General features: G+C 64.8%; 45 protein-coding genes (2 of these 45 cut by a window edge). 30 read left to right on the top strand and 15 right to left on the bottom strand.

The window, feature by feature from the left end; genetic code table 11:
• Together pnp and ACYVGS_RS08460 are read left to right on the top strand one after the other, a co-directional pair.
• On the top strand, positions 1 to 1,381 hold the 3' portion of the coding sequence (pnp, locus tag ACYVGS_RS08465; RefSeq protein WP_460588239.1) for a polyribonucleotide nucleotidyltransferase. The gene continues 743 nt to the left of window position 1, outside the view; only the last 1,381 of its 2,124 coding nucleotides appear in the window; its start codon lies beyond the left edge, outside the window; it ends in the stop codon at positions 1,379 to 1,381.
• Between the two features lie 267 nt (positions 1,382 to 1,648).
• Positions 1,649 to 2,452 (top strand): aldolase/citrate lyase/malate synthase family protein, encoded by an 804-nt coding sequence (locus ACYVGS_RS08460; protein WP_460588238.1) that lies wholly within the window; start codon positions 1,649 to 1,651, stop codon positions 2,450 to 2,452.
• 6 nt (positions 2,453 to 2,458) lie between these two features.
• Here the strand turns inward: ACYVGS_RS08460 and uvrA are convergent, their stop codons facing one another.
• Positions 2,459 to 5,284, bottom strand: coding sequence for an excinuclease ABC subunit UvrA (gene uvrA, locus ACYVGS_RS08455; RefSeq protein ID WP_460588237.1), 2,826 nt, complete (start codon positions 5,282 to 5,284; stop codon positions 2,459 to 2,461).
• A 218-nt stretch (positions 5,285 to 5,502) separates the two neighbouring features.
• On the opposite strand from uvrA, the gene ACYVGS_RS08450 reads away from it, so the two are divergent.
• The 5 genes from ACYVGS_RS08450 (at position 5,503) to ACYVGS_RS08430 (ending at position 10,022) form a co-directional block, all read left to right on the top strand.
• Positions 5,503 to 6,699: an MFS transporter gene (locus tag ACYVGS_RS08450; protein ID WP_460588236.1), complete on the top strand. Its 1,197-nt coding sequence runs from the start codon at positions 5,503 to 5,505 to the stop codon at positions 6,697 to 6,699.
• Between the two features lie 155 nt (positions 6,700 to 6,854).
• Entirely contained in the window at positions 6,855 to 7,364 is a 510-nt protein-coding gene (gene ssb / locus ACYVGS_RS08445) for a single-stranded DNA-binding protein (protein WP_460588235.1), read from the top strand.
• A 45-nt stretch (positions 7,365 to 7,409) separates the two neighbouring features.
• A complete protein-coding gene (locus ACYVGS_RS08440) occupies positions 7,410 to 8,300 on the top strand; it encodes a sugar nucleotide-binding protein (protein WP_460588234.1) in 891 nt (296 codons plus the stop codon).
• On the top strand, positions 8,293 to 8,820 hold the full coding sequence (gene moaB, locus ACYVGS_RS08435) for a molybdenum cofactor biosynthesis protein B (protein WP_460588233.1): 528 nt from the start codon (positions 8,293 to 8,295) through the stop codon (positions 8,818 to 8,820). The genes ACYVGS_RS08440 and moaB overlap by 8 nt, the downstream gene beginning before the upstream one ends.
• Positions 8,817 to 10,022 (top strand): molybdopterin molybdotransferase MoeA, encoded by a 1,206-nt coding sequence (locus ACYVGS_RS08430; protein WP_460588232.1) that lies wholly within the window; start codon positions 8,817 to 8,819, stop codon positions 10,020 to 10,022. Before moaB ends, ACYVGS_RS08430 begins: the two co-directional genes overlap by 4 nt.
• A gap of 50 nt (positions 10,023 to 10,072) precedes the next feature.
• On the opposite strand, the gene fabB is transcribed toward ACYVGS_RS08430, so the two are convergent.
• Both fabB and fabA read right to left on the bottom strand, forming a co-directional pair.
• Entirely contained in the window at positions 10,073 to 11,299 is a 1,227-nt protein-coding gene (gene fabB / locus ACYVGS_RS08425; protein ID WP_460588231.1) for a beta-ketoacyl-[acyl-carrier-protein] synthase family protein, read from the bottom strand.
• A gap of 4 nt (positions 11,300 to 11,303) precedes the next feature.
• Positions 11,304 to 11,819, bottom strand: a complete 516-nt coding sequence (gene fabA / locus ACYVGS_RS08420; protein WP_460588230.1) for a bifunctional 3-hydroxydecanoyl-ACP dehydratase/trans-2-decenoyl-ACP isomerase — start codon at positions 11,817 to 11,819, stop codon at positions 11,304 to 11,306.
• Between the two features lie 234 nt (positions 11,820 to 12,053).
• Here fabA and ACYVGS_RS08415 point away from each other — a divergent pair, with 234 nt between their 5' ends.
• Genes ACYVGS_RS08415 through ACYVGS_RS08405 form a run of 3 tightly spaced genes read left to right on the top strand, consistent with a single transcriptional unit; the run spans position 12,054 to position 15,697 of the window.
• Positions 12,054 to 13,484, top strand: a complete 1,431-nt coding sequence (locus tag ACYVGS_RS08415; RefSeq protein ID WP_460588229.1) for a mannose-6-phosphate isomerase type 2 family protein — start codon at positions 12,054 to 12,056, stop codon at positions 13,482 to 13,484.
• A gap of 21 nt (positions 13,485 to 13,505) precedes the next feature.
• On the top strand, positions 13,506 to 14,333 hold the full coding sequence (gene galU, locus ACYVGS_RS08410) for a UTP--glucose-1-phosphate uridylyltransferase (RefSeq protein WP_460588228.1): 828 nt from the start codon (positions 13,506 to 13,508) through the stop codon (positions 14,331 to 14,333).
• An 11-nt stretch (positions 14,334 to 14,344) separates the two neighbouring features.
• On the top strand, positions 14,345 to 15,697 hold the full coding sequence (locus tag ACYVGS_RS08405; protein WP_460588227.1) for a phosphohexomutase domain-containing protein: 1,353 nt from the start codon (positions 14,345 to 14,347) through the stop codon (positions 15,695 to 15,697).
• On the opposite strand, the gene pgi is transcribed toward ACYVGS_RS08405, so the two are convergent.
• Positions 15,694 to 17,361: a glucose-6-phosphate isomerase gene (pgi, locus tag ACYVGS_RS08400; protein WP_460588226.1), complete on the bottom strand. Its 1,668-nt coding sequence runs from the start codon at positions 17,359 to 17,361 to the stop codon at positions 15,694 to 15,696. The genes ACYVGS_RS08405 and pgi overlap by 4 nt on opposite strands.
• A gap of 76 nt (positions 17,362 to 17,437) precedes the next feature.
• Positions 17,438 to 18,400, bottom strand: coding sequence for a polyprenyl synthetase family protein (locus ACYVGS_RS08395; RefSeq protein ID WP_460588225.1), 963 nt, complete (start codon positions 18,398 to 18,400; stop codon positions 17,438 to 17,440).
• Between the two features lie 244 nt (positions 18,401 to 18,644).
• Here ACYVGS_RS08395 and rplU point away from each other — a divergent pair, with 244 nt between their 5' ends.
• The 6 genes from rplU to ACYVGS_RS08365 all read left to right on the top strand — a co-directional run bounded on the left by rplU (position 18,645) and on the right by ACYVGS_RS08365 (position 23,094).
• A complete protein-coding gene (gene rplU, locus ACYVGS_RS08390; protein WP_460588224.1) occupies positions 18,645 to 18,953 on the top strand; it encodes a bL21 family ribosomal protein in 309 nt (102 codons plus the stop codon).
• 15 nt (positions 18,954 to 18,968) lie between these two features.
• Positions 18,969 to 19,226 (top strand): bL27 family ribosomal protein, encoded by a 258-nt coding sequence (rpmA, locus tag ACYVGS_RS08385; protein ID WP_460588223.1) that lies wholly within the window; start codon positions 18,969 to 18,971, stop codon positions 19,224 to 19,226.
• 107 nt (positions 19,227 to 19,333) lie between these two features.
• The gene (cgtA, locus tag ACYVGS_RS08380) at positions 19,334 to 20,524 is read left to right on the top strand and encodes a GTPase Obg (protein WP_460588222.1); all 1,191 of its coding nucleotides are present in this window, start codon (positions 19,334 to 19,336) and stop codon (positions 20,522 to 20,524) included.
• Positions 20,524 to 21,651, top strand: coding sequence for a glutamate 5-kinase (gene proB / locus ACYVGS_RS08375; protein ID WP_460588221.1), 1,128 nt, complete (start codon positions 20,524 to 20,526; stop codon positions 21,649 to 21,651). The genes cgtA and proB overlap by 1 nt, the downstream gene beginning before the upstream one ends.
• Positions 21,652 to 21,689: 38 nt before the next feature.
• Positions 21,690 to 22,622: a ZIP family metal transporter gene (locus ACYVGS_RS08370; RefSeq protein WP_460588220.1), complete on the top strand. Its 933-nt coding sequence runs from the start codon at positions 21,690 to 21,692 to the stop codon at positions 22,620 to 22,622.
• A gap of 19 nt (positions 22,623 to 22,641) precedes the next feature.
• Complete coding sequence (locus ACYVGS_RS08365; RefSeq protein ID WP_460588219.1) at positions 22,642 to 23,094, top strand: methyltransferase family protein; 453 nt, start codon at positions 22,642 to 22,644, stop codon at positions 23,092 to 23,094.
• A 45-nt stretch (positions 23,095 to 23,139) separates the two neighbouring features.
• Here ACYVGS_RS08365 and hemH read toward each other — a convergent pair whose 3' ends face one another.
• Positions 23,140 to 24,225 carry a ferrochelatase gene (hemH, locus tag ACYVGS_RS08360; RefSeq protein WP_460588218.1) on the bottom strand — a complete coding sequence of 362 codons (1,086 nt, stop codon included), beginning with the start codon at positions 24,223 to 24,225 and terminating at the stop codon, positions 23,140 to 23,142.
• Between the two features lie 206 nt (positions 24,226 to 24,431).
• On the opposite strand from hemH, the gene ACYVGS_RS08355 reads away from it, so the two are divergent.
• From ACYVGS_RS08355 to ACYVGS_RS08325, 7 genes are all read left to right on the top strand, one after another.
• Positions 24,432 to 24,776: a UrcA family protein gene (locus ACYVGS_RS08355; protein ID WP_460588217.1), complete on the top strand. Its 345-nt coding sequence runs from the start codon at positions 24,432 to 24,434 to the stop codon at positions 24,774 to 24,776.
• Positions 24,777 to 24,925: 149 nt separating this feature from the next.
• Positions 24,926 to 26,353: a zinc-binding metallopeptidase family protein gene (locus ACYVGS_RS08350; protein WP_460588216.1), complete on the top strand. Its 1,428-nt coding sequence runs from the start codon at positions 24,926 to 24,928 to the stop codon at positions 26,351 to 26,353.
• Positions 26,354 to 26,416: 63 nt separating this feature from the next.
• On the top strand, positions 26,417 to 26,875 hold the full coding sequence (locus ACYVGS_RS08345) for a MarR family winged helix-turn-helix transcriptional regulator (RefSeq protein ID WP_460588215.1): 459 nt from the start codon (positions 26,417 to 26,419) through the stop codon (positions 26,873 to 26,875).
• A gap of 21 nt (positions 26,876 to 26,896) precedes the next feature.
• A complete protein-coding gene (locus tag ACYVGS_RS08340; protein WP_460588214.1) occupies positions 26,897 to 28,624 on the top strand; it encodes an aromatic amino acid hydroxylase in 1,728 nt (575 codons plus the stop codon).
• Positions 28,625 to 28,745: 121 nt separating this feature from the next.
• On the top strand, positions 28,746 to 29,918 hold the full coding sequence (locus ACYVGS_RS08335) for an acyl-CoA dehydrogenase family protein (protein ID WP_460588213.1): 1,173 nt from the start codon (positions 28,746 to 28,748) through the stop codon (positions 29,916 to 29,918).
• A 2-nt stretch (positions 29,919 to 29,920) separates the two neighbouring features.
• Positions 29,921 to 31,120, top strand: coding sequence for an acyl-CoA dehydrogenase family protein (locus ACYVGS_RS08330; protein WP_460588212.1), 1,200 nt, complete (start codon positions 29,921 to 29,923; stop codon positions 31,118 to 31,120).
• A gap of 10 nt (positions 31,121 to 31,130) precedes the next feature.
• Positions 31,131 to 32,261, top strand: coding sequence for an acyl-CoA dehydrogenase family protein (locus tag ACYVGS_RS08325; RefSeq protein WP_460588211.1), 1,131 nt, complete (start codon positions 31,131 to 31,133; stop codon positions 32,259 to 32,261).
• Here ACYVGS_RS08325 and nagA read toward each other — a convergent pair.
• Entirely contained in the window at positions 32,247 to 33,425 is a 1,179-nt protein-coding gene (nagA, locus tag ACYVGS_RS08320) for an N-acetylglucosamine-6-phosphate deacetylase (protein WP_460588210.1), read from the bottom strand. The genes ACYVGS_RS08325 and nagA overlap by 15 nt on opposite strands.
• Positions 33,422 to 34,591: a dipeptidase gene (locus tag ACYVGS_RS08315; RefSeq protein ID WP_460588209.1), complete on the bottom strand. Its 1,170-nt coding sequence runs from the start codon at positions 34,589 to 34,591 to the stop codon at positions 33,422 to 33,424. Before ACYVGS_RS08315 ends, nagA begins: the two co-directional genes overlap by 4 nt.
• Before the next feature lie 91 nt (positions 34,592 to 34,682).
• On the opposite strand from ACYVGS_RS08315, the gene ACYVGS_RS08310 reads away from it, so the two are divergent.
• Positions 34,683 to 37,124, top strand: a complete 2,442-nt coding sequence (locus tag ACYVGS_RS08310; RefSeq protein WP_460588208.1) for a penicillin acylase family protein — start codon at positions 34,683 to 34,685, stop codon at positions 37,122 to 37,124.
• Between the two features lie 30 nt (positions 37,125 to 37,154).
• Complete coding sequence (locus ACYVGS_RS08305; RefSeq protein WP_460588207.1) at positions 37,155 to 38,711, top strand: cryptochrome/photolyase family protein; 1,557 nt, start codon at positions 37,155 to 37,157, stop codon at positions 38,709 to 38,711.
• Here ACYVGS_RS08305 and ACYVGS_RS08300 read toward each other — a convergent pair.
• Positions 38,689 to 39,999, bottom strand: a complete 1,311-nt coding sequence (locus ACYVGS_RS08300) for a cryptochrome/deoxyribodipyrimidine photo-lyase family protein (protein ID WP_460588206.1) — start codon at positions 39,997 to 39,999, stop codon at positions 38,689 to 38,691. The genes ACYVGS_RS08305 and ACYVGS_RS08300 overlap by 23 nt on opposite strands.
• Before the next feature lie 150 nt (positions 40,000 to 40,149).
• Between ACYVGS_RS08300 and ACYVGS_RS08295 the strand changes: the two genes are divergently transcribed.
• The 3 genes from ACYVGS_RS08295 to gdhA all read left to right on the top strand — a co-directional run bounded on the left by ACYVGS_RS08295 (position 40,150) and on the right by gdhA (position 43,770).
• Positions 40,150 to 41,604: a RimK family protein gene (locus ACYVGS_RS08295; protein WP_460588205.1), complete on the top strand. Its 1,455-nt coding sequence runs from the start codon at positions 40,150 to 40,152 to the stop codon at positions 41,602 to 41,604.
• On the top strand, positions 41,601 to 42,269 hold the full coding sequence (locus ACYVGS_RS08290) for a 2OG-Fe(II) oxygenase (protein WP_460588204.1): 669 nt from the start codon (positions 41,601 to 41,603) through the stop codon (positions 42,267 to 42,269). The genes ACYVGS_RS08295 and ACYVGS_RS08290 overlap by 4 nt, the downstream gene beginning before the upstream one ends.
• A 145-nt stretch (positions 42,270 to 42,414) precedes the next feature.
• On the top strand, positions 42,415 to 43,770 hold the full coding sequence (gdhA, locus tag ACYVGS_RS08285; protein ID WP_460588203.1) for a glutamate dehydrogenase: 1,356 nt from the start codon (positions 42,415 to 42,417) through the stop codon (positions 43,768 to 43,770).
• Here the strand turns inward: gdhA and ACYVGS_RS08280 are convergent.
• The 5 genes from ACYVGS_RS08280 to ACYVGS_RS08260 form a co-directional block, all read right to left on the bottom strand.
• Complete coding sequence (locus ACYVGS_RS08280; protein WP_460588202.1) at positions 43,763 to 45,391, bottom strand: ABC transporter ATP-binding protein; 1,629 nt, start codon at positions 45,389 to 45,391, stop codon at positions 43,763 to 43,765. The two genes, gdhA and ACYVGS_RS08280, sit on opposite strands and share 8 nt — an antisense overlap.
• Positions 45,388 to 46,758: an ABC transporter permease gene (locus tag ACYVGS_RS08275; RefSeq protein WP_460588201.1), complete on the bottom strand. Its 1,371-nt coding sequence runs from the start codon at positions 46,756 to 46,758 to the stop codon at positions 45,388 to 45,390. Before ACYVGS_RS08275 ends, ACYVGS_RS08280 begins: the two co-directional genes overlap by 4 nt.
• A 13-nt stretch (positions 46,759 to 46,771) precedes the next feature.
• Positions 46,772 to 47,749 carry an ABC transporter permease gene (locus ACYVGS_RS08270; RefSeq protein WP_460588200.1) on the bottom strand — a complete coding sequence of 326 codons (978 nt, stop codon included), beginning with the start codon at positions 47,747 to 47,749 and terminating at the stop codon, positions 46,772 to 46,774.
• 3 nt (positions 47,750 to 47,752) lie between these two features.
• Complete coding sequence (locus ACYVGS_RS08265; protein ID WP_460588199.1) at positions 47,753 to 49,930, bottom strand: ABC transporter substrate-binding protein; 2,178 nt, start codon at positions 49,928 to 49,930, stop codon at positions 47,753 to 47,755.
• 143 nt (positions 49,931 to 50,073) lie between these two features.
• Positions 50,074 to 51,879 (bottom strand): PhoX family protein, encoded by a 1,806-nt coding sequence (locus ACYVGS_RS08260; RefSeq protein ID WP_460588198.1) that lies wholly within the window; start codon positions 51,877 to 51,879, stop codon positions 50,074 to 50,076.
• Positions 51,880 to 52,298: 419 nt separating this feature from the next.
• Between ACYVGS_RS08260 and ACYVGS_RS08255 the strand changes: the two genes are divergently transcribed.
• Positions 52,299 to 54,857, top strand: coding sequence for a TonB-dependent receptor (locus ACYVGS_RS08255; RefSeq protein WP_460588197.1), 2,559 nt, complete (start codon positions 52,299 to 52,301; stop codon positions 54,855 to 54,857).
• 72 nt (positions 54,858 to 54,929) lie between these two features.
• Positions 54,930 to 56,456: an alkaline phosphatase D family protein gene (locus tag ACYVGS_RS08250; protein ID WP_460588196.1), complete on the top strand. Its 1,527-nt coding sequence runs from the start codon at positions 54,930 to 54,932 to the stop codon at positions 56,454 to 56,456.
• 52 nt (positions 56,457 to 56,508) lie between these two features.
• Here the strand turns inward: ACYVGS_RS08250 and ACYVGS_RS08245 are convergent, their stop codons facing one another.
• Positions 56,509 to 57,671 carry the 3' portion of a PhoX family protein gene (locus ACYVGS_RS08245; protein ID WP_460588195.1) on the bottom strand. It continues 703 nt past the right edge of the window, so 1,163 of the gene's 1,866 nt are visible here — the last part of the coding sequence; its start codon lies off the right edge, out of view — the gene reads right to left on this strand; its stop codon occupies positions 56,509 to 56,511.

The following is a 57,671-nucleotide window of genomic DNA, read 5'->3' as shown; positions in this document are numbered from 1 at the left end:
CCAGGTCAAGCAGGACCTCGGCGAAGCCTATCGCATTACCGAGAAGGCCCAGCGCTACGAGCGCGTGGCCCAGGTTCGCCAGGCCTGTGTTGAAGCCCTGGCGGTCGAGGGTGGTCCGAGCGAGGACGAGGTCAAGGACGTGTTCAAGCGCGTCGAGAAGACCCTGGTGCGCAAGCGCATCCTCAACGGCGAAGCGCGTATTGACGGCCGTGACAATCGCACCGTCCGCGCCATTGCCTGTGAAGTTGACGTGCTGCCCAAGGTGCACGGCTCCGCGCTGTTTACCCGTGGCGAAACCCAGGCCATCGGTGCCGTCACCCTCGGCTCCACTCGTGACGCGCAGATCATCGATGCCCTGGAAGGCGAGCGCCGCGACCCCTTCATGCTGCACTACAACTTCCCCCCCTATTCCGTGGGTGAAGCCGGGCGTGTAGGCTTTACCGGTCGCCGGGAAATCGGTCACGGTCGCCTGGCCCGTCGTGGCCTGGCAGCGGTACTGCCTTCCGAGGCGGAATTCCCCTACACCGTGCGCGTGGTCTCCGAAATCACCGAGTCCAACGGCTCCAGCTCCATGGCTTCCGTGTGTGTCGGCTCCCTGGCACTGATGGCCGCCGGTGTGCCCCTGCGGGCACCGGTTGCCGGTATCGCCATGGGTCTGGTCAAGGACGGCAACCAGTTCGCCGTACTCACCGATATCCTGGGTGACGAAGACCACCTGGGCGACATGGACTTCAAGGTCGCCGGTACTGCCGAGGGCATCACCGCCCTGCAGATGGACATCAAGATCGAAGGCATCAACGAGCAGATCATGGAAGTGGCGCTGCAGCAGGCCCAGCAGGCCCGTCTGCACATCCTCGGCCAGATGAATGCCGTGCTGCCCGAGCCGCGCAAGGTCACCTCGGACAATGCGCCGAGCATGATTTCCCTGAAGGTGGATGCCGAGAAGATCCGCGACATCATCGGCAAGGGCGGCGCGACCATTCGCTCCATCACCGAAGCCTCCGGCGCCACCGTCGATATCGACGACGACGGCACGGTTCGCGTCTTCGGCCTGGACAAGGGCGCCCGCGACAAGGCCGTGGCGATGATCGAAGAGATCACTGCCGAGGCGGAAGTCGGTGCCATCTACAAGGGCACCGTCGCGCGCATCGTCGACTTCGGCGCCTTCGTCAACATCCTGCCTGGCAAGGACGGCCTGGTACACATCTCCCAGATCGCCAACGAGCGGGTGGAGAATGTGTCCGACTACCTGAAGGAAGGCCAGGAAGTGGAAGTGAAGGTCCTGGACGTGGACCAGCGCGGCCGCATCAAGCTGTCCATCAAGGAACTGCTGGAAGACGACATCATCGCCGAGCCGGTGGGCACGGTCGACGACGAGTAAGCCTGTGGCCCGCCGCGGCGGGCACCTCGCTTCGAATCAGGGCGCTGCGGCGCCCTTTTTTGCGTCTGCTCTCCCTGTGGCGCCAAGCGGGGAAATTACGCCGCATTCTGGACACGCTGTGAATACGTCCCTGTACGCTCGACGGCCTGGGCGGCCCCGCGCATCCATGTCGCCGACGGTCCAGAATACGGCGTAATTTCCCCACTCGGCTGCGCATCGTGTTCGGGGTGCTAAAATGGCCTCCTTAGTGGCGATGAGGGGTGCGGCGTGCAGGTACCGGTCAATCAGTTCAAGGCGGCGCTGGCCCGCGGTGAGACGCAGTACGGGCTTTGGTTGGCGCTGGGCAGTGCCTATGCGGCGGAGGTCTGCGCGACCACGGGGGCGGACTGGCTGCTGATCGACGGCGAGCACGCGCCGAACTCCGTGCCCTCGGTGCTGGAGCAGTTGCAGGTGGTGACGCCGTATCCCGTTTCGGCGGTGGTGCGGCCGGTGAACGGCGATCCGGCGCTGATCAAGCAGTACCTGGACGTGGGCGCCCAGAGCCTGATGATTCCCATGGTGGAAACCGGGGAGCAGGCCCGGGAGCTGGTGCGGGCGACGCGCTATCCGCCCCAGGGTGGCATCCGCGGGGTCGGCGGCGGTCTCACGCGGGCGACCCGCTGGGGTGCCATCGGCGACTATATCCACCGCGCCCACGAGGAAATCTGCCTGATCCTGCAGGTGGAGAGCCGGCGCGGGGCAGAGCACATCCGGGAGATTGCTGCCGTGGAGGGCGTCGACGCCATTTTCATCGGCCCCGTGGATCTCTCCGCCGATATGGGCTTCCCGGACCAGCCTGAGCACCCCGAGGTGCAGGCCTGCATCGAGTCGGTGGCTGCGGCGGCCAAGGCGGCGGGCAAGGCCGTGGGTATCCTGGCGCCCGGGGAACCCGCGGCGCGCCGCTACCGCGACCTGGGCTTTGACTTCATTGCCGTGGCCATCGATATCAGCCTGTTGCGACAGGCTGCCCAGCAGGTGCTGGGTCGCTGCAAGTCGGCGCCGGCGGAGGCGCCGCTGCCCGGCGGCTACTGAGGCCTCTCAGCCCTTCAACATCGGCTTGAGGAAGCGCCCGGTGTGGGAGCCCTTCGCCTTGGCCACGTTCTCTGGCGTCCCGGTGGCGATGATCTGACCGCCGCCACTGCCGCCCTCGGGCCCCAGGTCCACCAGCCAGTCGGCCGTTTTGATCACGTCCAGGTTGTGCTCGATGATGACCACGGTATTGCCGTGATCGCGCAGGCGGTGCACCACATCCAGCAGCTGGCGGATGTCCTCGAAATGCAGCCCGGTGGTCGGCTCGTCGAGGATATACAGGGTCTTGCCGGTGTCGCGCTTGGACAGCTCCCGCGACAGCTTGACCCGCTGGGCCTCGCCGCCGGAGAGGGTGGTGGCGGCCTGACCCAGGCGGATATAGGATAGGCCCACGTCCATCAGCGTCTGCAGCTTGCGGGCAATCGACGGTACCGGCTCGAAGAAGGCGAGGGCGTCCTCCACGGTCATTTCCAGCACTTCGTGGATACTCTTGCCCTTGTAGCGGATCTCCAGGGTCTCGCGGTTGTAGCGCTTGCCCTTGCAGACATCGCAGGGCACGTAGATGTCCGGCAGGAAGTGCATCTCCACCTTGGTCACCCCATCCCCCTGGCAGGCCTCGCAGCGGCCGCCCTTGACGTTGAAGCTGAAACGCCCCGGCTTGTAGCCGCGGGAGCGGGCCTCCTGGGTGCCGGCAAAAAGCTCCCGTACCGGCGTGAAAATGCCGGTATAGGTGGCCGGGTTGGAACGCGGGGTACGGCCAATCGGGCTCTGGTCGATATCGATGCACTTGTCGATGTGCTCCATCCCCTCGATGCGCTCATAGGGCGCCGGATTGAGGGAGGTGGCGCCGTTCAGCTGGGTGGCGGCGATCGGGTAAAGGGTGTTGTTGATGAGGGTGGACTTGCCCGAGCCAGACACGCCGGTAACGCAGGTGAGCAGGCCGACCGGCAGTTCCAGATCGACGCCCTGGAGGTTGTTGCCCCGGGCGCCGAGCAGGCGGATGCTCTTCTTGGGGTCGCGAGCCACGCGCTTGGCGGGAATCTCGATTCGCCGCCGCCCGGAGAGGTAGGCGCCGGTGAGCGACTGTTCGGTGCCGACGATATCCTCGAAGGTGCCCTGGGCGACGATGCGACCGCCGTGGACACCGGCACCCGGGCCGATGTCGATGATGTGGTCGGCGCTGCGGATGGCGTCCTCGTCGTGTTCCACCACCAGCACCGTGTTGCCCAGGTCGCGCAGATGGTTGAGGGTGTTCAGCAGGCGCTCGTTGTCCCGCTGGTGCAGGCCGATGGAAGGCTCGTCGAGGATGTACATTACCCCCACCAGGCCGGCGCCGATCTGGCTGGCCAGGCGGATGCGCTGGGCCTCGCCGCCGGAGAGTGTCTCCGCGCTGCGGCTCAGGGTCAGGTAATTCAGGCCCACGTCGACCAGGAAGCGGTAGCGGGCGCGCAGCTCCTTGAGAATCTTGCTGGCGATTTCTCCCTTGCGGCCTTCCAGGGCCAGTTGCTCGAAGTAGATCTCCGCCTCGCCCACCGGCATTTCGGTGATCGAGGGCAGGCTGCGGTCATCCACGAAGACGTGGCGGGCGTCCCGGCACAGGCGGGTGCCGCCGCAGTCAGGGCAGGGCTGGGAGGCGAGAAAACGGGCCAGCTCCTCGCGCACGCTCTGGGACTCGGTCTCCCGGTAGCGCCGCTCCATGTTGTGGATAATGCCCTCGAAGGGGTGGCGCCGCTTGAATACGTCGCCGCGGTCATTCACATAGGCAAAGCTGACCTCTTCATCACCCGAGCCGTAGAGAATCGCTTCCCGCTGCTTTTTCTTCAGCTTGGCGAACGGGGTGTCGATGGAAAAGCCGTAGTGCTCCGCCAGGCTGGTCAGCATGTGGAAGTAATACACGTTGCGGCGATCCCAGCCGCGGATCGCGCCCTCGGCCAGGCTCGATTCAGGGTGCACCACGATGCGTTCCGGGTCGAAATACTGCTTGACCCCCAGGCCGTCGCAACTGGAACAGGCCCCGGCCGGATTGTTGAAAGAGAACAGTCGCGGTTCCAGCTCGTCGATGCTGTGGCCGCAGACCGGACAGGCAAAGCGGGCGGAGAACATCAGGTCCTCGCCATCGCCGTCCATGTAGCTGACCGTGGCCAGGCCATCGGTGAGCCCCAGCGCGGTCTCGAAGGATTCCGCCAGGCGCAGGCTGAGGTCGGGGCGCACCTTGAAGCGGTCAACCACCACGTCGATGCTGTGCTTGCGCTTCTTGTCCAGTTTCGGCAGGTCGTCGAGGTCGGTGACGATGCCATCCACCCGGGCGCGGACGAAGCCGCCCGCGCGCAGCTCCTCGAACACGTGCAGGTGTTCACCCTTGCGATCGCGCACCACCGGTGCCAGCAGCATCAGCTTACAGCCCTCGGGGAGCGCCAGCACGCTGTCCACCATCTGGCTGATGGTCTGGGCCTGCAGGGTTTCGCCGTGTTCCGGGCAGCGCGGATCGCCGACCCGGGCGAACAGCAGGCGCAGGTAGTCGTAGATTTCGGTAATGGTGCCGACGGTGGAGCGCGGGTTGTGAGAGGTGGACTTCTGTTCGATGGAAATCGCCGGCGACAGACCCTCGATATGGTCAATGTCGGGCTTTTCCATCATCGACAGGAACTGGCGCGCATAGGTGGAGAGGGACTCGACATAGCGCCGTTGGCCCTCCGCGTACAGTGTGTCGAAAGCCAGCGAGGACTTGCCCGAACCGGACAGGCCGGTGATCACCACCAGTTTGTCCCGGGGAATGTCGAGGTCGATGTTCTTGAGGTTGTGGGTGCGCGCACCGCGTACCTGAATGGTGTCCATGACTCTCCCGGATGAAGGTCGATCAAACCTGCCAGTATAGGCGCTGGGGGTAGGGCGGGCAAAAGCTATCGCAGGGCCGTAACTACGGGGCAGTTTACGCGCGGTCCGGGGAGCTGGATGTGCCTTGCGTGCCGCGCGGATGTCGCCGCGGCGGCCAAGCTGCTAGAATTCGCGGTCCAAGCCTTTCACAGTCCGAGTTCGTGATCACCAAGAATCCCATGACAGCGGCGGAACGCCGCGCGGTGCTGTCTCTCGCCCTGCTGTACAACGTGCGCATGCTGGGCCTGTTCATGGTCCTGCCCCTGTTGGCCCTGTACGCCGCCGACTATCGCGGAGCGACGCCCGCCCTGATCGGGCTGGCCCTGGGCATCTATGGCCTCAGCCAGGCCCTGCTGCAGGTTCCCCTCGGCTGGCTCTCGGACCGGATTGGACGCAAGCCGGTGATTGTCGGAGGCCTGCTGGTCTTTGCCCTGGGCAGCCTGCTGGCGGCCTGGTCGGAGAGCATCCACGGGATCGTGCTTGGCCGCCTGCTGCAGGGAGCGGGGGCCATCGCCAGCAGCATCATGGCGCTGGTGGCGGACCTGACCAGCGACGAACAGAGAACCAAGGCCATGGCCATCGTCGGGGCCAGTATCGGCCTGGCATTCGCCGTGGCACTGGTGCTGGGTCCCCTGTTGGCAGCCTTTGGCGGTCTCGACCTGGTATTTGCCCTCACGGCAGTGCTGGCCATCCTCGGCATGCTGGTTCTATGGCGGATTCCCGAACCCGCCCGGGGCCCGAGTGCGGAATCGACCTCGCCCCGCGGCAGCCTGTTTCGACGCGCCCTGCGCGACCCGGCCCTACTGCGTCTCGACGCGGGTATTTTCACCCTCCACTCTGTGCTGATGGCGCTGTTTCTGGTGTTGCCCGGTCTGATCGAGGGGCTGGCTGGCGTGCCCCGGGACCAGCACTGGCAGGTTTACCTGCCGGTGATCCTGCTCTCGGTGCTCGGCGTGGTGCCCATGATGCGCCTGGCGGAGCGGGGTGGCCGCCCGGCGCCGGTGTTCCTGGCGGCCATCCTGGCGCTGGTGGTCGCTCTGGTGGCGCTCGGTCTGGCGGCCAGTGGCTGGACGATATACCTGGCCGCCTGGCTGTTTTTCGTCGGTTTCAATTACCTCGAGGCCACACTGCCATCGATGGTGAGCAAGGCGGTATTTCCGGGCGGGCGGGGGACGGCCCTGGGCATTTATTCCACCGCCCAGTTCCTGGGCATCTTTGTCGGTGGTGCCCTGGGTGGCTGGCTGCTGCAGCACTACGGCAGCCAGTCGGTGCTGCTGTTCTGCGTGGGTCTTTGCGGGCTTTGGTGCCTGTTTGCCCTGCCGCGGCACGGTCAGCAGGCGGCCGCGGAAGAGGCCCTGACCTCAAAAGCGCGCTGAAGCCGCGATGTGTTTCTCGCGGGGTTCGGCTGGCCGCTGCGGTTGCCATCTGATGGTTTGTGCCCGCTCCCGCGTGTCGCATTTGCAGGGCCGGATTGCTATAGTCGCGCACTCGATTGCAACATCCGCAGCGCATCCTGACAGAGGGCAAGAACATGGCTAGGGGCATCAACAAGGTGATTCTGATCGGCAACCTGGGGGCGGATCCGGAAACCCGCTACATGCCCTCCGGCGGCGCGGTGACCAACGTCAACCTGGCCACCAGTGATCAGTGGAAGGACAAGCAGACCGGCCAGCCCCAGGAGCGCACCGAGTGGCACCGCGTGGTGTTTTTCAATCGCCTGGCGGAGATCGCCGGCGAGTACCTGCGCAAGGGTTCCAAGGTCTATGTCGAGGGCTCTCTGCGCACCCGCAAGTGGCAGGGCCAGGACGGCCAGGATCGCTACACGACCGAGATCGTGGCCAGCGAGATGCAGATGCTGGACAGCCGGGGCGGCATGGGTCAGGACAACTACAGCTCAGGCCCCGGGGATTATGGCCAGCAGCAGCCGGCACCGCAGCGCCAGCAGGCGCCGGCGGGGCCCCAGGGCCAGGCTGGCGGCAACCAGCAGCCGGCGCCTCCGCCCCAGGACTTCAATGACTTTGACGACGATATTCCCTTCTAGAAATGTGGTGATCTCGCGAGGCGTGATAATTCCTGGAGGCGGCACTTGCGGGTCCTGTTGATTGGTTCCGACTCATCCCTCGGACTGGCGCTGGTGCATCATCTGCGTCGCTGGGGGCGGCACGATGTCGAGCTGATTTCCCTCGCGGCTTCTCGCTGGAAGAGCGAGCGTCAGGCGAAGAAGGCCGTGCGGCGGGCGCGTGCCGATGTGTTGGTGGATACCCGTCTGCAGGCCGCGGCGGACAGCGGTGAGATCGTATCGGACGAGGATGTCGAGCGTACCCACTGGCTTGCCAAGGCCTGTCAGCGCAGTGCAGGGCGTCATTTTCTGGTGTCCAGCGCCCGGGTCTTCAGCGGCCTGGGTGAGCGTGCCCGGCAGGAAGACGATGCGCCCGACAGTGACGAGTCGGTCGCTCAGCTGATCGCGCGTGCCGAAGAGGTGGTGCGCGCGACCTGCGAGCGCCATTTTATCCTGCGCCTGGGGCCGGTATTTTCCCACGAGGGCGTCAATGTGCTCACGCACATGCTTGAGCAACTGCTCAGCGGCGGTACCCTGCAATTGGGTACGGCGCGACGGGGGTGTCCGGTGGAAGCCGCCGATGCGGCCCGGGTGATCGCCGGTGTGATCGATCAGATGAGTGCCGGTGCTGATGCCTTCGGCAATTTCCACTACTGCAGCTCGGATGTCACCACCTGCTACGAGTTTGCCGAAGTGCTGCTGGCTTCGGTGTCCCAGTTTACCGATTTCGCCCCCGGCAGCATCCAGCTGGAAGTCTGCGAGGATGATGCGCTGGAGCGCAATCGCAGCCTGCGCTGCCAGCGCCTGCGGGATACCTTCGCCATCAAGCAGGTACCCTGGCGCGGTTTTGTGGCGGACACCGTACGCCTCTACTTCCGTCATCAACAGCAACAGAAACAGGTAAGCAGCCATGTCTGAGCAGCCAAGTGCCGCATCCGTATTGGGGATTGCCGTGTTGACCGTCTCGGATACCCGCAATGTCGATACCGACACCTCCGGTCACTATCTGGAGACCGCTGTCGTGGAGGCCGGGCATCGCTGTTCGGCGCGGGCCATTGTCGCCGATGACATCTACCGTATTCGGGCGATTGTCTCCCAGTGGATCGCGGACGCTGAAGTCGATGCAGTGCTGGTAACCGGTGGCACGGGTTTTTCCGGTCGCGATTCCACTCCGGAGGCTGTGCTGCCCCTGTTCGACAAGCAAATCGATGGGTTTGGCGAGGTCTTTCGCGCGCTGTCCCTGGCCGAAATCGGTTCCTCGACCATCCAGTCCCGCGCCCTCGCCGGTCTGGCCAACCACACGGTCATCTTTTGCGTGCCGGGCTCCACCGGAGCCTGTCGCACGGCGTGGAACGGCATCATTCGCGAGCAGCTGGACGCCGACCACCGGCCCTGCAACTTCGTCGGGGTGCTGCGGGCCCGAAAGTCGGCCGAATGAAGCCGCTTCTGCCCCTGGATGATGCGCTCGCGGCCATGCTGGCGGCAGCACCGGAGCCACCCGGGGTCGAGGTCCTGCCGCTGCCGGCGCTTCGCCACCGGGTACTCGCGGAGGATGTGTGCGCTGCCCTCGCGGTCCCGCCGGAGGACAACAGCGCGATGGACGGCTACGCCCTGCGGGTGGAAGACCTCGGTGCCGGTCCGCTGCGAGTAAGTCAGCGTATTCCCGCGGGCAGTAGGCCGGAGCCGCTGCGGGCGGGCACTGCGGCGCGTATCTTCACCGGGGCGCCGGTGCCACCGGGGGCGAACGCCGTGGTCATGCAGGAAAACACGCAGCCTGCCGGCGACGCCATTGTCGTCACCGGCGATGTGCGTCCGGGCGAGAACATTCGCCTGCGCGGTCAGGACATCGCCGAGGGTACTGTTGTTCTGCGACGCGGGCAGCGCCTGCGGGCCGCGGACCTCGGGCTGCTGGCGTCCCTGGGCATGAACCGGGCCAGCGTCTATCGTCCCCTGCGGGTCGCGCTTCTGTGCACCGGGAGTGAGCTGGTTGCCCCCGGTAGCGGCCCTTTGCGATCGGGGCAGATCTACGACAGCAACCGATACATGCTGGCTGGCCTGCTGGAAGCCCTGGGCATGCAGGTCTGGGACCCGGGTATCGTGCCCGACAGTCCTGCGGCGGTGGCGGCGGCCCTGGAAGATGCGGCAGTGCAGGCGGACTGTGTGCTGGCCTCGGGCGGTGTCTCCGTCGGCGAGGAGGACCACGTCCGCAGCCAGGTGGAGGCCCTCGGCGAGCTTTTGCTGTGGCGTCTGGCGATCAAGCCGGGCAAGCCCCTGGCCTTTGGTCGGGTGTGCGGCAAGCCCTTCATCGGGCTCCCCGGCAACCCGACTTCCAGCTTTGTCACCTTCTGCCTGCTGGCTCGGCCTTTCCTGCAGCGCTGCCAGGGCGAAGAGCCCAGACCCCTGCCGGCACTCCACGCGCGCGCAGCCTTCTGCGTCGAACGACCGGGTATCCGTCGCGACTTCCGCCGCGTGCGTGTCGAAATTCGAAACGGGGAGTGGTGGGCAGTATCCGCCGGCAACCAGAGTTCCGGTGTGCTCAGCGTCGTGAGTGAGGCCGACGCCCTGGCCGTGGTGCCGGAGCAGGCCACGGTGGCGGAAGGCGACTGGTTGGAGGTTCGGCTTCTGGCGCCTTTCGGGTAAAACTGAAAGGGCGGCAGGCCAGATCTTCTCCAGCCCGCCCGTCCCGGCATTCAGTCGTTGAGCTTCTGGAACACCAGCGAGGCGTTGGTGCCGCCGAAACCGAAGCTGTTGGACATCACCCGTTGCAGATCGACGTTCTCGTGGCGCTCGCGCGCGATCGGCAGGCCCTCTGCCTCGGGGTCGAGGTTCTGGATGTTGGCCGAGGCGGCGATGAAGCCGCGTTGCTGCATCAACAGCGAGTAGATCGCCTCCTGCACGCCGGCGGCACCCAGGGAGTGGCCGGAGAGCGATTTGGTCGAGCTGATTACCGGAATGTAGCCGAGGTCCTGATAGGCTTCACGCACCGCCTTCAGCTCCTGGATATCCCCCGCCGGCGTGCTGGTGCCGTGGGCATTGATGTAGTCGATCGGGCCCTCGACCGTGGCCAGGGCCTGCTGCATGCAGCGCACCGCGCCTTCGCCGGAGGGAGCCACCATGTCGTGGCCGTCGGAGGTGGCGCCGTAGCCCACCAGTTCGGCGTAGATTTTCGCGCCCCGGGCGCGGGCGTGCTCCAGCTCCTCGAGGACCAGCATGCCCGCGCCGCCGGCGATGACGAAACCGTCGCGGTCCGCATCGTAGGCCCGCGAGGCCTGCTCCGGTGCGTCGTTGTACTTGGTGGACAGGGCGCCCATGGCGTCGAAGAGGCTGCTCAGCGTCCAGTGCAGTTCTTCGCCGCCGCCGGCAAAGACCACATCCTGCTTGCCCATCTGGATCTGTTCCATGGCGTTGCCGATGCAGTGCGCGCTGGTCGAGCAGGCCGAGGAGATCGAGTAGTTGACCCCCTTGATTTTGAACGGTGTGGCCAGGCAGGCGGACACGGTGCTGCCCATGGTCTGGGTCACCCGGTAGGGGCCGACGCGCCGCAGGCCTTTCTCCCGCAGGATATCCGCGGCCTCGGTCTGGCTGGCCGAGGAGGCACCGCCGGAGCCGGCAATGATGCCGGTGCGCACATTGGACACTTCCCGCTCTGTCAGGTTGGCATCCTTGATCGCCTGTTGCATGGCGATGTAGGCATAGGCCGCGGCATCGCCCATGAAACGCAGCTGCTTGCGGTCGATGTGCTCGCTGACATCGATATCCGGTGCGCCGGCGATGTGCGAGCGCATTCCGATATCGATCTGCTCCTGGCGGAGTGCGATGCCGGACCGCCCCTGGTACAGGGCATCGGCGACGCTGTCTGCGTCGTTGCCCAGGCAGGAAACAATACCCAGCCCTGTGATGACTACGCGTCTATTCATGGTACTAGAAGGACTCCGTCGATTTGAACAAGCCTACACGCAGGTCGCTGGCGGTATAGATCTCGCGACCGTCCACGGACACGACGCCGTCGGCGATGCCCATGATCAACTTGCGTTCGATGACCCGTTTCATGTGGATGTTGTAGGTCACCTTGTTGGCGGTGGGCAGAATCTGCCCGGTGAACTTGACTTCTCCCGAACCCAGGGCCCGTCCCTTGCCGGGATTGCCGCGCCAGCCGAGGAAAAACCCGACCAGCTGCCACATCGCGTCGAGGCCCAGGCAGCCCGGCATGACCGGGTCGCCCGGGAAGTGGCACTGGAAGAACCACAGGTCCGGGTGGATATCCAGTTCCGCGACCATCTCGCCCTTGCCGTAGCGGCCGCCCTCGGAGCTGATGTGGGTGATACGGTCAAGCATCAGCATGTTATCGGTCGGCAGCTGGGCGTTACCGGGGCCAAAAAGTTCGCCGTGCCCGCAGGCGACAAGCTCCTCCTTGGCGAAAGCGTGTTGTGCTGTCATAGAGGGTCCGGATCTGACGTGGATGTGAAGCCCTGGCGTGGGGCGTACCTGAGTGAGGCCGGCGTGCCGGCCGCGTTGCGTGGGTGCCCATTCTAAACCCTGCGGGGCACAAGTCCAGCAGATCCGCAGTCGCCGCCCCGCGCGTGCTGGCCCCGGGACGCGATGCTGGGCTACCATAAACCGCTCGTATCCGATTCCGCGGCATGCCGCGGGCCCGACAGATCAAGGAAAGCCATGCTCACGCCCGTATTGTTGTGCGGCGGTGTAGGCAGCCGACTCTGGCCAGTCTCCCGCGAGCTTCACCCCAAGCAGTTCCTGCCCCTGGTCGGGGAATTGTCCATGCTGCAGGCAACCCTGGCGCGCACCGATGGCCTGACGGCGGCCCCGCCGGTGGTGGTGTGCAACGAGGAGCACCGCTTCATGGTGGCCGAGCAGCTGCGCCAGGTCGACCTCGAGCCCGGTGCGCTGCTGCTGGAGCCCCAGGGCCGCAACACGGCGCCGGCGGTGGCCCTGGCGGCCCTGCGCGAGTTGGCCCGGGACCCCGATGCATTGTTGCTGGTGCTGCCGGCGGACCACCTGATCCGCGACGTGGCGGCCTTTACCCGGGCGGTCAGCGTGGCGCTGCCCCTGGCGCGGGAAGGGCGGCTGGTGACCTTCGGCGTGGTGCCCACGCATCCCGAGACCGGCTACGGCTACGTGCGCTGCGGCGCGAGTCTCGGCGACGACAGCTTTGCCCTGGACAGTTTCGTGGAAAAACCCGACCTGGAGACGGCCCAGGCCTACCTGGAGAGCGGCAGTTACCTGTGGAATGCCGGGATGTTCCTGTTCCGGGCGGCAAGCTACCTGGAGGAACTGGCCCGTGAGCAGCCGCAGATGGTGGAACAGTGCCGCGCCGCCATGGCGGGGGCCGCGGTGGACCTGGACTTCATTCGCCCGGACAGCGAGGCTTTCCTGGCCTGCCCCGCGGACAGCATCGACTACGCGGTCATGGAACACACCGACAACGGTGCGGTGGTGGCGCTGGACTGCGGCTGGAGCGATGTCGGCGCCTGGTCTTCCCTGTGGGAGGTGGCCGAGCGCGACGACAGCGGCAATGCCACCCAGGGCGACGTGCTGCTGGACAACTGCCGCGACAGCTATTTCCGCAGTGAATCGCGCCTGGTGGCGGCCACCGGGGTGGACAACCTGGTGGTGGTCGAGACCCCTGACGCGGTGCTGGTGGCGGACCGCGAGCGGGTCCAGGACGTCAAGCACATCGTGGCGCAATTGAAGGCCGCGGGCCGGCAAGAGGCCGTTCTCCACTCCCGGGTCTACCGGCCCTGGGGCAGCTACGAGACCCTGGTCTGCGCCGAGCGCTTCCAGGTCAAACGAATCATCGTCAACCCGGGCCAGACCCTGTCCCTGCAGATGCATCACCACCGGGCCGAACACTGGATCGTGGTCCACGGTACCGCCGAGGTGACTTGCGAGGACCGTGTGTTCATGCTGGCGGAGGACGAGTCCACTTACATTCCCCTGGGCCGCAAGCACCGCCTTGCCAACCCGGGGCGCATTCCCCTGGAGCTGATCGAGGTGCAATCCGGCAGCTACCTGGGGGAGGACGACATCGTGCGCTTTGAAGATGTCTATGGGCGCGAGGCGCCCGCCAATCTCGCCACCACCTGAGAACCGCCAGGAGCCTTCCCGATGATTCATAAATGCCTGTTTCCCGTTGCCGGTTACGGCACCCGTTTTCTCCCCGCGACCAAGAGCATGCCCAAGGAAATGCTGCCCATCGTCAACAAGCCACTGGTTCAGTACGGCGTGGAGGAGGCCATTGAGGCGGGCATGACCACCTGCGCCATGGTGACAGGTCGCGGCAAGCGTTCCATCGCGGACCACTTTGACATCAGCTACGAGTTGGAGCACCAGATCTCCGGTACCGGGAAGGAGGTCTATCTGGACAGCATCCGCAATGTGCTCGACAAGGGCATCTTTACCATGGTCCGGCAGCGTGAAATGAAAGGGCTGGGCCACGCCATCCTCACGGGGGAGGCGCTGATCGGCAGCGACCCCTTCGGTGTGGTGCTCTCCGATGACCTGTGCCTCAACGACGGCCCCGGGGTGCTTGCCCAGATGGCCGAACTGTATCGCCAGTTTCGCTGTTCCATCGTCGCCATCCAGGAAGTGCCGCCGGAGGAGGTCAACAAGTATGGCGTGATCGCCGGCGAGAGTCTCAAGGACGGCCTGTATCGGGTGGACAAGATGGTGGAGAAGCCCGACCCGAAGGACGCGCCGTCCAACCTCGCGATTATCGGGCGCTATATCCTGACCCCGGACATCTTCGATATTCTGCGCGAGACGCCGCCCGGTGCCAATGGCGAAGTCCAGCTCACCGACGCGCTGCAGACTCAGGCCCAGCAGGGCTGCGTGATGGCCTACCGCTTCCAGGGGCGTCGCTTCGACTGTGGGAGTGTGCCGGGCTTTGTGGAGGCGACCAACTTCGTCTACGAAAACCACTATCGACGCGATTGAGGGGCATGTCCATGTCGCCACTGGCGTGTTTCAAGGCCTACGACGTTCGCGGGCGGGTGCCCGACCAGCTGAACGAGACGATCGCCGGTAACATCGGCCGGGCTTTTGCCGAGGTGCTGCGGCCCCGTCGCGTGGTGGTCGGGCACGATATCCGCCTTACCAGCGAGGCGATCAAGGGCGCGCTGGTGGAGGGTCTTCGCGCCCAGGGTGTGGATGTGTTTGACATCGGCCTGTGCGGTACCGAGGAAATCTACTTCGCTACCAGTCACGCCGGGATGGACGGTGGCATTGTGGTGACTGCCAGCCACAACCCCGCCGATTACAACGGCATGAAGTTCGTGCGCGAACAGTCGCGCCCCATTTCCGGGGACAGCGGCCTGTTCGATATCCGCGACCTGGCCGCAGCGGGCGAGTTTACCCCTGCGAGCCGCCGGGGTGATTACCAGGCCCTGGACCTCCGCGAGGCCTATCGGGACCATCTGCTCGCTTATGTGGATGTGGAATCGCTGCCGCCGCTGCGCATTGTGGTCAATGCCGGGAATGGCGGTGCCGGGCGGGTCATTGATCTGCTGGAACCGCACCTGCCCTTTACGTTTATCAAGCTGCAGCACGAGGCGGACGGACATTTCCCCAACGGCGTGCCCAACCCGCTGCTGCCGGAGAACCGTCAGGCCACCAGTGACGCTGTGCGCGAACACCGGGCCGACCTCGGCATTGCCTGGGATGGCGATTTCGATCGCTGTTTCTTTTTTGATGAGGGCGGCAATTTTGTCGAGGGCTATTATCTGGTCGGGCTGTTGGCGGAGGCCTTCCTGGCCCGTCACCCCGGTGAAACCATCATCCACGATCCTCGCCTGACCTGGAATACGATCGACATGGTCGAGCGCCTGGGCGGGCATGCGGTGCAAAGCAAGACCGGCCACGCTTTTATCAAGGAGCGGATGCGCGCGGAGAATGCCGTCTACGGTGGGGAAATGAGCGCCCACCACTATTTCCGGGATTTCGCCTACTGCGACAGTGGCATGATTCCCTGGCTGCTGGTGGCCGAGCTGCTGGGCAAGCGGGGGCAGGCCCTGTCACGTCTGGTGGCGGAGCGCATGGCGGCATTTCCCTGCAGCGGCGAGATCAACCGCAGTGTCGAGGATCCCGCCGCAGTGCTGCAGCGAGTGGCCTCGCACTATCGTGAGGACGCACTTGCGGAAGAAGCTGTCGATGGGCTCTCGATGGCCTTTGCCGACTGGCGTTTCAATCTGCGTCTGTCGAATACCGAGCCGGTGGTTCGGCTGAATGTCGAGAGCCGCGGCGATACAGCCCTGATGGAGCGGCGCACCCGCGAGTTGCTGGCGCTGGTGGAGGCGGTCTAGCCGGGGGTTTGCGCCCGGCGCCAGGCTTCCAGCAGGGCGCGGCTGGCGGGGTCCAGGTCCACCCTGCCGGCCCCTGGTTGATTTTGGTCGGTCGGGCCGGACATCTCCTCAAGCAGTGAGTCGGCAATCTGCTTGCCCAGTTCCACGCCCCACTGGTCGAAGGCGTTGATGCCCCAGAGCTGCGCGCTGCAGAAAGTACGGTGCTCGTAGAGGGCAAGCAGCGCGCCCAGCCGCCAGGGGGTGACCGCGTCGAAGCTGATGACGTTGTGCGGGCGACTGCCGGGCATGGCCAGGTGCGGCGCCAGCGCGTCGGCGCGCTGCTTCTGCAGTCCGCGCTGGAGCAGTTCGCTGCGGGCCTCCTCCGCGCTGCGGCCCACCATCAGGGCCCGGCTTTGGGCGATACCGTTGGCCACCAGCAGCCGGTGTTGCTCGTGCATGCCGGTGCGAGTGCGCAGGGGCAGGATGAAATCCGCCGGGCACAGCCGGGTACCCTGGTGCAGCAGCTGGTGGAAAGAGTGCTGCCCAAGGGTGCCGGCGGCGCCCCAGAGCACGGGTGCGCTGTCCCAGGACAGGGGGCGGCCCTGTGCGTCGACCCCCTTGCCATTGCTCTCCATGGTCAGCTGTTGCAGGTAGTCGGGCAGGTGGCGCAGCCCGTGGTCGTAAGGTAATACCGCATGGTTTTCTGCGCCGAGGTACTGGCAGCACCAGGTTTCCAGCAGGCTGAGCAGCATGGGCAGGTTGCTGGCCGCCGGTGCTTCGACGAAGTGCTGGTCCATCGCCGCTGCGCCGTCCAGCAGCTCGCTGAAGGCGTCCCAGCCAATGGCGATGGCACAGCTGAGCCCGATTGCCGACCACACGGAGTATCGTCCGCCCACCCAGTCCCAGATCGGCAGGCAGTTGTCTGCCGGCAGTCCGAAGGCTTCCGCTGCCTCGAGATTGGTGGTGATGGCCAGGAAGTGCCTGGGAAGCTGTTCCTCGCCGGCGCCTGCGGTCAGCAGCCAGTTGCGCGCCACCTGCGCATTGGTCAGGGTTTCGCGGGTCTGGAAGGACTTGGAGCAAACGATGAACAGGGTCGTGGCGGGGTCGAGCTCCAGGAGGGTGTCCTGCAGGTCCGCGGGGTCGACGTTGGCGACATGGTGGCAGTCGACCGCGCCCCGGTAGCTGCCGAGAGCTTCGACGATCAGTCTCGGGCCGAGGTCGGAGCCGCCAATGCCCAGGTTGACCACATCGGTAATCGCTTTGCCGCTGAAGCCGAGCCAGTTGCCGCCGTACAGCTGCTCGCAGCAGGCTTGCATGCGCAGCCGTGTCGCTGCGACTTCGGCGAACTCCGCCTCCAGGCCACGCGGTGCACTGCGGGCTCGCAGCAGGCTGTGCAGAGCGGGGCGCAACTCGGTGATATTGAGGGACTGTCCCTCTAGCAGGGCCCTGGCAGCTCCATGCAGGTCGGCCGCCGCGGCCAGTGCCAGCAGCGCCTCCCGCGCCGGCCGGTCCAGCCACTGCCGGGAGTAATCCAGGCGCAGCCCCAGGGCTTCGGCGCAGAAATCATCGGCCCGCTGCGGATCGGCCTGAAACAGGCCGGGCACCGAGGTGCCGCTCAGGCGTTGAGCGTGAGATTGTCGTTCCGGGTGGCCGGGAAGCCGGGCAAAGGGCGCGGGGGATGACATCGGGGGCTCCGTCCATTGAGCGACCAGTATAGAAAGCCTCTGGTCCCGAGGCAATTTCAGTGCGCGGGCAATGCGGCTAGTGATTGCGGTCCACAGAGAGGAGGGCGAGGTCCTGCAGGGCTTTTCGCGCCGGGCCTTCGGTCAGGCAGTCCAGTGTGGCGAGGGCCTTGTCGCGGTGGGTCGCGGCGAGTGTGCGGCAATAGTCCAGGGCACCGGTGCGCTGGACGGCAGCCACCACCTCCGCCAGCTGATCCGCCGACTTGTGGGTGATGGCGTCGCGAACCAGGGCCTGTTCCCGTGCTTCGCCGTGGTTCAATACATGAATCAGGGGCAGTGTCGGTTTGCCTTCCGCCAGGTCATCGCCGACATTCTTGCCCATGGTCTCGCTGCTGCCTTCGTAGTCGAGCACGTCGTCCACCAGCTGAAAGGCAATCCCCAGGTGGAGGCCGTAACTGGTGAGCTGCTCCCGAACCGCGGCGCTGGTATCACCCAGGCAGGCGGCGCCGTGGCAGGCCGCCGCAAACAGGACTGCCGTCTTGCGGGTGATGATATCGAGGTAATCGGCTTCGGCGGTGTCGGCATTGCCCGCGCGGGAAAGTTGCAGGACTTCCCCTTCGGCGATGGTGTTGGTGGTGTCCGCCATGTAGCGGAGGATGTCCGGGTTGTCCAGGGCCACCATCAGCTGGAAGGCGCGGGTATAGAGAAAGTCGCCCACCAGGACGCTGGGGGCATTGCCGAAGGCGGCATTGGCGGTGGGGCGGCCGCGGCGCAGGGTGGAGAGGTCGACCACATCGTCGTGGAGCAGGGTGGCCGTGTGGATGAACTCGATCACCGCCGCGAAGGTGATATGCCGCTGGCGGCAGTCGCCCAGTGCCGCCGCGCAGAGCAGCACCAGCAGCGGGCGCAGCCGTTTGCCTCCGGCATCGACGATGTAGTGACCGATATTTTCTACCAGGGGGACGTCGGAGTGGAGTTGCTCGATAATGAGCTGGTTGACCTGTTCGAATTCCCCGGCAACGCTGGCGCGGATTTGCTGCATGCTGTGGCCGCCTGTTGAGTGCCCCGGCATGCTAGGGGGCGCTCAGGGGGGTGTCAAGAAGCAGTGAGGCGCTAGTGAACTTTACTTGCCCGATGTGCGCGCTTCGGGTAGAATCCGCGCCCTCTGACCTGTCCCTGCGCCTGCGCGCGGGCCCGGTGAGTCCCCTGAAACCTGTCTGTGCCTGGCTCTGCCCCCTCTCGAGGGTTGTTACGATCGCGAGCAGGCTAACTGAACGGAGAGTACAATGTACGCAGTAATCGAGAGCGGCGGCAAGCAGCACCGCGTCGTTGAGGGCGAGACCCTCAAGCTGGAAAAAATTGAAGTGCCCACTGGCGAGACGGTCGAGTTCGATCGCGTGCTGATGGTTGGGGGCGAGCAGGTCAAGATTGGGACCCCGGTTGTCGAGGGTGCCAAGGTCACCGCCGAGGTGGTCAACCACGGCCGCCACAAGAAGGTGAAGATCGTCAAGTTCAACCGCCGCAAGCACTACCGGAGAGAGACGGGTCACCGTCAGTGGTTCACCGAAGTGAAAATCACCGGTATTTCGGCGTAACAGGAGGCTAGCGCAATGGCACACAAGAAAGCAGGCGGCAGTACCCGCAACGGTCGCGATTCGGAAAGTAAACGCCTTGGCGTGAAGCGCTTCGGCGGTCAGCTGGTCAAGGCCGGCAACATCCTGGTCCGCCAGCGCGGCACCCGCTTCCACGCTGGTGACAACGTGCGCGTCGGTCGCGACCACACGCTGTTCGCCACGGCGGAAGGCAAGGTCGAGTTCGTGACCCGCGGGCCCAACAACCGCAAGTTTGTTCAGGTGGTCAGCGCCTGAGCGGGGTCCCTGATGAGGTGACCCGCGAGGGTCTGCAGGAAAAGCCTCGTCGTCTGACGGGGCTTTTTTTTATACTGATTACCCCCGGCTAGGGTGGTGGCGAAACCATGAAGTTTGTAGATGAAGCCAGTATCAAGGTCCAGGCGGGCAAGGGCGGCAACGGCTGCCTGAGCTTCCGCCGGGAAAAGTTCGTGCCCCGCGGCGGGCCGGACGGCGGTGACGGCGGCGACGGTGGTAGCGTCATCATGGAGGCGGACGAAAACCTCAATACCATGGTCGACTACCGCTTCGAGCGCAGTTTCCGCGCCGAGAGTGGGGAGCAGGGTCGCGGTCGCAACTGCACCGGCAAGAGTGGCGAGGACCTGGTGCTGAAAGTGCCGGTGGGGACCACGATCCTCGACGAGGACAGCGGGGAAGTGCTCGGCGACCTGGCGGGCCACGGGCAGCGCCTGGTGGTGGCCCAGGGTGGCTGGCACGGCCTCGGCAACACCCGCTTCAAGAGCAGTGTCAATCGCGCGCCACGGCAGACCACCGAGGGTACTGAAGGCGAACGGCGGAACCTGAAGCTGGAGCTGAAGGTGCTCGCGGATGTCGGCCTGCTGGGGCTGCCGAATGCCGGCAAGTCGACCTTTATCCGCGCCGTGTCCGCCGCGCGTCCCCGTGTTGCCGACTATCCCTTCACCACTCTGGTGCCCAACCTGGGCGTGGTCAAGGTCGACAGCCATCGCAGCTTCGTGATTGCCGACATTCCGGGCCTGATCGAGGGCGCGTCGGAGGGTGCCGGGCTGGGGGTGCGCTTCCTGCGCCACCTGACCCGCAATCGCATCCTGCTGCACCTGGTGGACGTGGCACCGATGGATGAGCACTCCCCGGCCGAAGCCGCCACGACCATTGTGCGTGAGCTGGAGCGTTTCAGTCCGACACTGGCGGCGCGTCCGCGCTGGCTGGTCCTGAACAAGACCGACTTGCTGTTGCCGGAGGACCTGGCCGAGGTGCGTGCCCAGGTGCTGGCGGCACTGGACTGGCAGGGGCCGGTCTACGAGATTTCCGCCTTGAGTGGTGTTGGCACCGAACGTTTGAGCCAGGACCTGATGATTGCCCTGGAGGCGCAGAAGGTCCGGGAAGCGGAAGACCCGGAAGTGGCTGCTGCCGAAACGGAAGAGCAGGCCTGCATGCAGCGGGAGGCGCGGGAGCGTATCGCCGAGCTGCGTGATGCCAAGCGCCGCGAGGCCAGGGCAGCCCGGGGTGCCGAGGACGACAGCAGCGACGACGACGTGGAAGTGGAATACGTGCACTGATGGCAGAGAACAGTCGCAAGGAAATTGCCTCTGCCCGTCGCTGGGTGGTCAAGGTGGGTAGTGCGCTGCTGACCAATGACGGTCGCGGCCTGGACAATGATGTGATTGCCAACCTGGTGGCCCAGATCGTCGCCCTGCGCGAGCGCGGTGCTGAGGTGGTGCTGGTCTCCAGCGGTGCCGTGGCGGCGGGTATCGTGCGCCTCGGCTGGCCGCGCCGCCCGCAGCAGCTGCACGATCTGCAGGCCGCCGCGGCGGTCGGGCAGTCGATTCTGGTGCGTGCCTACGAGAATGCCTGCGACCCCCACGGCCTCGCCACGGCCCAGATTCTGCTCGGGCACGACGACATCACGGCCCGCGACCGCTACCTGAACGCCCGGGCCACCCTGACCACGCTGCTCGGGCTCGGCGTGCTGCCGATTGTCAACGAGAACGATACGGTGGTGACCGACGAGATCCGCTTTGGCGACAACGACACCCTGGCCGCCCTGGTGGCCAACCTGATCGACGCCGATGCTCTCCTGTTGCTGACTGACCAGCTGGGCCTGTTTGAGGCCGACCCGCGGCAGCACCCCGATGCCCGCCTGGTGGATAGGCGGGATGTGCACGACACGGCGCTCGACAGTATGGCCGGTGAGGGCGGCGCCCTGGGGCGCGGTGGCATGGTTACCAAGCTGCGCGCGGCCCGCCTGGCGGCGCGCTCCGGCACCGAGACGCTGATTACCAGCGGCCGCCTGGAAGACGTCATTCACCGGGTAAGCGCGGGCGAAAACCTGGGGACCTGGCTGCGTACCGGCAAGCAGCCGCAAAATGCACGCAAGCAATGGCTGGCCGGTATGGTGCAGATACCCGGGAGCGTCGAGCTGGACGAGGGCGCTGTGCGCGTGTTGCGGGAGGCGGGCCGCAGCCTGCTGCCGGTCGGTGTGCGCGGTGTGCGTGGACGCTTTCAGCGCGGTGACATGGTGTCCTGCCTGGGGCCTGACGGTCGCGAAGTGGCGCGCGGGCTGGTCAACTACAGCGATATCGAAACCCGTCGCATCCTCGGCCAGCCCTCTGGGGCCATTGCCGGGCTGCTGGGCTACCAGGGTGACGAGGAACTCATACACCGCGACAACCTGGTCCTGCTCTAGGTCTCGAATTGTCCACTGCTCCGGGGAATGCCGCTGTCATGACACTGACTGCCGAACTGCTCCTGATAGGTTATTGCCTGGCCATCGCCGGGTTTTCCATGCTTGGCGGCTGGCTGCCGGCGCGGATCAGGATGACGCATACGCGGACTCAGGTGGCCATGAGTTTTGTTTCCGGTCTGATGCTGGGGGTCGCCTTCTATCATCTGCTTCCCCACAGTATCGTGGTGCTGGATCACCCCGGGGCCGCGGACACCGCTGCCTGGTGGCTGATGATTGGTCTGGTGGTGATGCTGTTGCTGCTGCGCATGTTCCATTTCCATCAGCACGATTTCAGCGCCGCCGGGGACCTGGAATCCGTGGCGATTGTGCCCGGTGGAAACGAGGGCCACGGCCACGCCCACGGGCATGAACACCACCATCACCACCACGGTGTCGGCGATGGGCATCCGACGGCCGTCGTCCCGGGCGCCCAGGTGCACCGGCTCAGCTGGCTGGGACTGGCCCTGGGCCTGGGCCTGCATACGGTTATCGATGGCATCGCCCTGGGTGCGGCCATGCAGGGTGATTCGGCCCACGCTGCCGGCCTGCTGGGGCTGGGAGTCTTCCTCGCCATCCTGTTGCACAAGCCCCTGGATGCGATGTCGATTACCACGTTGATGGCGGCGGGGGGCTGGGGTCCGCGCGCCCTGCGCCTGGCCAACCTCGGGTTCGCTCTGCTCTGCCCTCTGGGGGCGCTGCTGTTCTTCTTCGGCGTCGACATGCTGGGCGATGCGCGGCACCACGTGGTGGCCGCGGCCCTGGCCTTCTCGGCGGGCGCCTTTGTCTGCATTGCCCTGAGTGACCTGCTGCCGGAAGTCCACTTCCACAGTCACGACCGTATCAAGTTGACGCTGGCTTTCGTGCTGGGCATTGTGCTCGCCTGGAGCCTGGGAAGTCTTGAACCCGCGGGAGCGCATCTCGCGCACGGTTGACGGGAGGACAGCGGTCACCATGACAGTCAAACGTATTATCTACCCCCCGATGTGGCTGGTATTCGGCATCGTGGCGATTTTCGTGTGCAACGAGTACTTTCCGGGGCTGCGTTTCACCAGTTCCCTGGGCCATTGGCTGGGAGGGGTATTGCTGCTGGCGGGGCTGACGCTGCTGGTGATTGCCGGGGGGCGTTTCAAGCGGGCGGGCACCGACATGGTGCCCTTCCGCGAGGTGTCCGCGCTGGTGACCGGCGGTGTCTACCGCTGGACGCGCAACCCGATGTACCTGGGTATGACCTTGATACTCTTCGCCACCGCGGTGACGGTGGGAGCTGCGACGGCACTGCTGATACCGCCGCTGTTCATGCTGATCATCCAGTGGCGCTACATTCTGCCCGAGGAGAGTCTGCTCGAGGAGCGCTTCGGCGCCGATTATCGCGCCTACCGCCAGCGTGTGCGGCGCTGGCTTTAGCGGCGACAGTATTGCGGGCCCGCTGGGGCTCGCCCTTGGTACCGGCTACTGTTTGGCGCCGGCCCGCAGGGCGCGCTCCCGGGTTGCTTCGGGTGCTTCCCCCTCGAGGGGCAACCAGCCCTGCAACTGTTCACCGAGAATGGTCGCGAGGGCCTCGATGTGCCCTTCCGTGGCGTTCAGGCAGGGGATGAACTCGTAGCGCTCGCCGCCCGCTTCCAGGAAGTAATCCCGGTTTTCCACTCCGATTTCCTCCAGGGTTTCCAGACAGTCCGCGGAAAAGCCGGGACACACCACCTGTACACTGCGCACACCCTGCCCGGGCAGGGATTTCAGTGTTTCATCGGTGTAGGGCTGCAGCCAGGTTTCCCGGCCAAAACGCGACTGGAAACAGGTCAGGTAGTCGTCGTCGCCCAGGTCCAGCGCCTCCGCGAGCAGCCGGCTGGTCTTGTGGCAGTGGCAGTGGTAGGGGTCCCCGGCGTGCAGGTAACGCTCCGGCTCGCCGTGGTAGGAGAGGACCAGGCGATCGGCGCGCCCGTGGCTCTCCCAGTGTTGCCGGATCGAGCTCGCCAGGGCGTCGATGTAGGCCGGGTGGTCGTGGTAGCTGGCAACGAAACGCAGTTCCGGCAGCCAGCGCCGCCGGGTGAAGTCGGCGGCCAGGGCATCAAAGGTGGAACCGGTGGTGGCGCCGGAGTACTGGGGGTAGAGCGGAAGCACCAGCAGCTTGCGAATGCCGCCGTCGAGCATGGCCTGCAGGGTGTCGGGAATCGAGGGGCTGCCGTAGCGCATGGCGAAGCGCAGGTCGATGCCATGGCCGCAGCGGGCCGTGAGGCTCGCCTGCAGCGCTTCCGCCTGATCGCGGGTGTGCAGCAGCAGGGGCGAGCCCTCCTCGGTCCATACCGAGCGATAAGCTTCGGCCGAGCGCGCCGGCCGGGTGTTCAAGATGATGCCGTGCAGGATCAGGGCCCACAGTGGTCGCGAGACCTCGACCACGCGCGGGTCCCACAGGAACTGTTTCAGGTAGCGCCGAAGCGGACCCCGTTCGGGGGCGTCCGGGGTGCCCAGGTTGGTAATCAACACACCGATCCGCTCGGAGGTTTCGTGGCGGAAGTCGGGCAGTCCTTGGTAGTGCATGCTCTCTGGTTCCTGTTGTCTGCGCGTCTGACGGACTGTTTACGGACGCCGTTCGTCGCTGGATTCCAGCAACTGGTCGCGGGCAGCCGGCGGCTGGTCGAAAGCGGGCTGCGATGAATGCTCCTCTGCCCTAGTGTGACACCCCATGGAGAGCGCGGCGACCAGCGCCGACTCCCGGGAACCCCAACACGGTCAGGAGAATCATCATGAAAAAGCACATCGCGACCACCTCTTTCGGCGCCCTGGTATTCGTTGTCAGCACCGGCCTCGCCAGCGCGGCCACTTCCGCCCCCGCGGTGGAACAGACCCTGGTCGAGGGCCGGGGCAGCCACAGTGTCACGGTTTCCGTGGCGGACCTGAACCTGGGCACCATGGAAGGTCAGGAGGCCCTGCACTACCGCTTGAGCAGCGCGGCACGCCGGGTCTGCGGTCCCGCGGACTACCGCGCCGCGGGCAGCCCGCGCCTGGCAGCTGAAAACCAGGATTGCTACGAGCGCGCGCTCTCCGCTGCAATGGCCGACACCCAGGCTGCGGCCCTGGCCAGCAACTGATCCCCTTTCTGCTCCCGGGACCCCTGTCGGGAGCCTCCAGGGAGCTGTCGCCAACGGCAGCTCCCTAACTCTTTCCCCGCCCATTTTATCAGGCATTCCCCGACTGGCGGTGCTAAGGTACTGGCCAGGTTACCCTTGGAGATGCCGCCATGCCCAAGTCTTTCCGCTATCTTCCGCTTGCCCTCGCGCTGTTCTGCCTGCCCACCTTCGCGCAGCAGTCCCTGATAAGCGACTACCTGGACAGCGAGCGGGAGCGATTCGCGACCCTCGCCAATACCCTCTGGGAAACCGCGGAACTGGGCTACCTGGAGCAGCGCAGCAGTCGACTGTTGCAGGAGGAGCTTGCGGCGGCAGGTTTCGCGGTGGAGAGTGGGGTGGCGGGCATCCCCACGGCTTTCGTGGCCAGCTACGGCAGTGGCGAGCCGGTGATTGGCATGTTGGCGGAGTTTGACGCACTGCCCGGCATTTCCCAGACCGCCGCGCCTTATCGCGAGCCTCATCCGGAGCTGGACAGCGGGCATGCCTGCGGTCACCACCTGTTCGGGGCTGGCTCGGTCGCCGCCGCCCTCGCGGTGCGCCAATGGATGGCGGCCGAGGGTGTGGAAGGCACCCTGCGCCTGTACGGAACACCGGCGGAAGAGGGCGGCTCGGGCAAGGTTTACATGGTCCGTGCAGGCCTTTTCGACGATGCCGACGCGGTCCTGGTCTGGCACCCGGCGGACCGCAATGCCGCCAATGCCGCCTCGACCCTGGCCAACAAGTCGGCCAAGTTTCGCTTCCACGGCGTCAGCTCCCACGCCGCCGTTGCCCCGGAGCGCGGCCGCTCGGCCCTGGATGGGGTGGAGGCCATGAACTTCATGGCCAATTTGATGCGCGAACACATGCCGGACAGCGCGCGACTTCACTATGTGATCACCAGCGGGGGCTCGGCCCCCAATGTGGTGCCGGATTTCGCCGAAGTCTTTTACTATCTGCGCCACCCGGATGCGGGTGAACTGGAAGGCCTCTGGGCGCGCCTGGAGGACGCCGCGGAGGGTGCCGCCCGCGGAACTGGCACGCGGCTCGAGTACGAGGTGATTCACGGTAATCACAGCGTTCTCCCCAATGCGACCTTGTCGCGCCTGATGCACGACAAGCTGCAGCAGGTGGGGGGTGTGCAGTACGACGACGGGGACCTCGCCTGGGCGCGGCAGCTGGCGACATCGCTGCAGACCTCCGGGGCCGACCTGGCCGCGGCCGCCGCCCGGATTGAGCCCTTCACCGAAGAACAGGGCATGGGTTCGACCGACGTGGGTGACGTCAGCTGGACGGTCCCCACCAGCGAAATGCGCGCGGCCACCTGGGTGCCCGGTACCGCGCCGCACACCTGGCAGGCGATTGCCGCGGGGGGCACAGCCATTGGCGAGAAGGGTATGCAGGTGGCGGCACGAACCCTGGCACTGACCGCGGCGGAGCTGTTCCGTGATCGCGATTTGCTGCGGGCAGCCCGCGAGGAATTCGAACAACGCCGCGGGGAGGATTTCGAGTATCGCCCCCTGCTGGGCGACCGGGAGCCGCCCCTGGACTATCGCCGCTGACTGGACACTGGTTGCGAGTGAAACTATATTGGCGGCCTGTTTCACTCAGACAGCAGGAGCAGCATGCCCACCCGATTGACTCTCGCCAGGTTCCTGCCCTACCGGGCCAACCGGCTGGCCCAGGGAATCAGCGACTCCCTCTCGCGCATCTACATGGAACGCTTCGGTATCTCCGTGCCGGAGTGGCGTGTCCTGGTAACCCTGGCGGAGTACCCCGAGCTTCGTGCCAGCCAGATTACCGGATTGACGGCCATGGACAAGGTGCGTGTGTCCCGGGCAGTGGCGGGCCTGACCAGGCGTGACCTGCTCCAGCGGCGGCCCTGTGAAGAGGATAGCCGCGCCGCCTGGCTCAGCCTGACCCCCTCGGGGCGCGCACTCTATCGGCGTATCGAACCTGAGGTGCTGGCGTGGGAGGCGGATTTCCTCGAACCCCTGTCGCAGGGGCAGCGGGCGCAGCTGTTCGAGCTTCTGGATACCCTGGACCAGCGCCTGCAGGCGCTCGAGGCACAGACGGCGGACTGACACCGCCCCCCGGAGGACGCCATGCAGCAGCAAGAGATCATTGCCAGTCTCCCGGCGCATCTGCGGCCCTTCGTCGCGGTGCAGGATCCGGCCCGCTACACGCCCCGGGATCACGCCGTGTGGCGCTTCATCCTGCGCCATCTCGTGGCTTCTCTGCGGACCACGGCCCACCCCGTCTACCTCGAGGGTCTGCAGCGCACCGGTATCAGCCTGGATCATGTGCCTTCAATCGAAGAGATGAATGATTGCCTGGCCAGGCTGGGCTGGCGCGCGGTGGTTGTGGACGGGTTCATTCCGCCGGCGATCTTCATGGAATTCCAGGCCCTGCGCATCCTGGTGATCGCCGTCGACATGCGCAGTGTCGAACACCTGTTTTACACGCCGGCGCCGGACATCGTGCACGAATCGGCGGGGCACGCGCCATTTATCGTCGATATCGATTACGCGGAGTTCCTGCAGCGCTTTGGCGAGGTGGGCATGAAAGCGGTGGCCTCGCGCCACGACGAGGCCCAGTACGAGGCAGTGCGTCGCCTGTCCCGGCTGAAGGAGGACCCGCGCACCCGGCCCGAGGACATCAGCGAGGCGGAAGCCACCTTGCAGGAGCTGGCCCGGAGCGAAGAGGCGCCCTCGGAGGCGGCCCTGCTGACGCGCCTGCACTGGTGGACAGTGGAGTACGGGCTGGTCGGGGAGCTGGATGACTACCGCATCTTCGGTGCCGGCCTGCTGTCGTCACTGGGTGAGAGCCGGCACTGCCTCGACGACAGCCGCGTCCGCAAATTGCCGCTGACGGTGGATGCGGTGCGCTACCCCTATGACATCACCACCGAACAGCCGCAACTCTTCGTGACCCGAAGCTGCCGCCACCTGAGCCAGGTGCTGGAGGAGTTTGCCGCCAGCATGTGCTTTCAGCGCGGAGGTGCCGAGTCACTGCGCAAGGCAATTGCCGCGGGGACGGTCTGTACCGCGCGCTACGACTCCGGGGTCCAGGTCAGCGGGCGCTTTGTCGAGGTCTGCTGCGATGCGGTCGGCAATGCCACCTATCTGCGCACGGATGGCCCCACGCAGCTGGCGTTCCGGGACAGCGAGCTCTACGGCCACGGCATCGAGGCTCACGCCGGTGGTTTCGGCGCCCCGGTGGGTCGCCTCAAGGACTTCAGCCGCTGCCTCTCGGAGTACTCGGTGGACGAGCTGAAAGCCCACGATATCCGCCTCGACGAACAGGTCAGCCTCGAGTTTCTCTCCGGGATTACCGTGCGCGGCTGCCTGCGTCATATTCTCCGGCAGGAGCACCGCAACCTGGTGCTCAGCTTCGAGGACTGCACGGTTACCGATCTCGAGGGACGCACACTGTTCCAGCCGGAGTGGGGGCGCTATGACATGGCGGTGGGCGCTGCCATTGATTCGGTATGGGGCGGCACGGCCGACCGCGAGCGTTACCAGCTTTACCGCGACGCCACGCCCGAGCCCTCGTACACGCCATCCGGGGACACGGCCCTGCAGGCACTGTACCGGCAGGTGGACGCGCTGGCGCGCGGCGAGTCGGATGTCGATCGCGAGGATCTGGCGCGCGAGCTGGCCAGTTGGCCCGAGGAATGGCTGCTGCGGGCGGAGCTGCTGCGCTGCGAGGACCCGGCATCGGCCGCCCTGCGCCGGCAGGCGCGTGCGGAACTGGAGGCCCTGGGCCAGCGTCACCCGGCGCTGCTGGAGCCGGTGACGCTGGCGCTGGAAGCTGCGGACACTGCCGGCTGAGCTTGCGCATCGGATCAGTTGCGGCTTCGCACGGCCTGCTGGGCACGCCGGACGGATTCGGGTTAGGATGTGTAACGCATGTCAACATGCAGCCTTCCGGACCCGATAAAAAGAGACGTACATGGCCCTGGATTTCGACTCCGCACGACTGCTCAACCCGCACCTGACCGAATCCCATCATGCTTGGCGGCAGCAGCTGCGCCGCTTCATTGACGCCGAGATCATGCCCCACGCCGATGACTGGGATGAAGCCGGTCACATTCCCGATACCCTCTGGCCAAAGGCCGCCGCGGTCGGGCTGCTGGGGCTCGGCTATCCGGAAGCGTATGGCGGAACCCTGGAGGGTATCGACAGCTGGCACGCCTGGATTGCCCAGGAGGAGTTGGCGCGCATTGGCGCGGGGGGGATTCCCGCCAGTCTGATGGTACACGGCATCGGTCTGCCGCCGGTGATGTTCTGGGGCAGCGAGACGATGAAACAGACGGTGGCGCCGGCGGTGCTGGCTGGCAGCAAGCATATTTCCCTGGGGATCACTGAGCCCGATGGCGGCTCCGATGTCGCAAGCATGCGCACCACGGCGGTCCGCGACGGCGACAGTTTCATTGTCAATGGCAGCAAGACCTTCATCACTGGCGGCATGCGCGCCGACTGGGTCTCCACAGCCGTGCGGACCGGGGAGGCGGGAGCCAAGGGCATTTCTATGCTGCTGATTCCCACCGATGCCGAGGGATTTTCCCGCACCGCCCTGCCGCGCAAGCAGGGCTGGTGGGCGTCGGACACCGCGACCCTTTATTTCGACAATGTCCGGGTGCCGGCGGATCAGTTGATCGGCCCGGAGAACCAGGGCTTCTGGGTCATCATGACCAACTTCAATCGCGAGCGCATGGCCATGGCGGCGGGCATGGAAGCCATGGCCCGGGTGTGCCTGGAAGAGGCGGTGACCTGGGCACAACAGCGGCAGACCTTCGGCAAGCGCCTGGCGGATCACCAGGTGATCCGGCACAAGATTGCCCGCATGAAGCAGCTGATCAATGCCACCCAGTCCAACATCCGCCTGTGCTTCGAGTCGATCGAGGCGGACCAGGCCAATCCCGGGGACATTGCCCTGCTCAAGGTCCAGGCCAGCGAGACCCTCGAGTACTGTGCCCGCGAGGCCATGCAGATTCTCGGTGGCGTGGGCTATCTGCGCGGCAATCGGGTGGAACGTATTTATCGCGAGGTGCGGGTGAATGCCATCGGCGGTGGGTCGGAGGAAATCATGCGCGACCTCGCAGCCCGCCAGTACGGTCTGTAGTCATGATCGGGAATACTGAAAAGCAGGAATTCCGCGCCCAGGTGTCCGCCTGGATGTCAGAGAACAAGCCCGCCGATCCGGGCTTTCTGTTGCCGCAGTCCTTCATGGAGGTGGGCAGCGAGCAGCAGCTGGAGTTCCTGCGCGAGTGGCAGCACAAGGTCTGGTCCGCGGGCTACCTGGGCATCGCCTGGCCCCGGGCCTACGGCGGCCAGGGGCTCGACCCGGTCTTTCAGTCCATCGCCGACCAGGAAATGCGCCGCCACGGGGTGCCCATTTGCTTTAACGTGATTGGCCTCGGCTGGGCTGGCCCCCTGATCAACGATATCGGCAGCGAGGCGGACAAGTCCCGTTATCTGAAGGGTATCCTGAGCGGCGAGGATATCTGGTGCCAGGGCTTTTCCGAGCCGGACCATGGCTCCGACCTGGCCAGCGTGCAGACCCGCGCCGAGCGCGATGGTGACAGCTACCGTGTCAACGGCACCAAGATCTGGACCACCCTGGGCAATTTCGCGCGGTACATGATTCTGCTGGCGCGCACCGATCCCACGGCACCGCGCAAGTACGATGGTCTGTCCTTTTTTCTCGCGCCCATGCAGAGCGAAGGTATCGAGACACGCCCGATTCGCAAGCTGACCGGCGAGTACGGTTTCACCGAGACCTTTTTTACCGACGCCCAGATTCCCGCCAGCTGCCGCATGGGCGAGGAGGGTGAGGGCTGGCGCATTGCCATGCGCACGCTGATGTACGAGCGGGGCGCGGAGGCCGGCGCCGCGGGCGGACTGGCCTTTGTCAGGGTGGTGGTGGATGACCTGGTGGACAGTCTGCGTGAGCGGCAGCGCGATGGCGCGCCGGTGCTGGAAGATCCGCTGGTGCGCGATGCCCTGGTGCAGCGCATCATCGAGGAGAAGGCCATCCTGCTCGGCGAGCGGCGGGCGCGTATCGAGGCCCTGGCCAGCGACTACCCCGGCTCCCTGGCCCTGACCCACAAGCTGCGCTTCACTGAAAGCACCCGGCGTTTGCGTCAGCTGGCGGTGGCCTTGCTGGGGGCGGATGGCGGCCTCTATGTGGACGACCCCGGGGTGCCAGTGGGTGGCTTTTGGCAGCGGGCCTATCTGAACAGTTTCGCCGCCACGATTGGTGGTGGGACCAGCCAGGTCCAGGCCAACATCATTGCCGAGCAGGTGCTCGGCCTGCCGCGCTGAAGGAGGCGGGATGTCACTGACCGGAGACACCACACTGCATTTCAGTGAGGAGCAGGCCATGCTGCTGGACGCGGCGCGGATGCTCAGCCGCGAGTACGGGGGGGCGCAGGCGCGCCCCTGGCTGGAGTCTGATCCGGGCTACGACCCGGCACTCTGGGCGCAGATGGTGGCGCTGGGCTGGCCGGGCCTGTCACTGGCGGAGAGCGTGGGCGGTGCGGGTTTGGGTATCGGTGCCGCAGTGCCGGTGTTCGAGGCCCTGGGCAGGGGCCTGCTGGGAACCCCGCTGTTGGCCTCCCTGCTTGCGGGCGAGTTGCTGCAGCGAGCCGCCGTCAATGTCCCGGTGGTCCAGTCGGTGCTGCGGGAGCTGGCTTCAGGTGCCCCCGCCAGCATTGCCTGGCTCGAGGGGGAGGATTGGGGTGCACGCGATATCGCCTGCGAGCTCAGCGCCGAGGGAGTGCTGTCTGGCAGCAAGCAGCAGGTGCTGGACGCGGCGGCAGCGGAATGGCTGGTCGTGGTGGCGCAGCAGGCAGGGGAGCCGGTACTGGCGCTGCTGCCGGCGGCTGCGGTGCCCGCGAGTGCCCGGCGCGAGCACCAGCTGGTGGATCTCAGCCGCCGGGCCCAGCGTTTTTGCCTCGATGGCCTCGCGGTGCCACCGGAGCACCAGTTGCGCGGCCCTGCGGTGCGTTCGGCCCTCCGCGACGTGCGCTTGCTGGCGGCCCTGATGCTGGCGGCCGAGGCGACCGGGAGTGCGGCGGCCTGCCTGGATACCACGGTGGCCTATCTGCGCACGCGCAAGCAATTCGGCAAGCTGATCGGCAGCTACCAGGCCCTGAAGCACCCTTGTGTATCGCTGCTGATTGCCATCGACAGCAGTCGTTCATTGATCTACCACGCCGCCTCGCTGGTGGGGCCGGGAGAGCTGGACCGCGAGGCGGAGATCGCCTGCCGGATGGCCAAGGCCCAGGCGGGGGACAGCCTGCTCGAGGCCGGCGATCGCGCGGTGCAGTTCCACGGTGCCATGGGCTTTACCTGGGAGTGTGACGCCCAGCGCTACCTGCGCCGGGCGCTCTGGTGCCAGGGCATGTACGGGGATACTCGCCATCACAGGCGGCGGCTGGCCGCCCTGTTACTCGACCCCTGAGATCGACGCCGAAGCTGTCGTCGGGCGCCCCGCCTGCCAGATGCCCAGCACCTCCAGTTCGTCACTGAGCCAGAGGAAGTCGGCGCGGCGGCCGGTGGCAATCAATCCCACGGGGAGGTCGCGCAATAGAGCGGCGGGTGTGCCCGTGCACATGCGCAGGCAATCCTCCAGAGGCAGGCCAACCGTCAGATGGCAGTGGCGCAGGGCCTCCAGCAGGCGGATGGCACTGCCGGCCAGGCGTCCATCGGCGTTGACCAGCCGCCCGTCGCGCTCGGTGATGTTCTCGCCGTAGAGCGCAAAGTGCTTGCATTCACTTCCCGCCGTGGCCATGGCATCACTGACCAGATAGAGCTTGTCGGGGCCCAGGCAGCGGGCGGCCAGGCGAATGGCATCCGCGTGCACGTGGTGGCCGTCGGCAATCAGGCTGGCAAAAAAGCCCGGGACACTCAGCGCGGTGCCGACCATGCCGGGCTCCCGGGCGCTGAGGGGACTCATCGCGTTGTAGAGGTGGGTAAAGCCCGACAGGCCCTCTTCGCGGGCCGCGGCCAGTTGTCTCGCTGTAGCCTCGCTGTGGCCGGCGAGTACGCGGATGCCGGCCCGGTGCAGTTGTCGAATCTGGTCCGTCTGCATCACCTCCGGAGCCAGGGTCACCACGCGGACCACGTCCGCAGCCCGGCAGAGGATGTCGATCTCATCGCCTGTCGGGGGGCGGACCCGCTCCGCGGCGTGTGCACCGCGCCGGGAGGTGGCGAACCAGGGGCCCTCCACGTGTAGCCCGAGAGCACCGGTCTCAGGATTGGCCCGGCGCAATTCGCGCAGTGCGGCGATGGCGGTCCGCAGGCAGTCGGGGTGGTCGCTGAGCAGAGTCGGCAGGAGCGAGGTCGTTCCGACCTGCAAATGCGCCTGCAGTATCTGCTCCAGGCCCGCCGGGTCGGGCCGGTTGTTGAGCAGCACACCGCCGCCGCCGTTGACCTGAAGATCCACCAGTCCGGGTACCAGGAAACCGCGCTCCAGAGAGCGGTTTGCGGAGGCCGTCCCGCGGCTGCGCTGCTGGCCGCTGTGTAGCGATGTGATCCGGCCCCCGGTCAGGCCGATGCGGATATCGCGCTGCCAGCGGTGGCCGTCGAACAGCCGGCTTACCTGCAGTACCTGTTCTGTGATCATACCGTTGGCAGTGTGTTCAGCAGGAACTCGATCAGATTGCCGCCCATGACCCGGCGAATGTTGCTGTGGCTGACCCCTGCTTCGATCAGGGCATGGGTAACTGCCGCCATTTCCGTGGCATCGAAGGGCGTGGTCACGGCGCCATCGAAATCGGAGCCAAGGGCGATGTGTTCGGCGCCGACCAGTTGAATGCCGTAGCGGATGGCCGCAGCGATGCCGTCGGGGGAGGGGTCGCAGATGGCGGCTTCCCAGAAGCCGACGCCAATCAGCCCGCCCTGCGCGGCCACGGCCCGCATCAGGTCGTCGCTGATATTGCGCGGACCGGGGCAGTGCCCGTAAAAACCACTGTGACTGATCAGCACCGGGCGATCGGTGTGTGCAAGAACATCGCGTACCACCTGCTCCGAGGAATGGGCGAGATCAATGATCATGCCGCGCGCCAGTAGTGCGTCCACCGCCTGCCGACCAAAGTCTGTCAATCCACCGCGGGATTCGCCGTGGAGCGAGCCGCCCAGGCGGTTGTCGAAAAAGTGTTGCAGGCCGACGATGCGAAAGCCCGCCTGATAGAGGCCATCGATCCGGTCCAGCCTGCCTTCCAGGGCATGTGCACCCTCGATGCCGAGCACGGCACCCACCGTGCGCATGCCCGCCTGTCGACGGCTCAGCAGCTGGCGGAGTTCACTGCGGCCGGTGATTACCTGGAGTTGTTCGGGCGCGCGGGCCGCCGTGTCGTGGAGCCTGTCGGCCTGAAACAGGGCGCGCTGGTAGAGACTGGTCCAGGTCCGGGGTGGCCAGGCCTGTGCCAGTGCCAGCAGGGTGATGGTATCCAGCCCCTCGCTGCTGTTGCTGTGGTAGTCCTGGCCGGCGGGGGAGCGCGTCACCGCACTGAAAACCTGAACCGCGATGTTGCCCTCGCGCAGGCGCGGCACATCGACGTGACCGCGATCACCGCGGACCAGCAGGTCGCGGTCCCACAGGGTGGTATCCGCGTGCAGGTCGCCGACTACCAGGCTCTGGTGCAGAATCTGGGCCTGTGGGCTCATCGGCCAGGGTTGGTGCGCAATGGTGAGATTCAGGCGGTTCTCGATCCAGCCCGGCAACCACAGAGCGGCGGCTGCCGTGAGCAGGACAAGGCTCGACAAAATCAGGACAAGACGACGCTGCATCGGGTTTCAGGGGCCTTGAGGAGCGGTCAGCAAAGACTACATCAGTGTTATGCTGGGGACCACAGTAAGAACAATAAACGAGGTAACAAGCATGTTCCGATTCGCCATTCTGGGTCTCTCCCTCCTGTTGGTGGCCTGTAGCGACAGCAGTGATCGCTCCGCCCCGCCGCCCCAGCCGCCGCTGCCGCCAGAGTCAAGCTACTCGGCGGAAATCCGTCGCACCGAGTACGGTATTCCGCACATCAAGGCCGATGACTGGGGCAGCCTCGGCTACGGCTTTGGCTACGCCTACGCCCAGGACAATTTCTGTGTCGCCATGCGTGAAATCGTCTTTGCCACGGGACGTTCCGCGGAACTGATGGGAGAGGCACAGGGCAGCGTAGAATCCGATTTTCTTTTCCGCTACCTGAATGGCGACAAGGCGAGTTTCGAGCGTGAGTTTGTCGACAGTCTGCCGCAGTTTGCCCGCGACCTGGCCGAGGGTTACACGCGCGGCATGAACCGCTACCTCGAGGAGACCGGGCTGGACAATCTGCCCGAGGGCGATCTGGGCCGTCGCAATGCCCCCTGGGTGTTCGCGTTTGACAGCGTCGATCTGTTCCTGTTTCTGCGCCGGGAGGCCCTGCGCGGCAGTTCCGACCAGGGGCTGTTCCGGCGCGCGATCCTCGCGGCGAACGGGCCCGACGGCGAGGGCGCGCCCGCCGCAGCTTCCGCGGCTGCGCTTTCCGGTGCCATGGGGCGAGCGGTGCCGGCCGTGGTGCCCGATGACCGGGGCAGCAATGGCCTGGCGCTGGGCAGCGGGTTGACGCGCAACGGCCGTGGCATGCTGCTGGGCAACCCGCATCAGCCCTGGTTTGGCGCCGGTGCCTGGTACCAGGTGCATCTGACCTTGCCGGGGCAATACGATGTCGCCGGAGCCGCGCTGCACGGTTTTCCCTTTGTCGGTATCGGCTTCAACCGGGATGTCGCCTGGACACATACGGTGTCCTACGCGAATCGCTTCAGTCTCTACGAGCTCAAGCTGAATCCGGACAATCCGCGAGAGTACCGCTACGGTGATGAATGGCGCGAGATTGTCGAACGGCCGGTGAGTATCCAGGTGCGACGCGCGGATGGCAGCCTGGAGACCCGTGAGAAGAGTTTCTGGGAGTCCCACTACGGACCGGTGGTGGATCTGGCCGAAGTGAGCCCGGCCCTGGCCGGCTGGCCGATGTTCAATGGGTCGGTGCTGGCTTTCCGGGATGCCAACCTGCTCACCGGTATCCGCGGTATTGAGCAGTGGATTCGCAAGGGCCAGGCCCGGGACCTGGATGACTACATTGAGGCCCTGGGCAATATCGGCAACCCGGTGTTCCACGAAATCGCCGCGGACCGCCACGGCGAGGCCTTCTACGGCGAGCTTTCGGCGGTACCTTTCGTGACCAGCGAACAGCTGGAGCGCTGTATCAACGGTTCCATCGGGCCCCTGCTGGCGGGTGCAACGAGCAACGTGATTCTGTCGTTGGACGGTTCTGACCCTGCCTGCGAGTGGGGCAATGACCCGCGCGCGCCCGCCGGCAGCAACCTCTACAGCGCCGCGCAGCTGCCCCAGCTGCGCACCACGGACTATGTGGGCAACAGCAACAACAGCTACTGGCTGAGTGATGCCAACCAACCGCTGGAGGGCTTCCCCGTGGTGATGGGGCCACTGGGTGGGGAAGGGCAGCAGCAATTCCTGCGCACGCGCATTGGACACCTGATGGTGGAGGAGCGGCGCCGGGCCACGGACGGTCTGGATGCCCAGCCGCTGTTTGACCTGGAAATGCTCAAGGCGATGATGTACAGCAACCGGGTGCATGCGGCCGAGCTGGTGCTGGAGGATGTCATGGCCGTGTGTGCGATGCCTTCGGCCGAGCCGGTACTGGCTGCCTGCAATGCCCTGGCAAATTGGGATGGCCGGGTTAATCTGGAGAGTCGTGGGGCCCAGGTATTCATCGAGTTCTGGCGGGCGATACGCGACGACCTGGCAGACCCTTTCCAGAACGTGGTGGACAGCGAGACTTTCTGGGCGCAGGACTTCGACCCGGAGGATCCCTTGAATACGCCCGCGGGGATCGATCTTACCCTGCAGGACAATCAAACGCGTGTGATCGCCGCCCTGTCTACCGCGGAGTCGCGGCTGGCAGCGGCCGGGGTTGCGCTGACTGCCAGCTGGGGCGAGCTGCAGTTGCTCGAACGCAATGCACAACGCATCCCGATACACGGCGGCCCCGGCCCGATGGGGGTGTACGGTGCGATCAGCGCGAACCTGGTGGACGGTGGCTACATCAACCCGACCAGCGGCAACTCCTATCTGCAGGCGGTGACCTGGGATGAAAGCGAGTGTCCTGTCGCGGAGGTCGTTCTGGTTCCCTCGCAGTCCACCAATCCCGCCTCGCCGCATTTTGCGGATCAGACCGCGCTCTATTCCGACAAGCAGTGGCTGCGCTTCCCCTTCTGCGAGGCGGAAATCGCCGCGGCGCAGATCGGCGACACCCTGCTGCTCGAGGAGTAGGCCCCGGGCGCAGGTCGCGGCAGTCCACTTGTGAGACTGCCGCGTATTACCGCCATGACGATTCGACACCTGAGATTGGTGCTGGGCGACCAGCTGTCCTTCGAGAATCCGGTTCTGCAAGAGGGCGACCCGGAACACGATCTCGTGCTGATGGCCGAGGTGGTGGAGGAGACCCGCTACGTGCGCCACAACCGGCACAAGCTGGTGCTGGTGCTGTCCGCCATGCGGCACTTTGCCCGCGAGCTGGAATCCGCCGGTTGGCGGGTTCGCTACATTGATCTCGGGAGCCAGTGCCCGAGCCTCTTTGATGCCCTTGTCCGTACCGTCGAAGATACGCAGCCCGAGGCGGTCTGCTGCACCGAGCCCGGCGAATATCGCCTGCGGCACGCCATGGCCGACTGGACGCGGGCACTGGATGTGCCTTTCGAGTTGCTGGGCGATACCCGTTTCCTGGCCTCCCATGACGACTTCCGCCAATGGGCGGCGGGGCGCAAGCAGTTGCGCATGGAGTATTTCTACCGCGACATGCGGCAGCGTTACGGCCTCTTGCTGGACGGCGACGGCGGGCCCGAGGGAGGCCGCTGGAACTACGATCGCGAAAACCGTGCCGGCTGGCGGGGTGAGGACGTGCCGCCGCCGCGGGAGGGTACCTCCCCTGATGCCCTGACCCGGGCCGTGATCCGCGAGGTGGATGAACGCTTTGCCGACTGCCCGGGCGATCTGTCGGAGTTTGCCTGGGCCGTGACCCGGGAGGATGCCGAGGCCGAGCTGGAGGCCTTCTGCCGGCGGCGCCTCTCCCGCTTCGGTCACTACCAGGATGCCCTGGCCGACGGTGAGCCCTGGCTCTTCCACAGCCGCCTCTCCGCCTATCTGAATATTGGCTTGCTCGAGCCCCTGGCCGTCTGCCGCCGGGTTGAATCAGCCTGGCGCGCGGGCGACTGCGAACTGGCGGCCGCGGAGGGTTTTATCCGCCAGATCCTGGGCTGGCGAGAATATGTGCGCGGCATCTACTGGCTGGAAATGCCTGGCTACCGTGAACGCAATGCGCTGTCGGCGCACCGTCCGCTGCCGGCATGGTTCTGGACCGGTGACACGGACATGCGCTGTCTCTCCCAGGCCCTGGAGCAGAGCCTGTCACTGGGGTATGCACACCACATCCAGCGGCTGATGGTGATCGGCAATTTTGCCCTCCTGGCGGGCCTGTCGGTGGAGGCGGTCTGCGAGTGGTACCTCGGCGTCTATGTGGACGCCTTCGAGTGGGTGGAGTTGCCCAATACCCTGGGGATGGCGCTGCATGCGGATAACGGCCTGATGGCCAGCAAGCCCTATGCCGCCAGCGGCAAATACGTCCAGCGCCAGGGCGACCATTGCCGGCATTGCCGCTACGATCCGCGTCGGGTCACCGGCGAGGACGCCTGCCCCTACAATGCGCTGTACTGGCATTTTATCGACCGCCACCGGCAGCGTTTCTCCGGCAACCCGCGCATGAAACTGGTGCTGGCCAATTGGCGGCGCAAGCCCGCCGCCGAGCGCCGGGCGATCACCGACTGGGGAGAGGTCTTGCTCAGTCGTCTTGAGGCAGAGTGATCGGCCAGTCCGCGGCGTCAGTGACATAGCGAGGCTGCTGCGGCCGGTGTCCCCCCCACTTGGCGATGAAGACCCCCTCGGGGTCGTGTTCCCGTGTCTGCTTGTCCAGGTTGAAGTGTCGGCCACCGCGGGGGTCGGCGCCTGCGCCGGCAATGTATTGCCAGTTGCCGTAGTTGCTGGCCATGTCAAAGTCGATCAGGTGGTGCTCGAAAAAGGCCGCGCCAAAGCGCCAGTCCACGCCCATCTCGTGTATCAGGCAGCTGGCGCTGATCTGTCGGCCGCGGTTGCTCATCCAGCCGGTGGCGACCAGTTGCCGCTGCAGGGCATTGACCAGGGGATAGTCGGTGTCACCCTGGCACCAGCGGGCGAAAGCTCGCGGATCGAAGGTACACAGGCGCTGACGGCGCACGCCCCGTCCGTGGGGCCGGAACAGGAAGTGGCCATCGCGGGCGGCGCGCCAGTGGAAGAACTCCCGCCACAGCAGTTCGCGAAACAGGGCCTCGGTCGACGCGGTGCTGCCGGACGCCTCTTCGGCTACGCCCAGCGCGTGGGCGACCTCCCGCGCTGACAGCGCCCCGGCGGCCAGCCACGGCGAGAGGGTGCTGGAGCCATCGAAGGGATTGAGGGTATTGCGGGTCTGGGCATAGTCCGCCAGGCCGTCCGTTGCGTCGAGGTATTGTTGCAGGCGCCGATGCCCGGCCAGGCTGCCGCCGCGCAAAGGCAGGGCGGTGGGCGGACGCGAGGGCTCTGCCAATGGCGGGAAGGCCAGCCCACGGGGAGGCGGTGGCAAGCGATCCGGCGCCTGTAGGGGCGAAGGTATGGGAAGGGTTTCCACCGCCTTCCGAAAGGGGGTGTAGTGCGGGGGGAAGTCGTCCAGCGCGAAGGGCAGGTGACGCCTTTCCCAGAGGCTGTTCCCCGGGTGTATCTGTAGCGGCACGGCGAGCCGCTCCTGCAGCATCCGGCGCTGGCGCGCCTCGTAGACCCCGGGGTGAAAACTGGTGCCCACGCGTTCAATCTGCCACTGGCGCACCAGCCGGGGGAGTACCTGCTCGGCCTGGCCGCGCACGACCAGCAGGTCCTGGCCGCGGGCGCGAAGCGCTGTCTGCAGAGCTTGCAGGTGTTCCCATTGCACGCGCTCACGCTGTGGCCCCATGCCGTGCTGGTTGCACCAGGCGGGCCACTCCTGCCAGATGTAGACCAGCACCAGTTCCCGGGCAGCAATGTGCTCCAGCAGCCCGGGGTTGTCCTGCAGGCGCAGGTCGCCTTGGAACCAGTAGAGTTCGCGCATGAATCCTTTCCCTGTCTGTGGCAGGGTGTACGCTATCGCACTGCAGTCAGATTGCCAGTGACCGTGGTTGCCAACACCCTGGCAGCGTGCTATCTAGCCTGCTTTCTTCCGCCATGTTCAAGCGCGACCCGGTCGCGGTGAGATTTCCCCATGTACAAGACCATTATCGTCGTCGACGAGGCCGATTCCCAGCTGCTGGAAGGGACCCAGGAAGTGATTTCCTTCGAGCGCTACCTGCAGGACTACCCCAAGCGCAACGAACCGAAGACCCGCATCATCAACCTGTGCGATACCGAGTATTACCTCAGTCGCGGCTATTACTGTTCCCTGCTGGCGGAGGCGCGGCAGCACCGCGTTCTGCCGACCATCAGCACCATCAATGACCTGCGCGACCTGACCCTGGGCGCCGACGATGACGTCAACCTGGGGGGCTATGCCGGGCTGGTGCAGGCGGCGGGCGGGGAGCTGACCTGTATCGCCTATTTTGGTTGGGTCGAGGACGAGCGCCTGACCCGCCTGGCCCGGCGCATGTTCGATCGCTACCCCGCGCCGCTGCTGTGCCTGCGTCTATTCGAAGAGGGCGGCGAGCTGCGCCTGAGTGTTCGCCGCCACGCCTATGCCCGGCTGAGTTCCGAACAGCGGGCGCTGTTTCAGCCGCGTCTCGACCGTTTTATCGAACAGGTCTGGCGCTCTTCGTCCGCGCGCAAGCCCTCGCGCTGGGACCTGGCCATCCTGATCAATCCGGAGGAGCGGATTCCCCCGAGCGACAGCGAGGCGATCAAGCGTTTTGTGACTGCCGCGGCCAAATCGGGTATCAATGCGGAAACCATCACCGCCCGGCAGGCCGGCCAGATAGCGCAGTACGATGCCCTGTTCATTCGCGAGACCACGGCCATTGATCACTACACCTACCGCCTGGCCCGCCGCGCCGAGCGCGAGGGCCTGGTGGTGATCGACGATTCCACGTCCATTCTGCGCTGCTGCAACAAGGTGTTCCTGCACGACGCCTTCAGCTACCACCGGGTACCGTCCCTGCGCACGCGCACGGTGATCAGTGCCGGCGAGGCGGAGCTGGACGCCATCGAAGAACAATTCGGCTACCCCTGTGTGTTGAAGATGCCAGAAGGCTCCTTCTCCCGGGGCGTATTCAAGGTCGACACGCGGGAGGAACTCGCCGCGCGCCTGACCGAACTGCTCAGTGACACGGCGCTGGTGCTGGTGCAGGAGTATCTCTACACCGATTTCGACTGGCGTATCGGCGTACTCGCCGGGCGGGCAATTTACGCCTGTCGCTACCACATGGCACGCAACCACTGGCAGATCTACAACCACGGTGCCAAGCGCCACAGTTCCGGGGGTTTCGAGACCCTGCCGACCTTTGAGGTTCCCAAGGTGGTGCTCGATGCGGCGCTAAAGGCGTGCCGGGTGGTGGGGCAGGGGCTCTACGGCGTGGATATCAAGCAGAAGGGCCAGCAGGTCTATGTGCTCGAGGTGAACGACAACCCGAGCATCGAACACCGTGTGGAGGATGCCTACCTGGGCAAGGAGCTCTACATGCTGATCATGGCCGAGTTTCAGCAGCGCCTGGAACGTCGCGGCCGATGAATGCCCCGCTTGCCGCTGTGCCTGCTGACGCCGGCGCCTTGCCGGTCGAGGATCGCCTGTTTGCGGCTCTCGCGGAGGGGCTGCGTGGCCGCGGCTATGCGGTCTGTCCGGATGCCCTGCCGGACACTCTGCAGGAGAGCCTGCTAACGCACCTGCGACAGATGCCCGACAGCCAGTTCCACCGGGCGGGCATTGGTCGGCAACAGGACTTCACCCTGGCGGGCAGCGTGCGCCGGGGTGCGATCTGCTGGATCAATGGTGAGTCACCCGCCGGGCAGGCCTGGCTGGACTGGAGCGCGGCCCTGCAGACCCGCTTGAATCGCGAGCTCCTGCTCGGCCTGTTTTCCTTCGAGAGCCACTTCGCCCATTACGGCCCCGGGGACTTCTACCGGCGGCATGTGGATGCCTTCGCTGGGGAGGCCAACCGCCGCCTGTCGCTGGTGGCCTATCTCAATCGCGACTGGCAGCCGGGGGAAGGTGGTGAACTTGTGCTCTATACTGCGGAAGGTGAGCTGAGGGTGTCGCCGCGTCTGGGCACCCTGGTGGTGTTCCTGAGCGAGGAGTTTCCCCACGAGGTTCTGCCCGCGGCCCGCGATCGCTATTCCATCGCCGGCTGGTTTCGGGTCAATACCTCCAGCGCACAGCGTATCGACCCGCCTCGCTGATGTACGTGCGGGTAGACGTGGGCACGGTCTGCCGCTACCCTCGCACAGCATTTTGACATCTGCACCAATGGGGTGCAGGTTAAGCACAATTATGATGCGTCATGACCCCGTGACGTCAAAGACAGCAAGCATCAGGAGAGCACGCGTGAACTCACACTACGCCGATGACCTGGCCACCTTCATGGCCGGGGTGGAGCGCCGCAATCCCGGCGAGCCGGAATTCCTGCAGGCGGTGCAGGAAGTGGCCATGGATATCATCCCCTATATCGCCGACAAGCCGATCTTCCGGGACCTCAAGATCCTGGAGCGCATGACCGAGCCTGACCGCATCGTCAGCTTTCGGGTTGTCTGGGAGGATGATAACGGCGAGATCCGCGTCAATCGCGGCTATCGCGTGCAGCAAAACAATGCCATCGGCCCCTACAAGGGCGGGATACGCTTTCACCCCTCGGTGAACCAGTCGGTGCTCAAGTTCCTGGCCTTTGAACAGGTGTTCAAGAACAGCCTCACGGGCCTGCCCATGGGCGGCGGCAAAGGCGGCGCGGATTTCGACCCCAAGGGCAAGAGTGACCGCGAGATCATGCGCTTCTGCCAGGCCTTCATGACCGAGCTGCACAAGCATATTGGCCCTGATACCGATGTGCCTGCGGGCGACATTGGCGTGGGTGCCAGGGAAGTGGGTTACATGTTTGGCCAGTACAAGCGTATCGTGAACCGCTTCGAGGGTGTGCTCACCGGCAAGGCGCTGGAATTTGGCGGCAGCCGCATCCGTGCGGAAGCCACCGGCTACGGCGCTGTCTACATGATGGAGGAGATGCTCCAGCACCACAACGAGTCGATCGAGGGCCGCACCTGTGTGGTCTCCGGTTCCGGCAATGTGGCGACCTTCTGTGTGGAGAAGTTGCTCGAGCTGGGCGGCAAGGTGGTGACCATGTCGGATTCCGGGGGCTATATCCACGACCCCGAGGGAATCACCCAGGAAAAACTGCACTGGGTGATGGATCTGAAAAGCAAGCGTCGCGGCCGCATCGAGGAGTACGTGCGGGAGTTCGGCGGCAGCTACCACGAGGGTGAAAAGCCCTGGTCGGTGCCCTGTGACCTGGCCTTTCCCTGTGCCACCCAGAACGAGATTTCCGCGGAGGACGCGCGGATGTTGCTGGACAACGGCTGTCGCGGGCTCTCGGAAGGGGCCAACATGCCCACGACGCCGGAGGCGATCCGCACCATCCAGGCGGGGAAAAACCTCCTGCACGCGCCGGGCAAGGCGGCGAATGCCGGGGGTGTGGGTGTCTCCGGTCTGGAAATGAGTCAGAACAGCCTGCGCCTGCAGTGGACCCGCAAGGAGGTGGACGAGCACCTGCGCAAGATCATCCGCGGCATCCACGACCAGTGCGTCGAATTCGGCACCGCCGCCGACGGTCACGTCGACTACTTCAAGGGCGCCAATATCGCCGGCTTCAACAAGGTGGCGGCGGCGATGATTGCCTACGGCGTCATGTAGCGTCGAGCGTCGGCACCGAGGCCAGCAGGGCCTGGGTGTAGGGGTGCTGCGGAGTCGTCAGAATCTGCTCCGCGGTGCCCTGTTCCACCAGTTTCCCCCATTGCATCACACCGACCCGGTGCGCCAGTGAGGGCACAATCGACAGGTCGTGGGTGATGAACAGGTAAGACACCCCGAACTCCCGCTGCAGTTCTGCCAGCAACTCGAGTACCTCCGCGCGAATCGAGACATCCAGTGCACTGGTGGGCTCGTCGCAGATGATCAGCTGCGGGTTGACTGCCAGGGCGCGTGCGATGGCGACCCGCTGCAACTGGCCGCCGGAAAATTCGTGGGGGTAGCGGCTGGCGTGAGAGGGCTCCAGCCTGACCCGCTGCAACAGTTCACGAATCCTTGCATCGCGCCGATCGGTATCCGCTTCCACCCCGAGACTGAGCATGCCCTCGGCGATGATCTCGCCGACGCTCATGCGCGGATTCATGGACGAGAAGGGATTCTGAAAAATCACCTGTATCTCTCGACGCCAGGGAAGCATGCCCTGGCGATCGAGCTTGTGCAGCGGCTCACCGCGGAAATGAATGCTGCCCCCGGCAATCGCTTCGAGATTGAGAATCGCCCGGCCCAGGGTGGACTTGCCACTGCCGGACTCCCCTACCAGGGCAAAGGTTTCCCCGCGGCGAATCTCCAGCGAGACCCCGTCGACGGCGCGGGTGTAGTCGACAACCCGCTGCAGCAGGCCCTTGCGCACCGGGAAGTGGACCTTGACGTCATCCAGCACCAGGAGCGGTGCTTCGCTTGTCGGCTCGCGGAAATGAGCGAGGTCCGGCAGGGCATCGATCAGGGCGCGGCTGTAGGCCTCTTTTGGTGCATGGAAGAAGTCGTCCACCGCGGCGCGCTCGATCAGCTCCCCGCGGAACATCACCCCGACTTCGTCAGCAGTTTGTCGCACCACGCCCATGTCGTGGGTAATCAGCAGGACGGCAAGCTGGCGGGAGTGGGTCAGCTCGCGGATCAGGCGCAGCACCTGGTCCTGGATGGTGACATCCAGGGCGGTGGTGGGTTCGTCGGCAATCAGCACTTCCGGCTCGCAGGCCAGGGCCAGGGCGATCATCACCCGTTGTTGCTGCCCGCCGGACAGCTGGTGGGGAAAGAAGCCAAAGCGTTGCTCAGGCTGGGGAATGCCCACCTCGGCAAACAGGTCGACCACCCGCTGGCGCAGGGCCTGCCCGCGCAGGGCCGTATGCAGTTTCAGGGTCTCGGCGACCTGCTGCCCCACGGTCTGTACCGGGTTGAGGGCACTCATGGCGTTCTGGAAAATCATCGCGACACGCCGGCCGCGCACTTCCTGCATCCGCGCCTCGGGCAGATTGAACAGATCTTCCTGGCCCAGGAATACCTGGCCCGCCGTGATGCGCAGGGCTTCCGGCAGCAGGCGCATGCTGGCCAGGGAGGTGACCGACTTGCCGCTGCCGGACTCCCCCACCAGGGCGAATATTTTCCCAGCCTGCAGCTCCAGGCTGACGCCCTTGAGAATGGCCTCGCCACTCTCCGCCACTATCACCTCCAGGTCCCTGATGGCCAGGCTGCCCGCAGTCATGGTCGTTTCCTTTTGCTGTCGGCTCATGCCTCTGCCCTCCGCAGGCTGGTTCGCGGGTCGAAGGCATCCCGCACCAGGTCGGCGAAGAGATTGGCGGCGAGGACCAGGGTGAACATGAAGACGAAGGCCCCGCTGAGGGTCCACCAGATGGTCGGTGTGCGCGACAGCTCCGAGCGCGCGCCGTTGATCATGTTGCCCCAGCTGCCCATGGACGGGTCGACGCCCACACCGATGTAGGAGAGCACCGCCTCGGCCAGCACCAGGGCGCTGAAGTCGAGGACGAAGGTGATCAGGATGATGTGCACGGTGTTCGGCAGGATATGCCGGGCCAGGATCCGCGTGTGGCTGACACCGAAGGCGTGGGCCGCCTGCACATAGCCGAGCTGGCTGATTTTCAGGGTCTCCGCGCGAATCAGCCGGCACAGGGACGACCAGCTGGTGACCCCCAGGATAAAGCACAGGGCGATAAAGCGGGCGTCTGCCTTTTCCATGCCGACGTCGAAAAAGTCGGGGTTGAGGTCGATATAGACCTGGAACAGCAGCACCGAGGCGGCGATCAGCAGGATGCCGGGGATCGAGCTGAGTGTGGTGTAGAGGTACTGCACCACATCGTCCACCCAACCCTTGAAGTAGCCGGCCATGACGCCCAGGCTGACCGCAATGGGCAGCATCACCAGGGTCGCCAGGGTGCCCAGCAATACGCCGGTGCGGATGCCCTTGATTGACTGGTAGAGCACGTCGGCGCCGCCCAGGTCGGTGCCCAGAATATGGTAGTAGCGGCTGAGATAGACCATCCACGCGGCCAGACTCACCAGGGTGGCCTGCACCGCCCAGGAGGCGTGCCAGGGATAGGTACTCCCCCGCAGCCACCACCACTGGGGCAGGATCAACAGGGCCGAGAACAACAAGCCGATGCCCAGTCCCACGGCGCTCTTGCGGGCCACGTCGGGCCACTTGTCCGCCGGGTCGTCCAGGTGCCGGCCGGCGTGCTCGAGAGGCGGGAAGTCGCGGATGTCATTGCCCGCGGCGTCCTTGATTGTTTGTTTCTCGAAAGAGAGCAGGGCAAAGGGCGCGGAGTAGGTGCGTTCAAAACGCTCCCCCATGCCCCCGGAAAGCACGTCCAGCACGCTGGTCACGCGGTTGTCATAGTAGACCTCGCCGCCGCTGTTGCCTTCGGGGTTTTCCAGGGCGCGGCGGAAGTGCAGGGAGTCGAGCAGCGCCACCAGCACATAGGCGATGATGACCGTGAAGGTCACCATGCCCAGTCGGGAGCGAAACACTTCGCCCCAGCGCTCGCGGGTCTGGGGATCCCGGCGCAGGCGCCAGAAGAACAGCACCAGGGCGGTGACCAGCAGGAAAATCAGGGCGTCGGACCAGAGCAGGACGGGCTTCATGACAGCGGCGGCCTCAGGACAGGCGAACCCGGGGGTCGGCCCAGGTATAGGAAATGTCGGTGAGAATGAGGCCGACGATGTAGAGGATGGAGCCGATGAACACCATGCTGCGGACGATGGCGAAGTCCTGGGAGCGAATGGCGTCCAGCATGTAGCTGCCGAGGCCGGGAATACCGAAGAAGGACTCGATCAGCAGGCTGCCCATGAACAGAGCCGGGATCAGCACCACCACGCCGGTGAGGATGGGAATCATGGCATTGGGCAGGATGTGCCGGAACAGGATGCGCAGTTCGCTGCAGCCCTTGGCCCGCGCGGTGCGGACATAGTCCTGGTTGGCCTCTTCCAGGAACAGGGTGCGATACCAGCGGGCGCCGGCGCCGATGCCGGCCACCACTCCCACCAGTACCGGCAGGATCAGGAACTTCCATACCTGCCCCTCGGGATGAAAGCCGGAGATCGGCACCAGTTTCCAGGTCTTGGCCACCAGGAATTGACCACCAATGATGTAGAACAGATAGGAGATCGACATCAGGGCGACGAATACGAGGACCGCCCCCCGGTCCAGGGGGGTGGCCCGGAACATCACCACCATCAGGGCAACGCAGATATTCACCCCGATACCCACCAGGAAAGTGGGCAGGGCCACCGCCAGGCTGGGCCCCATGCGCGTGGTGACATCGGTGGTGATGTCCCGTCCGCTCTCCGAGCGGCCAAAATCGAAGGCAAACAGCTTCACCGACTTGTTGAAGAAAATGGTATCGGTGAGCGTTTCCACCCCGCCGGCATCGGGGTTCAGGAACAGGGGTTTGTCGTAGCCGTGTTTGCGCTTCCAGTTGTCGATGGCTTCGGGCGTGACGTACTTGTCGCCCAGTTGGGAAACCGCCATGTCGTCGGGCGAGTTGACCACGAAGAACAGGGCGAAGGTGAGCAGGTTGACCCCGATCAGGATGGGAATGGCGTAGAGCACGCGGCGGATGATGTAGGCAAACATCGCTTATCCTCGCAAACGGGCGGTGGCGCGCAGGCGGCGGCGGTAGGCCAGCACACCCGGCAACAGCAGGGCGACGACCAGGCCGCCCCCCGCATACAGGGGCCAGGTCACCGGCTGGTTCCAGGCCACCCGCTTTTGTTGGCGCATCGCGTCGTCGATACGCACATACTTCAGGGTGTTCTTGGAGATACCGTGGCGCTTGTTGTTGTGCACCCAGGGATTGTTCAGGTAGATGTCCTTGGGGTAGTAGGCGTAGAGCCAGACGGCATCCTCCCGGTACATTTCGACCATGCGGGCGACCAGGGCCTCGCGCTCAGGCCCCGGCGGCAACACCCGCATGCGGCGGAACAGTTCGTCGTATTCGGGGCGCTCGTAGCTGCTGTTGTTGGCGCCGTCACACTCGCAGATCAGCGGGCTTTCCGGACTATAGAGCAGAAACAGGAAGTTCTCCGGGTCCGGGTAGTCCGCCAGCCAGCCGTGGGAATAGATCTGGGTGTTGCCGGTCAGCAGCTTTTCCCGGGTGCGGTTCCAGTCCGCCGGACGGTACTCCACCTGCACGCCGATGCGCTCGAAGGCGCGGCGAATCCAGTTCATGCTGGTGTTGGAGATGGCCTGGCTCTGGACATCCATGAAGATACGCAGCGGCTCGCCAGTCTCGGCGTGGCGGCCGTTGGGGTAACCGGCCTCGGCCAGCAGGCGCCGGGCTTCCTCGATCGGTTTGCGGCGCGCTTCCCCGTCCACCCAGTCGTAGACGTAGGGATTGATGCCGGCCTCGCCCTCCACATGACCGGGGATGCCCGGCGGAATGGGGGAGTGGGCGGGGATGCCGTTGCCCTTGTAGAAGATGTTCAGGTATTCCTCGGTGTCGAAGGCGATCTGCAGGGCCCGGCGCAGCTTGCGGCGCTCCTCGCTGTAGCCCCCGAGCACCGGGTCGCGCATGTTGAAGCCGTAGTAGTAGATGCCCGGCTTCACGTCCGGGGTGATGGTGATACCGTGGCCGGCCAGCTCCTCGGACAGTTCGACGCCGTCGGGGCCGACCACGAAGGCCTGGTCAAAGACCCCGTTGGTGTTGCCGTGGGTTTCCCCCGAGCGGTCGTAGTAGCCCTGCAGGAACTTGGTCCAGAGGGAGAGCACTTCCTTTTCCAGGCGGAACACCGCACGGTCGATCATCGGCAGGCGTTTTCCGGCATCCGCCAGCAGGCCCGCCTCGGCATCCCCCGGTGCGCCCTCGGTGGGGTAGAAGTCGGCGCGGAAGTTTGGGTTGCGCTCCAGCACGATCTCGCTGTTGGGGTCGTTCTTGACCATCATGAAGGGGCCGCTGCCCACTGGCCACCAGTCCAGAGTCAGGTTGCGGTCGGCGAAGCCCGGGTTGTGGAAAAAGCGGTCGACTTCCCGGGGAATGGGTGCGAAGAAGTGCATCGCCAGCCAGTAGACGAACTGCGGGTAGCGGCCGTGGATGGTGATGCGGTAGCGGCGCTCGTCGAGGACCTGCAGGCCCCGCATGTCGAAGGTGTCGAGATCCAGCCACTGGCCGCGCTCTGCTGTCTGCACCTGTTCGGAAAACTCCCGCATGCCGACAATGTACTGGCCCATGAAACCCAGCATGGGGGAGCCCAGGTAGGGGTCGGCCAGGCGCTTGATGGCATAGACATAGTCCTCCGCGCGTACCGGACGGGAGCCGGTTTCGGGGAAATCGCCGACCTGGCGGTAGCGCCGGCCTTTCTCCGGGTCATCGAAGCGGTAAAGGGGTTCGCCGCTGTCATCCCGGGCAAAGGCGGGGTGAGGTTGGTAGTGGGCGTCTTCGCGCAGGGTCAGGGTGTAGCGGGTAAAAGCGACCTCGCCCTGTGACGGGTCTATTACCACGCCGTCGGCATTCAGGTATTCCACCTCGGGAAAGTCCTCGGCCCCCAGGGGAATCAGTTCGTAGGGGCGCTTCAGGAAGTGGTAGCCCATGGGCGGCTCGTAGATCTGCATCAGGAACAGCGACTCGTCGCTGGCATAGGACACGGCCGGGTCCAGATGCTTCGGCGGGGCCGGGGTGAACATGGACTGGTAGGTGATGCCGTCGTCGACGGGGGGCGGGTGGGGATTATTCCAGGGGCCCTTGCCACAGCCCGTCAGGGCCAGGCCAAGCAGCAGGGGGGCCACCCAGGCGCGCCGGGCAACTGAGGTCAGGTCCATGGGAGAATTCCGGGCAATCGAGAAGGCTGCATGTTAACAGCATTGACACCCGGGGTTAATCCATTCGCGTCTCGGCCATCTGGCGAACCGCTGAAAAAAGCCCCGCGGAGGCGGGGCAAGCACGCAACGGTATCGGTCTTCTCTCAGCTGCCCACGATGCCACCATCCTTGCGGCGAATCGCCAGGGTGCAGTCGCGCGGTATGCGCTGGCTGCCCGGCGGGGCGGGAAAACAGGTCAGTGTCGGGTCGCCATTGCCGGGGTGCTGGATATTCACGAAGAGAGTGCGACGATCGGGTGTCGTGGTGATACCGGTCACCTCGCAGTCGGTGACACCGCTCAGTAGCCGGTGCAGGACAGGGCGCCCCTCGGCGTCCGCTGCCGCCACCAGCAGCTGGTTGTTGAGGCCCTTTTCCTGGTCGCCGTCGGTGGCGATGAAAACCCGGCCATCGGGGTCGATCCACAGCCCATCGGGCGAGCTGAGGGTGTCGGGGTCATCGGTCCCGTGTGTCTCGTCGGCAATCAGGAAAATATCCCAGCTGAATGTGGTGCCGAGGTGATTCCCGCTGTCCCGCCAGCGGATGATATGGCCGTGGGGGTTGGGTGCGCGCGGGTTGCTGGCGGTGGGCTCCTGCCGCTCGGTGTTGTTGGTCAGGGTGCAGAACACCGCGCCGTCGGGCCCCACGGCGGTCCACTCCGGGCGGTCCATGGGCGTGGCACCGACCAGGTCGGCGGCTTCCCGGGTAAAGGTCAGCATTTCGGCGGTGCTTTCGAAGCGTTCCCGCAACACCGCCGAGTCCATGCTTAGCGGCAACCACACACCACTGCCGTCGTCGTTGAAGCGCGCTACATAGAGGGTCCCGTGGTCCAGTGGGCTTTGTCCACGCTCACGCAGCTTGCGCCAGTCGTCGCTGGAAACGAATTTGTAGATGTAGTTGAAGCGCTCGTCGTCGCCCATGTAGACGACCACCCGTCCATCACCACCCTCGACCAGGGCCGCCCCCTCGTGCTTGAAGCGCCCGAGTGCCGTGCGCTTGACTGGCACGCTGTCCGGGTCGAAGGGATCGATCTCCACCACCCAGCCAAAGCGGTTTTCCTCCCCGGGAAACTGTTCACTACTCAGGTCAAAGCGCGGGTCCAGGTGATGCCAGTCATAGCCCTGGCCCGCGGCAATCAGCCCGTAGCGGGCCTGGCGGTCGCTGGGAGTCCAGTCCTTGTTGGCACCGAAGTAGTCGTCAAAGTTCTCCTCGCAAGTCAGGTAGGTCTGCCAGGGGGTGTGCCCGTTGGAACAGTTGTTGAGCGTTCCCCGCGCGCTCTGCTCGGGTTTCAGCCAGGGGCTGCCCGCGGCCGGCCCACTGAAACGAACAGGACTGCGCGCATGAATGCGCCGATTCCAGGCGCTTTCCCGTACCACGTTCCAGACCCCGTCTTTCTGTTGCAGCTCCACGACCGAGACCCCGTGGGCATGCTGGCTCCGGCGCAGCTCTTCCAGGTTGGTCGGAGAAGACTTGCCGAGCACGTGCTGGTTGTAGCCGAACTCGTGATTGATCACCAGCAGTCCGTGATCGCTGTGCTGTTGGAAGGGGAAAAAGGTCATGCCGTCATGGCCGATACCCACCTGTTGTTCCTGCTGCCTGGCTGTGGGGCGCTGCAGTGGGTGGCCGTCCCAGGCAGGTACATCCGCCGACAGCGGCGTTCCCCAGGGTATGAGTACCTGGAATTCGTAGTCCGGCGAAATTGTTGGAAGCGGCCCGTGGCCACTCGCGACAGGCACCGGGCGGAACCCTATCAGCGGGCGTTGGCCCGCTGCCTGCAAGGAGCTGGCGGGCAGCAGTGAGCCCAGCGCGGCCAGCAGCGACCCGCGCAACACGGTGCGGCGCGACAAGTGACGATCCAGTACCTGGGTGAATTCTGCAGAAGCAGAAGACAGCAATTTCTGATGGTGATTCATGAAAAGACGATTCCTGTCGCGAGACGCGTTACTCAATTTGGGGCGCAGTATGCCGACGCAATATGTCAGGGGGGTGACACCAGGGGTGTATTAAAAGCATCGCAAAAACATCATTGCCTTGTCACCCCGCCGCAATCAGGCCCCTCGAGAATGCCCGCGAGCCTGGAGCTCGACGGCGTCATCGACGTCCGATTTCACTGTGAGGAAATGACGTGCCCTGCCCACGATAACAATCGGCCCAATTCGAGCCGTGAAACCAGACGCCGTTATTGACTCGAAATTTGATCGGAAACAAAGCAAGGGGAATTTTATCCATGAATAGCAAGTGGGCGGGAAACCGCGGAATTATTCAGCAACTTTCCCGGGGGGCACCATTCCGCTGGTCGTCGCTGGCAATCGGGGTCCTTGCGGCGAACACTGTGCACACCGCTGTGGCCCAGGATGCCGCGGCGTCCAAGCGGGCGCAAAAGTACGAAGAAGTGATTGTTGAGGGCAAGCGGATCGACGAGAACGTCACCGAATTCGCCATGGACATGGTGCAATACGGAACACAGGTACAGTTGATCAGCGCCGAGGAAATCGCCACCGGTGGCTTCACCAACTTTGGCGAGCTGGCTGCCGGTCTCATCCGCGGCGCCAACGTGGGCTATTCACCGGATGAGGGTGAATTCACCATTCGCATCGATGGCGGCACGGACCGCGATACCCTGCTGCTGTTGAATGGTGTTCCCACCTTTGACCGCGGCACCCCCCTGGAAACCATTTGGGGCGCGACATCCCTGGATCCCCGGATGATCGAGTCCGTCGAGGTCTATCGCGGCGGCCAGAGCCTGTACTACGGTGGTAATGGTGGCCTGGGTGTGGTCAATGTGTTCTACAAACAGCCCCATGCGGGGGAGCCGGTCAAGGGCGAAATCGGCGTGTATGGCGGTTCCTTCAAGACTCGCGAAATGTATGGCAATGTCTCCACGCCGCTGTTTGGCACCGACAACCACGCACTGATGGTTTTTGGTCGCTCCTATGAGACAGACGCACACCGCATCTTCGATCGGGAGTCCCACGTGGATACGGTTCGCGCCGTCGGTGGTTATCGTGATTTTCCCTACCGCTACAACCTGATTGGTGCCAAGTACGTCTGGAACATCGATGACAGCTCTGAGTTCCGCGCTGGCTATCAGTTTGCCACGGTGGACTTCGATGATTCCTTCCCCAATTACACGGTGTATCAGCCGAACTACACCGAGTTTCCGATTTTCGATGCGACTTTCAAAAAGCGCTTTAACGAGACCACCAGTTTCGAGGCGGAGGCCTACTACATTGCACCCTCGCTGAAGAACACCGAGCTGGATATTCAGACCTGCAACATTCCGCGACTGCAGGACTTGCCAGAGGAAGTCCAGGCGATGGCCGCGGCCCGGGGAATCAGTGGATTTTCCACTGCCACCCAGTTCGAGAATTTTGCCAATGGCATCGATGGCCTGGCTGCTGGCTGCGTGACCAATCCCTACGGTGCGGTGCGCAGCGGCGCAGCTGTCAGCGCCTACGACAGCTATTACGCCGACGAGAATGGCGTGCCCTATGGCACAGTGGATAACCCTTTCCCCATTGGTGCGCCCATGGGCACGGTGGTCCAGAGCAGCAGCTCCTTCAGCGGCGACACCACCAAGGGCTTTGGTAACGGCACGCAGTTCAAGGCCGGTTACGTGGATTATGGTCTGAACATGCGCGTCAAGAAGGACTGGAACGACTGGTTCAGCAGTGTGGTTGGTATTCAGAATATCAGCTACGAGGATAACTCGGCAGCAGAGTACGGCATGTCCGACGAGACCGTGCGCTCCACCGGTGTCTACGCAGACCTTCGCTTCAGCTTCGATATTCTGGCGGGTACCAATTTCTCCATCGCCGGCCGGCAGGATGACAACAACCTCTACGAGGACAAGTTCATCTGGAAGTACGGCTTCCGTCAGAACTTCGCCAACGGGGTCTATGTGCGCTCCAATGGTGGCACCTCATACAGCAACCCCACTTTGTCCGAAGTTGGTGCCCGTGACGGCCTGGTCAATAACCCGAGCCTGGAAACCCAGTCAGTCGAAACCTACAGCTTTGGTGTGGGCGTTGATGGCGAGCTCTGGGGAGGCAGCTATAACGTCGAACTGGGCTATTTCGACACCTCCATCGAGGACTTGTTCGGCAGTTCCAGCGTTGAGCGCGTATGTCCGGAAATCGCCGCCCTGACCGGCGAGACCCAAAACCTTAATCCGGACATACAGATTCCCGGGGCATTCTGCAGTTTTGCACTTCAGGAGTTCGAAGCCGGGAGATTCACCGGGAACGAGGTGGCCTATTTCAATCGCAGGAGCACGCAGGACATCGAAGGTATCAACTTCGATGTGTCCCTCGATTTTGAAAAATGGCAGCTTGATTTCACCTTCACCGACATGGAGTCGGAGGAGCCCAATCCGATCTTCGGCCTGAGTGCGCTGGAGCAAGGCACGGGTACAGCGCTGGACTTTGTGGTGCCCGGCACTGCCGGAAGTTCCGCTACCCGTCAGTCAGCCGAGCGTCCCGAATGGTCGGCTTCCGCACTGCTGACCTACACGCCCACCGATCGCTGGGTTTTCGCCCTCAACCCGAAATGGCAGGGCCCCGAGTGGGCCTACGGCAACGGCATTAGCTCGCGCCTGGTCGACGAGAATGGTCAGCGCAGCAATCCCGACCTGAATTTCGGTGACTACTTCCTGCTCAACGGGTCGATCCAGTACTTCATGGGCGACAGCCTGCAACACCGCTTCCTGCTGCGGATGGTGAATATCCTGGACGAGGAAGCCTTCGAGCGCGCCAGCGCATCGGCGGACAAGGGCAGTTCCTTCGCCGCGGTACGCGGTGAGTTGGGTCGCTACGATGGCGACTACTACTACCAGTACGGCTGGAACACCAAGCCGCGCTCCATCTGGCTGCAGTACGAATACAAGTTCTGAGGTCGGCGTCGATCTCGCTATCCATGCTTGCGGCCTCCAAGGAGGCCGTTTTTTAATCCTGGAGCATCCGAAATGATTTCACGCAGACGTTTTTTACAGACTTCCAGTGCCTTGCTGGCACTGACACCGGTGATCGGAAACGGTGCCAACAATCGCTATCCCTTTACCCTTGGCGTAGCTTCCGGCTCACCCAGCGATAGTGGCGGCATTCTGTGGACGCGCCTGGCGCCGGACCCCCTCCGCGGCGGGGGTATGCCTGCAGGCCGGGTCGAGGTGCGCTACCGCGTGTGCCGTGATCAGGCAATGCGCAGCACGCTGATTGATGATGTGGTAGTGACCAGCGATGACAAGGCGCACAGTGTTCACGTGTCCTTGCAGGGACTGGAGGGGGGGCGCGACTACTGGTACCAGTTTTATGTGGGGGAGGATGAAAGTCCCGTTGGTCGACTGCGCACCACCGACCCCCGGGCTGCGTCGGCCCGTTTTGCGCTGGCATCCTGTCAGGCCTGGGAAACCGGCTATTACGCGGCCTGGCGGGATGTCGCCGAGTGGGCGCCGGACTGCGTCATACACGTGGGTGATTATATCTACGAGGGTGGTGCCAGTGCCCTGGGCCGCCACCGTCGTGGCAGCGGTGAGACTGCACTTGAATACGAGGTGGTGCGTCAGCACAGCGGCGGCGAGATCACCACGCTGTGGGATTACCGCAATCGCCATGCCCTGTATCGTTCGGACCCCCACCTGCAGGCGGCCCATGCGGCCAGCCCCTGGCTGGTGGCCATGGACGATCACGAAGTCGACAACAACTGGGCCGGCCTGATCCCCCAGGACCCCTGGGCGCAAACCGAGCAGGAATTCCGTATTCGCCGTCTCGCGGCTTTCAAGGCCTGGTACGAACACATGCCGGTTGCCCAACCCCCGGTGATTCAGGGCCTGGAGAGTCGGCTGCAGATGTATGGTGCCTGGCGCTTTGGGCCTGCCCAGGTCCACCTGCTGGATACCCGTCAGTACCGCTCGGACCAGGTCTGCGGCGATGGCTTTCCCGGAGATCCGGCCTGTGCACGACGCGATGATCCCGGCCGCAGCATGACGGGTGACAAGCAGGAGCAATGGTTGTTGCAGCAGCTCGCTCGCAGCGAGGCATCTTTCAATGTGATTGCCCAGCAGACCTGGATGACGCCCTATCGCTATGCATCCGGCGAGCGCTACAACATGGACCAGTGGGACGGCTATACCGCACAGCGCAGACGCCTGCTGGAGGCCATGCACGGGGTGCGCAATCCGGTGGTCCTGAGTGGCGATTGGCACTGTGCCCAGGCATCTTCGTTGCACCTGGACCCCGAGGACAGGTCCTCGCCCAGAGTGGCATTTGAGTTCGCCTCCACCTCGATATCCTCCCTGTGCAGCTGGCAGGACCGGGTACATGAGGCGGCCCCGGATAACCCGCATGTGACTTACGTCAACGGTCGACAGCGCGGCTACACGCGCTGTACTGTTGGCCTGGACAACTGGTGCAGCGAATTTCGTGTTGTGGACGATCCGCTGTCGGCATCCTCCCCCCTGCGCACGGACTTCGAGTTCAACACGCGGGATGCCTGAAAAAAAACCCCGCCGAAAGGCGGGGTTTGACAGCGGTTGACCGCTTGCCGTTTTAGGAACCGATAATCCCGCCATCCTTGCGGCTGATCACGATGGTGCAGTCTCGAGGAATGCGCCCACTGCCCTGTTCTGCCGGGAAGTTGGTCAAGTCCGGGTTGCCGTTGCCCGGGTGCTGGGTGTTGATGAACATGGTACGGCGGTCGGGCGTTACGGCGATGCCGGTGATTTCGTCCCCACTCACACCCGTGAACAGGCGGCGTACGTCCATGTTGTCGCCGCTGTCGTACATGCTGGCCACCAGCATCTGGTTGTTCAGGCCTTTCTTCTGGCCGCCGTCGGTCTGGATGAACACGCGGCCATCGGGATCCACCCATAGGCCATCGGGGTCGGAGAAGGTACGCTCGTCGCCTTCGGCGTGGGTGCTTTCTGCAATGATGAAGATATCCCAGACAAAATCGAGGCCGGTGTGCCGCTCACTGTCGTGCCAGCGGATGATGTGGCCATCGGCATTGGGTGCCAGGGGGTTGGCGGCATCCGCCTCGGTGCGGCGGCTGTTGTTGGTCAGGGTGCAGTACACATCGCCATTGGGTGCCACCGAAATCCATTCGGGGCGGTCCATCTTGGTCGCGCCTGCATGATCCGCTGCAATCCGGGTGAACGTGAGGATTTCCGCGTCGGATGTGAAGTGTGCGGCCACTGCGGGATTGTTCATGCTCAGTTCCAGCCACTCACCGGTACCATCGTCATTGAACCGGGCAGCGTAGAGTGTGCCGTGATCCAGTGGGCTCATGCCCTGGGCACGCATGGCTTTCCAATTACCCTCTGAGACGAACTTGTAGATGTAGTCAAAGCGCTCGTCGTCACCCATGTAAACCACTACACGTCCACCGTGTCCCTCGACCAGCGTGGCGCCTTCATGCTTGAGTCTTCCCATCGCAGTGCGCTTGACCGGCATCGCATCGGGATTGAAGGGGTCGACTTCCACTACCCAGCCGAAACGATTTTCTTCGTTGCGATAGAGGCTGTTGGCGGGGCGGGAGAGATCGAAGCGCTCGTCAAACAGGTGCCAGCCATAGCCAAAACCAGAGGTCGACAGGCCGTAGCGCGATTGCCGGCTATCCGGGTACCAAGATCCATCACTCGCGCCAAAGTAGCCGTTGAAGTTCTCCTCGCAGGTGAGGTAGGTACCCCAGGGTGTATAGCCGTTAGCGCAGT

Source organism: Haliea atlantica (genome assembly GCF_054779855.1).
This window is presented reverse-complemented; position numbering and strand designations above follow the sequence as displayed.

Bases quoted from the DNA above. Each gene is read 5' to 3' on its own strand.
- ACYVGS_RS08330 (WP_460588212.1), top strand. From the start codon at position 29,921: ATGATCGGGAATACTGAAAAGCAGGAATTCCGCGCCCAGGTGTCCGCC.
- ssb (WP_460588235.1), top strand. From the start codon at position 6,855: ATGGCTAGGGGCATCAACAAGGTGATTCTGATCGGCAACCTGGGGGCG.
- ACYVGS_RS08350 (WP_460588216.1), top strand. From the start codon at position 24,926: ATGCCCAAGTCTTTCCGCTATCTTCCGCTTGCCCTCGCGCTGTTCTGC.
- cgtA (WP_460588222.1), top strand. From the start codon at position 19,334: ATGAAGTTTGTAGATGAAGCCAGTATCAAGGTCCAGGCGGGCAAGGGC.
- ACYVGS_RS08405 (WP_460588227.1), top strand. From the start codon at position 14,345: ATGTCGCCACTGGCGTGTTTCAAGGCCTACGACGTTCGCGGGCGGGTG.
- ACYVGS_RS08310 (WP_460588208.1), top strand. From the start codon at position 34,683: ATGTTCCGATTCGCCATTCTGGGTCTCTCCCTCCTGTTGGTGGCCTGT.
- ACYVGS_RS08365 (WP_460588219.1), top strand. From the start codon at position 22,642: ATGACAGTCAAACGTATTATCTACCCCCCGATGTGGCTGGTATTCGGC.
- ACYVGS_RS08430 (WP_460588232.1), top strand. From the start codon at position 8,817: ATGAAGCCGCTTCTGCCCCTGGATGATGCGCTCGCGGCCATGCTGGCG.
- rpmA (WP_460588223.1), top strand. From the start codon at position 18,969: ATGGCACACAAGAAAGCAGGCGGCAGTACCCGCAACGGTCGCGATTCG.
- fabA (WP_460588230.1), bottom strand. From the start codon at position 11,819: ATGACAGCACAACACGCTTTCGCCAAGGAGGAGCTTGTCGCCTGCGGG.
- proB (WP_460588221.1), top strand. From the start codon at position 20,524: ATGGCAGAGAACAGTCGCAAGGAAATTGCCTCTGCCCGTCGCTGGGTG.
- ACYVGS_RS08355 (WP_460588217.1), top strand. From the start codon at position 24,432: ATGAAAAAGCACATCGCGACCACCTCTTTCGGCGCCCTGGTATTCGTT.
- ACYVGS_RS08280 (WP_460588202.1), bottom strand. From the start codon at position 45,391: ATGAGCCGACAGCAAAAGGAAACGACCATGACTGCGGGCAGCCTGGCC.
- pgi (WP_460588226.1), bottom strand. From the start codon at position 17,361: ATGTCATCCCCCGCGCCCTTTGCCCGGCTTCCCGGCCACCCGGAACGA.
- ACYVGS_RS08370 (WP_460588220.1), top strand. From the start codon at position 21,690: ATGACACTGACTGCCGAACTGCTCCTGATAGGTTATTGCCTGGCCATC.
- hemH (WP_460588218.1), bottom strand. From the start codon at position 24,225: ATGCACTACCAAGGACTGCCCGACTTCCGCCACGAAACCTCCGAGCGG.
- ACYVGS_RS08250 (WP_460588196.1), top strand. From the start codon at position 54,930: ATGATTTCACGCAGACGTTTTTTACAGACTTCCAGTGCCTTGCTGGCA.
- ACYVGS_RS08450 (WP_460588236.1), top strand. From the start codon at position 5,503: ATGACAGCGGCGGAACGCCGCGCGGTGCTGTCTCTCGCCCTGCTGTAC.
- ACYVGS_RS08295 (WP_460588205.1), top strand. From the start codon at position 40,150: ATGTACAAGACCATTATCGTCGTCGACGAGGCCGATTCCCAGCTGCTG.
- rplU (WP_460588224.1), top strand. From the start codon at position 18,645: ATGTACGCAGTAATCGAGAGCGGCGGCAAGCAGCACCGCGTCGTTGAG.
- ACYVGS_RS08260 (WP_460588198.1), bottom strand. From the start codon at position 51,879: ATGAATCACCATCAGAAATTGCTGTCTTCTGCTTCTGCAGAATTCACC.
- moaB (WP_460588233.1), top strand. From the start codon at position 8,293: ATGTCTGAGCAGCCAAGTGCCGCATCCGTATTGGGGATTGCCGTGTTG.
- nagA (WP_460588210.1), bottom strand. From the start codon at position 33,425: ATGATCACAGAACAGGTACTGCAGGTAAGCCGGCTGTTCGACGGCCAC.
- fabB (WP_460588231.1), bottom strand. From the start codon at position 11,299: ATGAATAGACGCGTAGTCATCACAGGGCTGGGTATTGTTTCCTGCCTG.
- ACYVGS_RS08345 (WP_460588215.1), top strand. From the start codon at position 26,417: ATGCCCACCCGATTGACTCTCGCCAGGTTCCTGCCCTACCGGGCCAAC.
- ACYVGS_RS08290 (WP_460588204.1), top strand. From the start codon at position 41,601: ATGAATGCCCCGCTTGCCGCTGTGCCTGCTGACGCCGGCGCCTTGCCG.
- ACYVGS_RS08315 (WP_460588209.1), bottom strand. From the start codon at position 34,591: ATGCAGCGTCGTCTTGTCCTGATTTTGTCGAGCCTTGTCCTGCTCACG.
- ACYVGS_RS08340 (WP_460588214.1), top strand. From the start codon at position 26,897: ATGCAGCAGCAAGAGATCATTGCCAGTCTCCCGGCGCATCTGCGGCCC.
- ACYVGS_RS08275 (WP_460588201.1), bottom strand. From the start codon at position 46,758: ATGAAGCCCGTCCTGCTCTGGTCCGACGCCCTGATTTTCCTGCTGGTC.
- ACYVGS_RS08335 (WP_460588213.1), top strand. From the start codon at position 28,746: ATGGCCCTGGATTTCGACTCCGCACGACTGCTCAACCCGCACCTGACC.
- uvrA (WP_460588237.1), bottom strand. From the start codon at position 5,284: ATGGACACCATTCAGGTACGCGGTGCGCGCACCCACAACCTCAAGAAC.
- ACYVGS_RS08415 (WP_460588229.1), top strand. From the start codon at position 12,054: ATGCTCACGCCCGTATTGTTGTGCGGCGGTGTAGGCAGCCGACTCTGG.
- ACYVGS_RS08395 (WP_460588225.1), bottom strand. From the start codon at position 18,400: ATGCAGCAAATCCGCGCCAGCGTTGCCGGGGAATTCGAACAGGTCAAC.
- ACYVGS_RS08300 (WP_460588206.1), bottom strand. From the start codon at position 39,999: ATGCGCGAACTCTACTGGTTCCAAGGCGACCTGCGCCTGCAGGACAAC.
- ACYVGS_RS08265 (WP_460588199.1), bottom strand. From the start codon at position 49,930: ATGGACCTGACCTCAGTTGCCCGGCGCGCCTGGGTGGCCCCCCTGCTG.
- galU (WP_460588228.1), top strand. From the start codon at position 13,506: ATGATTCATAAATGCCTGTTTCCCGTTGCCGGTTACGGCACCCGTTTT.
- ACYVGS_RS08270 (WP_460588200.1), bottom strand. From the start codon at position 47,749: ATGTTTGCCTACATCATCCGCCGCGTGCTCTACGCCATTCCCATCCTG.
- ACYVGS_RS08325 (WP_460588211.1), top strand. From the start codon at position 31,131: ATGTCACTGACCGGAGACACCACACTGCATTTCAGTGAGGAGCAGGCC.